Source organism: Streptomyces pyxinicus, from assembly GCF_024753135.1.
GTDB lineage: Bacteria > Actinomycetota > Actinomycetes > Streptomycetales > Streptomycetaceae > Streptomyces > Streptomyces pyxinicus.
Window position 1 is genome coordinate 1 of record NZ_JANUGP010000019.1, and the last position, 57,671, is coordinate 57,671.

At 70.9% G+C, this 57,671-nt stretch carries 44 protein-coding genes and 1 pseudogene (1 of these 45 running past the window's edge); 16 read left to right on the plus strand and 29 right to left on the minus strand.

Translation table 11 applies throughout. The features are described from left to right. Positions 1-289: 289 nt before the first annotated feature. Entirely contained in the window at positions 290-2,596 is a 2,307-nt protein-coding gene (locus tag NX794_RS23030; RefSeq protein WP_258780648.1) for a polysaccharide lyase 8 family protein, read from the minus strand. Positions 2,597-2,843: 247 nt separating this feature from the next. Here NX794_RS23030 and NX794_RS23035 point away from each other — a divergent pair, with 247 nt between their 5' ends. Then, positions 2,844-3,467 (plus strand): YceI family protein, encoded by a 624-nt coding sequence (locus tag NX794_RS23035; protein ID WP_258780649.1) that lies wholly within the window; start codon positions 2,844-2,846, stop codon positions 3,465-3,467. Positions 3,468-3,611: 144 nt separating this feature from the next. Here NX794_RS23035 and NX794_RS23040 read toward each other — a convergent pair whose 3' ends face one another. Both NX794_RS23040 and NX794_RS23045 read right to left on the minus strand, forming a co-directional pair. Continuing rightward, complete coding sequence (locus NX794_RS23040; RefSeq protein WP_258780650.1) at positions 3,612-4,370, minus strand: polysaccharide lyase; 759 nt, start codon at positions 4,368-4,370, stop codon at positions 3,612-3,614. A gap of 183 nt (positions 4,371-4,553) precedes the next feature. Next, on the minus strand, positions 4,554-4,982 hold the full coding sequence (locus NX794_RS23045; protein WP_258780652.1) for an ATP-binding protein: 429 nt from the start codon (positions 4,980-4,982) through the stop codon (positions 4,554-4,556). 112 nt (positions 4,983-5,094) lie between these two features. On the opposite strand from NX794_RS23045, the gene NX794_RS23050 reads away from it, so the two are divergent. Genes NX794_RS23050 through NX794_RS23060 form a run of 3 tightly spaced genes read left to right on the plus strand, consistent with a single transcriptional unit; the run spans position 5,095 to position 6,432 of the window. Then, a complete protein-coding gene (locus NX794_RS23050; protein ID WP_258780653.1) occupies positions 5,095-5,916 on the plus strand; it encodes a helix-turn-helix domain-containing protein in 822 nt (273 codons plus the stop codon). Further along, positions 5,913-6,149, plus strand: coding sequence for a DUF397 domain-containing protein (locus NX794_RS23055; protein WP_258780655.1), 237 nt, complete (start codon positions 5,913-5,915; stop codon positions 6,147-6,149). Before NX794_RS23050 ends, NX794_RS23055 begins: the two co-directional genes overlap by 4 nt. 43 nt (positions 6,150-6,192) lie before the next feature. Continuing rightward, positions 6,193-6,432 carry a DUF397 domain-containing protein gene (locus tag NX794_RS23060; RefSeq protein WP_258780656.1) on the plus strand — a complete coding sequence of 80 codons (240 nt, stop codon included), beginning with the start codon at positions 6,193-6,195 and terminating at the stop codon, positions 6,430-6,432. Positions 6,433-6,458: 26 nt separating this feature from the next. Here the strand turns inward: NX794_RS23060 and NX794_RS23065 are convergent, their stop codons facing one another. Continuing rightward, positions 6,459-7,208, minus strand: coding sequence for an SDR family NAD(P)-dependent oxidoreductase (locus tag NX794_RS23065; RefSeq protein ID WP_258780657.1), 750 nt, complete (start codon positions 7,206-7,208; stop codon positions 6,459-6,461). A 97-nt stretch (positions 7,209-7,305) separates the two neighbouring features. Between NX794_RS23065 and NX794_RS23070 the strand changes: the two genes are divergently transcribed. After that, positions 7,306-7,737 (plus strand): winged helix-turn-helix transcriptional regulator, encoded by a 432-nt coding sequence (locus NX794_RS23070; protein WP_258780658.1) that lies wholly within the window; start codon positions 7,306-7,308, stop codon positions 7,735-7,737. 56 nt (positions 7,738-7,793) lie between these two features. Here NX794_RS23070 and NX794_RS23075 read toward each other — a convergent pair whose 3' ends face one another. Then, the gene (locus NX794_RS23075; protein ID WP_258780659.1) at positions 7,794-9,161 is read right to left on the minus strand and encodes a hypothetical protein; all 1,368 of its coding nucleotides are present in this window, start codon (positions 9,159-9,161) and stop codon (positions 7,794-7,796) included. A gap of 122 nt (positions 9,162-9,283) precedes the next feature. Between NX794_RS23075 and NX794_RS23080 the strand changes: the two genes are divergently transcribed. After that, positions 9,284-10,129 (plus strand): hypothetical protein, encoded by an 846-nt coding sequence (locus NX794_RS23080; RefSeq protein WP_258780660.1) that lies wholly within the window; start codon positions 9,284-9,286, stop codon positions 10,127-10,129. Between the two features lie 1,284 nt (positions 10,130-11,413). Further along, positions 11,414-11,494 (plus strand): annotated as a pseudogene (locus tag NX794_RS36120) (hypothetical protein); the annotation flags it as partial. Between the two features lie 95 nt (positions 11,495-11,589). Here NX794_RS36120 and NX794_RS23085 read toward each other — a convergent pair. Further along, the gene (locus NX794_RS23085) at positions 11,590-14,601 is read right to left on the minus strand and encodes a glycoside hydrolase family 3 protein (protein WP_258780661.1); all 3,012 of its coding nucleotides are present in this window, start codon (positions 14,599-14,601) and stop codon (positions 11,590-11,592) included. Positions 14,602-14,771: 170 nt separating this feature from the next. Between NX794_RS23085 and NX794_RS23090 the strand changes: the two genes are divergently transcribed. Then, the gene (locus tag NX794_RS23090; RefSeq protein ID WP_258780662.1) at positions 14,772-16,652 is read left to right on the plus strand and encodes a lectin; all 1,881 of its coding nucleotides are present in this window, start codon (positions 14,772-14,774) and stop codon (positions 16,650-16,652) included. A 116-nt stretch (positions 16,653-16,768) separates the two neighbouring features. Further along, complete coding sequence (locus tag NX794_RS23095; protein WP_258780663.1) at positions 16,769-17,371, plus strand: GOLPH3/VPS74 family protein; 603 nt, start codon at positions 16,769-16,771, stop codon at positions 17,369-17,371. Between the two features lie 29 nt (positions 17,372-17,400). Here the strand turns inward: NX794_RS23095 and NX794_RS23100 are convergent, their stop codons facing one another. The 7 genes from NX794_RS23100 to ureA form a co-directional block, all read right to left on the minus strand. Next, positions 17,401-17,835 carry a VOC family protein gene (locus NX794_RS23100; RefSeq protein ID WP_258780664.1) on the minus strand — a complete coding sequence of 145 codons (435 nt, stop codon included), beginning with the start codon at positions 17,833-17,835 and terminating at the stop codon, positions 17,401-17,403. Positions 17,836-17,848: 13 nt separating this feature from the next. After that, the gene (cimA, locus tag NX794_RS23105; RefSeq protein ID WP_258780665.1) at positions 17,849-19,459 is read right to left on the minus strand and encodes a citramalate synthase; all 1,611 of its coding nucleotides are present in this window, start codon (positions 19,457-19,459) and stop codon (positions 17,849-17,851) included. 287 nt (positions 19,460-19,746) lie between these two features. After that, complete coding sequence (locus NX794_RS23110; protein ID WP_258780666.1) at positions 19,747-21,048, minus strand: MFS transporter; 1,302 nt, start codon at positions 21,046-21,048, stop codon at positions 19,747-19,749. A 47-nt stretch (positions 21,049-21,095) separates the two neighbouring features. Then, on the minus strand, positions 21,096-21,704 hold the full coding sequence (locus tag NX794_RS23115; protein WP_258780667.1) for a TetR/AcrR family transcriptional regulator: 609 nt from the start codon (positions 21,702-21,704) through the stop codon (positions 21,096-21,098). 41 nt (positions 21,705-21,745) lie between these two features. Continuing rightward, positions 21,746-22,786, minus strand: a complete 1,041-nt coding sequence (locus NX794_RS23120; RefSeq protein WP_258780669.1) for an agmatine deiminase family protein — start codon at positions 22,784-22,786, stop codon at positions 21,746-21,748. A gap of 16 nt (positions 22,787-22,802) precedes the next feature. Then, positions 22,803-24,527 (minus strand): urease subunit alpha, encoded by a 1,725-nt coding sequence (locus tag NX794_RS23125; RefSeq protein ID WP_258780671.1) that lies wholly within the window; start codon positions 24,525-24,527, stop codon positions 22,803-22,805. After that, entirely contained in the window at positions 24,524-25,228 is a 705-nt protein-coding gene (gene ureA / locus NX794_RS23130) for an urease subunit gamma (RefSeq protein WP_258780672.1), read from the minus strand. The genes NX794_RS23125 and ureA overlap by 4 nt, the downstream gene beginning before the upstream one ends. Before the next feature lie 157 nt (positions 25,229-25,385). Here ureA and NX794_RS23135 point away from each other — a divergent pair, with 157 nt between their 5' ends. Next, positions 25,386-26,831: a cytosine permease gene (locus tag NX794_RS23135; protein ID WP_258780673.1), complete on the plus strand. Its 1,446-nt coding sequence runs from the start codon at positions 25,386-25,388 to the stop codon at positions 26,829-26,831. A gap of 9 nt (positions 26,832-26,840) precedes the next feature. Here NX794_RS23135 and NX794_RS23140 read toward each other — a convergent pair whose 3' ends face one another. The 6 genes from NX794_RS23140 to NX794_RS23165 form a co-directional block, all read right to left on the minus strand. Next, complete coding sequence (locus NX794_RS23140) at positions 26,841-27,929, minus strand: branched-chain amino acid aminotransferase (protein ID WP_258780674.1); 1,089 nt, start codon at positions 27,927-27,929, stop codon at positions 26,841-26,843. Positions 27,930-28,170: 241 nt separating this feature from the next. Next, positions 28,171-29,214, minus strand: a complete 1,044-nt coding sequence (locus tag NX794_RS23145) for a 3-isopropylmalate dehydrogenase (RefSeq protein WP_258780676.1) — start codon at positions 29,212-29,214, stop codon at positions 28,171-28,173. Positions 29,215-29,291: 77 nt separating this feature from the next. Beyond that, positions 29,292-29,423: a hypothetical protein gene (locus NX794_RS23150; RefSeq protein ID WP_258780677.1), complete on the minus strand. Its 132-nt coding sequence runs from the start codon at positions 29,421-29,423 to the stop codon at positions 29,292-29,294. A 274-nt stretch (positions 29,424-29,697) separates the two neighbouring features. Beyond that, positions 29,698-30,231: a GNAT family N-acetyltransferase gene (locus tag NX794_RS23155; RefSeq protein WP_258780679.1), complete on the minus strand. Its 534-nt coding sequence runs from the start codon at positions 30,229-30,231 to the stop codon at positions 29,698-29,700. Positions 30,232-30,293: 62 nt separating this feature from the next. After that, a complete protein-coding gene (gene pruA, locus NX794_RS23160; protein WP_258780680.1) occupies positions 30,294-31,925 on the minus strand; it encodes an L-glutamate gamma-semialdehyde dehydrogenase in 1,632 nt (543 codons plus the stop codon). Positions 31,926-31,964: 39 nt separating this feature from the next. Beyond that, positions 31,965-32,891: a proline dehydrogenase family protein gene (locus NX794_RS23165; RefSeq protein ID WP_258780681.1), complete on the minus strand. Its 927-nt coding sequence runs from the start codon at positions 32,889-32,891 to the stop codon at positions 31,965-31,967. Positions 32,892-33,055: 164 nt separating this feature from the next. On the opposite strand from NX794_RS23165, the gene NX794_RS23170 reads away from it, so the two are divergent. The 3 genes from NX794_RS23170 (at position 33,056) to NX794_RS23180 (ending at position 41,455) form a co-directional block, all read left to right on the plus strand. Next, positions 33,056-34,795, plus strand: coding sequence for a helix-turn-helix domain-containing protein (locus NX794_RS23170; RefSeq protein WP_258780683.1), 1,740 nt, complete (start codon positions 33,056-33,058; stop codon positions 34,793-34,795). Between the two features lie 373 nt (positions 34,796-35,168). Next, a complete protein-coding gene (locus tag NX794_RS23175) occupies positions 35,169-41,264 on the plus strand; it encodes a DNRLRE domain-containing protein (RefSeq protein WP_258780685.1) in 6,096 nt (2,031 codons plus the stop codon). Continuing rightward, positions 41,246-41,455: a hypothetical protein gene (locus NX794_RS23180; RefSeq protein WP_258780686.1), complete on the plus strand. Its 210-nt coding sequence runs from the start codon at positions 41,246-41,248 to the stop codon at positions 41,453-41,455. The genes NX794_RS23175 and NX794_RS23180 overlap by 19 nt, the downstream gene beginning before the upstream one ends. A 63-nt stretch (positions 41,456-41,518) precedes the next feature. Here the strand turns inward: NX794_RS23180 and NX794_RS23185 are convergent, their stop codons facing one another. Next, positions 41,519-42,091, minus strand: coding sequence for a TetR/AcrR family transcriptional regulator (locus NX794_RS23185; RefSeq protein WP_258780687.1), 573 nt, complete (start codon positions 42,089-42,091; stop codon positions 41,519-41,521). Positions 42,092-42,188: 97 nt separating this feature from the next. On the opposite strand from NX794_RS23185, the gene NX794_RS23190 reads away from it, so the two are divergent. Continuing rightward, positions 42,189-43,706: an MFS transporter gene (locus NX794_RS23190; protein ID WP_258780688.1), complete on the plus strand. Its 1,518-nt coding sequence runs from the start codon at positions 42,189-42,191 to the stop codon at positions 43,704-43,706. A gap of 92 nt (positions 43,707-43,798) precedes the next feature. Here the strand turns inward: NX794_RS23190 and serA are convergent, their stop codons facing one another. The 6 genes from serA to NX794_RS23220 all read right to left on the minus strand — a co-directional run bounded on the left by serA (position 43,799) and on the right by NX794_RS23220 (position 53,772). Beyond that, positions 43,799-45,388 (minus strand): phosphoglycerate dehydrogenase, encoded by a 1,590-nt coding sequence (gene serA / locus NX794_RS23195; protein ID WP_258780689.1) that lies wholly within the window; start codon positions 45,386-45,388, stop codon positions 43,799-43,801. Positions 45,389-45,614: 226 nt separating this feature from the next. Next, positions 45,615-46,613, minus strand: coding sequence for a ketol-acid reductoisomerase (gene ilvC / locus NX794_RS23200; RefSeq protein WP_258780690.1), 999 nt, complete (start codon positions 46,611-46,613; stop codon positions 45,615-45,617). A gap of 120 nt (positions 46,614-46,733) precedes the next feature. After that, positions 46,734-47,258: an acetolactate synthase small subunit gene (gene ilvN / locus NX794_RS23205; protein WP_258780691.1), complete on the minus strand. Its 525-nt coding sequence runs from the start codon at positions 47,256-47,258 to the stop codon at positions 46,734-46,736. A gap of 20 nt (positions 47,259-47,278) precedes the next feature. Then, the gene (locus NX794_RS23210) at positions 47,279-49,126 is read right to left on the minus strand and encodes an acetolactate synthase large subunit (RefSeq protein ID WP_258780692.1); all 1,848 of its coding nucleotides are present in this window, start codon (positions 49,124-49,126) and stop codon (positions 47,279-47,281) included. Positions 49,127-49,369: 243 nt separating this feature from the next. Beyond that, positions 49,370-52,414: a putative bifunctional diguanylate cyclase/phosphodiesterase gene (locus NX794_RS23215; protein ID WP_258780694.1), complete on the minus strand. Its 3,045-nt coding sequence runs from the start codon at positions 52,412-52,414 to the stop codon at positions 49,370-49,372. Between the two features lie 395 nt (positions 52,415-52,809). Beyond that, positions 52,810-53,772: a 2-hydroxyacid dehydrogenase gene (locus tag NX794_RS23220; protein ID WP_258780696.1), complete on the minus strand. Its 963-nt coding sequence runs from the start codon at positions 53,770-53,772 to the stop codon at positions 52,810-52,812. Between the two features lie 74 nt (positions 53,773-53,846). Here NX794_RS23220 and NX794_RS23225 point away from each other — a divergent pair, with 74 nt between their 5' ends. Together NX794_RS23225 and NX794_RS23230 are read left to right on the plus strand one after the other, a co-directional pair. Beyond that, positions 53,847-54,845 (plus strand): aldo/keto reductase, encoded by a 999-nt coding sequence (locus NX794_RS23225; RefSeq protein WP_258780818.1) that lies wholly within the window; start codon positions 53,847-53,849, stop codon positions 54,843-54,845. A 141-nt stretch (positions 54,846-54,986) separates the two neighbouring features. Further along, positions 54,987-56,150: a PQQ-dependent sugar dehydrogenase gene (locus tag NX794_RS23230; protein ID WP_258780697.1), complete on the plus strand. Its 1,164-nt coding sequence runs from the start codon at positions 54,987-54,989 to the stop codon at positions 56,148-56,150. Positions 56,151-56,228: 78 nt separating this feature from the next. Here the strand turns inward: NX794_RS23230 and NX794_RS23235 are convergent, their stop codons facing one another. The 3 genes in view from NX794_RS23235 to NX794_RS23245 are tightly spaced (at most 35 nt apart) and all read right to left on the minus strand, a layout consistent with a single transcriptional unit that may run on beyond the window. Further along, on the minus strand, positions 56,229-56,822 hold the full coding sequence (locus NX794_RS23235; protein ID WP_258780698.1) for a hypothetical protein: 594 nt from the start codon (positions 56,820-56,822) through the stop codon (positions 56,229-56,231). Between the two features lie 35 nt (positions 56,823-56,857). Beyond that, on the minus strand, positions 56,858-57,418 hold the full coding sequence (locus tag NX794_RS23240; RefSeq protein ID WP_258780699.1) for a GNAT family N-acetyltransferase: 561 nt from the start codon (positions 57,416-57,418) through the stop codon (positions 56,858-56,860). After that, positions 57,396-57,671, minus strand: the 3' portion of a protein-coding gene (locus NX794_RS23245) for an MMPL family transporter (protein WP_258780700.1). Its footprint extends 1,956 nt past the window's final position; the window shows 276 of its 2,232 coding nt (coding positions 1,957-2,232); its start codon lies beyond the right edge, outside the window — the gene reads right to left on this strand; its stop codon occupies positions 57,396-57,398. Before NX794_RS23245 ends, NX794_RS23240 begins: the two co-directional genes overlap by 23 nt.

Genomic DNA, 57,671 nt, shown 5'->3' on the forward strand with positions numbered 1-57,671 from the left:
ATGCTGCGCCTCGGTCGCCTTCTCGCTCGGGCCCGCCACGGCCTGGGCACGAATCCCGTGCAGTTCGGCGACCCGTCCGCGCGCGTCCGTCGGCTCGCCGGTCGGCTCACCCGTCGTCTCTTCCAAAACGGTCATGTAGCGACCTTACGAAGGACACCAAGGAAAGCGAGCCGTCGACTCCGTACAGTCTCCGGCCCGTTTTCCTGGTGCAGGTGAACAGAACCTTGGCGCCGTGCAGCCGTTCCGACTGCTCAGACGGCGTGTCTGTTGTAGAGGCCCCACAAAGTCGTCACCTGAGAGCCACCTCACATTCGTGGGTGGCGCATGCCATCCCCGGAGTGACGCGGACCCTCAGACGGCGGTCGGCGACCAGCACCTCCACGCTCTCGTCGGCGCGGTTCACCGCGCGCACCGGGTGGTCCCAGTCGATCTCCAGGGGTTCGCCCGTACGGGGCGGCTCGCTCACGCACAGGGTGGCCGTCCGGCCCCGGCGTACGACGAGGACGCTCGCTCCGGCCAAGGCGGTCAGCTCCCCCACCGTACCGGCCCGCCAGAAGTTCGCCGCCGTCAGGCCGAGGCCCGGTACGGCGACGGACTGGGCACCGGAGTCGTTGGCGAGGACGCGCAGCCAGTGCCGGTCGGCGGCGCGGGCGGCGGTCTCGGCACGGCCGGCACCGGGCAGCAGGACGTAGACGTAGCGGGCGTCGACGGGGTCGGTGCCGTGGTCGAGCCAGAGGGTCTGCCAGCGCCGGGTGCGCCGTTCACTCGTACTGGTGGTGTTGATGTCGGCCCAGGCGCCGGTGCGGTCCTCGCGCAGGGTGTGCGGCTCGCCCCCGTGCGGCAGCAGCCAGCCGCCGTGTCCTTCGAGGTGGGCCCAGTGCCGACCGTGCACGAAGGCCTGGGTGCCGCCCTCGCCGAGGTTGCGGTTGTCCACGACCGTCTCGACCGGGACGCCGTCGGCGCAGGTGATCCCGGCGCCCAGGCAGATCATGGCGTCGGGGAGGAAGAACCACGACGTGCGGGCCTGGAGGGTGGAGCCGAGGCCCTTGAGGTGCTGGCCGACGGCCGCGTACGTCCCGTCGGTGGCGCCGCCGACCCAGCGGACGTCCGGCCGGGGGGCGCCCCACTCCCCGCCGGCCCGGTCGGGCAGCCGCTTGGTGGACACCGTGGTGCCGGGCAGCCGGTACCAGTCGACGGTGGGCCAGTACCAGTCCGTGTACTGGTCGCCGCGCCCGTGCGGCCACCAGGAGAGCATGCCGGAACCCGTGTGCCAGCCGCGCGGGTTCTCGCCGTTGCCGCACTCGTAGTGGGCGATGCGGTCGCTGGCCATGGCGAGAGCGGCGGTGTAGCGGGATCCGCGGTGGACGGCGCGGTCCATGGCCGGGAAGAGCCGGTGGCCGGGACGTTCGGGGGTCGCCGCGACGGACGAGGCGGCGATGGCGCGGAGACGGGCGAGATCGGCCACGCCGAACTGCGGGGCCGTCAGGTACGGCGTCACGGTGTCCCGCTCGATCCACCCCTTCACCAGTCCGTACCACCGCGCGCGCTCCGCTGCCTCCGCTCCGCCCGCGAGCAGGGCGATGGCGGCGACGAGTTGCTGCCCGTGGACGTGGTCACTGCGCATCACGTGCAGGTCATCGCTTCGCAGGTAACCCCGGCTGATGGCACGCCCGTTGACGCAGTCCATCACCAACCCGTCGTGGATGAGCGGCGCGTAGGCGTGCTCGACGCTGTCGAGGACGGTGCGCCGGGCCGGGTCGGTGACCTCCCACTCCGACCCGGCGAGCAGGGTGAACAGCCGCCCCAGACCGTCGAGGAGGACCTGTCCGTAGGTGCCCGAGTAGGCGACGTGGGTGTGCTGCACGAACGAGCCGTCGGCATACAGCCCGTCCCCCTCGGTGACGTACGGGAAGACCGGCGACAGCGCGTCCCGGGCGAGCCGCAAGCGGCCGGGATCGCGGCCGAGCACCCCGCGCAGCGCGACACTCCGGCACAGGTCGACGCGGTTGGCGCCGGTGGAGGTGCCCGAGTAGTCGGTGAGCAGGGTGTCCGGGATGAAGTGGTCGACGGCGGCACAGGCGGCGGCGATCCGCTCGGCACCGAGCCGCTCGTACAGCGCGGCCGTGATGTCCATGAGCGGGCGCGGGCTGCCGATCTGCCACTCCCACCAGTTGCCGTAGGGCGTGGTGCCCGGGTGGTAGACGGTGGCCGAGAGGTGGTCGAGTCCGCGCAGTACGGCGTCGAAGAGCGCGGGGTCGCCGGTGGCGCCGGTGCCGGGCTGGACGTACGCCTGGGCCATGGTCCACAGCCGGTTGTGGCTGAAGGTGATGTTCGACGGCGGGTCGAAGGGATGCCCCGGCCAGAGTGCATCGGCGGCGGGACTCATGGTGCCCGCGAAGTCCCGCGCCATGGAACCCAGTTGGGTGAGCCGGGAGGCGTACGGCTCGCTCGCCGGGTCGAACCCGGCGCCGAGGGCGATGGTGAGCCAGCGGCGGCGCAGGGTGTCGTAGGGGTCGTCGGCCGCGCGGGCCGCCGGTGCCGCCAGGGCGGGAGCGAGGGCGGCGGCCAGCAGCAGTGCGCGTCGGGTCAAGCCCATGGGGCCGGTCACCGCTCTCTCCGCGCGGCTCGGCAGCCGCCGCAGGCGTAGGAGAGGACGTCCCGTGGCCGCCCTCGTCGGCGTAAGTAGATGGTGCCCGAGGTCTCCACGCGTTCGCCAGAGGGCGAACGGGTCACTCCGGGCGACGACGACAACACACTCCGGATGATGTTGAAAATCGAACGGAATAGGTCTACGGTCGACCCTGTTGAGTTCGTTGAACGTTAAACAGACAAGGAGCACCGCCATGGGCATCTTCGGCCGCAAGGACACCGCCGCTGCCGCCGCCACCACCGCCGCGATCACGGCACCGGCCGCCGTCAGCCCCGACCTCGCCGCGCTGACCGGTGACTACACCATCGACCCGGCGCACAGCACGCTCGGCTTCGTGGCCCGGCACGCCATGGTCACCAACGTCAAGGGCGGTTTCCAGGACTTCACCGGCACCCTGCACCTGGACGGCGCGAACCCCGGCGCCTCCACCGCGTCCCTGGACGTGCGGATGGACAGCATCGACACCGGCAACGCCGACCGCGACGGGCACCTGAAATCGGCCGACTTCTTCAAGGCCGACGAGTTCCCGGCGATGACGTTCCGCTCCACCAAGGTGGAGGCACTGGGCGGCGACGACTACCGGATCACCGGCGATCTCTCCCTGCTCGGCGTGACCCGGCCGCTCACCATCGACCTAGAGTTCAACGGCGCCGCGAAGGACCCCTTCGGCAACGAGCGCGTCGGCTTCGAGGGCAAGGCCGAGATCCTGCGCTCCGAGTGGGGTCTGACCTGGAACGCGGCCCTGGAGACCGGCGGCGTCCTCGTCTCCGACAAGATCAAGCTCAACTTCGACATCTCGGCCATCAGGAACGCCTAGGCACCCCGGCAGTGCCCGTCGATCCTCTCCGTACCGCGTCCTCGTCAACGACCAGCCGGGCCGCGCGGGCACCAGAGCGTGCGCGAGCGGTGCGGCCCCGGCCGTGGGGTGGCCGGGACCGCACCTGGGGGGAGTGCGGCGTGGTCAGGAGACGTCGGCGTACTCGGTGCCGATCTTGAGGTTGTCGACGCGGTTGACGATCTGTGTGCTGGTGTTTCCGCGGTCGTAGGCGCCCCACTTGGGTTCGTTGGCCGAGTCCCAGGTACGGCCGGCGAAGCGGGTGGAGCCGTTGGTGAAGGTCTGCTTGACGCCGTTGTAGTACAACTCCGCCCAGCCCGCGGAGGCCGAGGTCGAGGTGTGGATGCCGACGGCGACACGGTTCCACTCGAAGGCCGCGACCGGCTTGGACCAGATGTACTTCCAGCTCGCGCCGTTGGGGCCGACGTAGACCAGGTTGACCTTGCCCTTCCCCACGGTCATGAGAAGGGGATAGTTCTGGTCGGCGTTGGGGTACGACTTCCACTGCCAGGGGACCCAGTCGCTACCCGCGGGGACGACGGAGAACTTCTGCTCCCACCCGAGCCAGTACGTCTTGCCGCCGACGAACTTGTAGCGTGAGCCGTTGACCTTGATACCTCGGGATTCGCAGCGGTAGACGCCGACGGCCTTGTCGTACTTGAACACCGTGCCGTGCCCGTCGGTCTGCGCGGCGGTGACCACGCTGCCCGGGGAGTCGCAGTCCAGATTCCCGAAGACCTTGGCGCCCTGGGACGCGTCACCGTTCCACAGCACCGCGGCGTTCGCAGGCCAGGCACTGGCCACCAGCAGCCCGGCAACGGCCGAGGCCGCAGCGGTCGTGGCGTAGAGAGAGGCGCGGAGCTTCCTGCGGCCATGCGTCGGCATGGGAGACCTCCTTGTGAGGGGCGGGGGACGGAAGTGAGAGGGGTGGCTTCCGACCCGGCCGCTTTTCTAGCAGGTATCAATCACTCGCTCAATACCTCCAACTAAACGATCACCAACGATCGTTCGATCGCATTGCGATCAAATGAAAGACATTCGTTGCTTCGCGCGCCGCCGCCCGTCCGACTATGCCCTCCAGGGCGCCGTGACACCGCGGAGCGCGAACTCGCACCACACGACCTTGCCCGGCTTCCGCTCCCCGACGCCCCACTTGTCCGACAGCGCGGCGACCAGCAACAGGCCCCGGCCGTGCTCCTCGTCCGCCGACGGCTCCGGCATCCGCAACACGCCGGAGCCGCTGTCGTGCACCTCGACCCGCAGCACCCCGCCCCGGTGCAGGGCGAGCCGGACGAGATAGCCCCGGCCCGGCGGCACCCCGTGCAGCAGCGCGTTGGTCGCCAGCTCGCTCACACACAGCAGCACGTCGTCGCGCCGCCCGGCCAGCGACCAGCCGTCCAGGGTCTCCCCGGCGAACGTGCGCGCCAACTGCACCGACCTGCGCTCCCGTTGGAAGAAGGTCGTGCGCACCCTGAGGGGTGGAAGTTCCGCGTTCATGAGACGAGTGTCACTGTGCGTCACTACGGTGGGCCAACGAGTGAGGTCGTACTCCTTTTCACTACGACCTCGGTACGACCGCTTCGCCCATGCACGGGGGTAGGCAACGCCCATGAACCCAACACCCAGGAGCCGCAAGGTCGGTACGTGGCAGGCGGTGGGCGCCCTGGTCGCCCACTACCGCAAGCAGGCCCGACTGACCCAGGAGCGGTTCGCCGAACTGGCCCACCTTCACGTGGACACGGTGCGCTCCATTGAACAGGGGCGGTTGGCTTTGCAGCCGGATCGGGCCGAGCAGTTCGATGAGCTGCTCAATACGGGCGGGGCTTTGGCTGCCTTCGTCACACGCTTACCTGTGCGGGAGCGGATCGTGCAGTTCGCGCAGGGGTTGGTGGACCATGAGCAGGAGGCAGTGGGCATCCTGGCGTATCAGACGCAGATGGTTCCTGGACTGCTCCAGACCAGGGACTACTGCCTCGCGGCGTTCGACGCCCGCTATCCGGCGCTCGGGAGCGAGACCGCCGAGCAGTGGGTGGACGCCCGCATGGAGCGGCAGTTGATCTGGCAGCGCGATCGGCCACCCGTGGGGCACTTCGTCCTGGAGGAGAGCATCCTGCGGCGACAGGTCGGCGGGGCAGGGGTGATGCGGGACCAGATCCGGCAGATTCTGCATTACACCGAGCCTGTTCACATGAGCTTCCAGATCATGCCCATGGACCGGATGCCGCACGCCGGGCTCGCTGGGCCCATGACTCTGCTGGAAACACCCGACCACGACCGCCTTGTCTACCTGGAAGTCCAGACGGCGAGTTTCCTCGTGGACGACCCCGACGACGTCAGCGACTACCACCACAAGTATGGAATGCTGCGGTCTCAAGCACTCACGCCCGCCGAGAGTGTGCGCCTCTTGCACGGACTGCTAGGAGAGACATGACGACCGCGTGGTTCAAGTCAAGCTACAGCAGCAATGAGGGAGGCGACTGCCTCGAAGTCACCTACGACTGGCGCAAGTCGAGCTACAGCAGCCCCGAGGGTGGCAACTGCGTAGAGGTGGCCGCGCACCCCGCCGCCATCCACGTCCGTGACTCCAAAGCGGCTCCGGTCGGCCCGATCGTCACCGTCTCCCCTGCCACCTGGAACGAGTTCCTTGACCGGTTCGCCGGCTGACTAGGTCCGCGTCACGACGACCGGCGAGAGCCTGGGAGAGTCGATGAAGGCCACATGGTTCAAGTCCAGCTACAGCGGCAGCCAGGGCGGTGACTGCCTCGAAGCCCGCTACAACTGGCGCAAGTCCAGCCATAGCAGCGACGAGGGCGGCAACTGCGTAGAGGTCGCCACCCGCCCCGCCACCATCCACATCCGCGACTCGAAGGCCACCCCAACCAGCCCGATCGTCACCGTCTCCCCCGCCACCTGGCACGAGTTCGTCGGTGGGCTGGGCGAGGTCTAGCGCAGCGAGGGCCCGGCGGTGGTGGGTCAGTGGAGCCCGCCGGAGGCGAAGATGACGTCGCCGGTGATCCATCCGGCGTCCCGGGACGCGAGGAAGGCGACCACGGAGCCGATGTCGTGGGGGTGACCGAGGCGGCCGAGTGGTGTGGCGGCGGCGACCCTGGCGACGTTCTCCTCGTTGATGAGGCCGAGGTCTCGGGCGCCGTCGGTGTCGGTGGCGCCTGGTGCGACGGCGTTGACCCGGATACCGCGTGGTCCGAGTTCGTTGGCCAGGACTCTGGTCAGCGTGGTGAGAGCGCCCTTGGCCGAGGTGTAGAGGGCTGAGCCGGGAGCGTTGTCCGAGATGCCGGAGGTCGAGATGTTCACTATCGACCCGCCGGTGCCGGGCACCTGCTTGACGAAGGCCTGGCAGGTGAGGAACACGCCGAGCACGTTGGTCCGATAGGTCCGGTCGAAGTCGCTCGGCGTGACGTCCTCGAAGGGCTGGAAGGAGAAGACCGCCGCGTTGTTCACCAGCGTGTCGACCGGCCCGAGGACGGCGTTGACCTGCTCGTACATCCGCTCGACGTCGTCAGGACTTCCAACGTCTCCGGCTACCGCCACGGCCCTGCCGCCGTTGCCGACGATGTCGGCGACGGTCCCTTCGGCGGCCGGGCGGTCGGTGGCGTAGCTGACCGCGACCGCGGCTCCGGCGGCGGCGAGGGCGGCTGAGATCCCCCGGCCGATGCCCTTGCCGCCCCCGGTCACCAGGGCCACACGTCCCCTGAGGTCGACCATGGACTCACTCCTCGCTGCGGTGCTGACTGCGGAACGAGTCGAAGGTATCCAGAGGGCTTACCAAGAGGAAGGACATACCTTTGGGTAAGCTCCTTCCATGAGTCAGCCACTGCCGGAGACGGTCAACGGTGGAGAGCTGGGGTCCTCGCAGGACGTGTTCGCCGCCGACTGCCCGGTCCGGCCGATCTTCGGGGACATCACCAGCCGCTGGGCCACCTTGGTGCTTGCCGCGCTGATGACCCGGCCGCACCGCTTCTCGGAGCTGGCGGCCCGTATCGGAGGCGTCAGCGAGAAGATGCTCTCCCAGACTTTGCGGGCCCTCACTCGTGACGGACTCGTCAGCCGCACCGTGACCCCCACCGTGCCGATCCAGGTCACCTACGAACTGACCGCCCTGGGAACGGACCTGATGCCGCGTCTGATGGGCTTGGTCACCTGGGTTGATCACCACACCGGCACGATCCAGGCGGCCCAGGCTGCCTACGACGCCGACACACCCCTGCCGCCGGCCGTGGCGAACAGGCACTGAAGTCACCGACCGACAGACCCCCGAAGGATCGACGCGGTGCCGCACCGGGCGGTCGGTCAGAAGCCGCCGCCGAAGTCGCCGCCCCCTCCCCCGCCGAAGTCCCCGCCGCCTCCGTCGCCGAAGCCGCCGCCGAAGTCGCCGGGGTCGAAGTCGGTGCCGGAGACGTCGCCGCCCTGGTAGGTGCCGCCGAAGTCGCCGCCGTAGCCGCCGCCGTCGAAGCCGCCGTAGCCCGCTCCGTAAGCGGGGCTGGACAGCGCGCTGCCGAGCAGGGTGCCGACGAGGAGGCCGGGGAGCATGCCGCCGCCGAAGTAGCCGCCCGCCCAGGGGCCGTAGGCGGGGCCCGCGTCCCAGTAGGGGCGGCGGCCGTAGTCGGTGTCGACCTCGCGGATCGCGGGGTCGCGGCCGTCGGCCAGCCGGGTGGCGTCGGCCGCGCAGACCGGGACCTGGCGCGGGGCGCCGCCGGGCGGGGTCCAGGTGGCGTCGGTGGTGGAGGGCCCGTGCCGGGGGTCGAAGAAGCAGGGCGGACGGCGCTCGGGAAGCGGGCGTCCCTCGCGGCGGGCGGCGAGCCGGGCGAGGGAGAAGCGGCCGTCTTCGAGGGTCTCGGTGACGGAGCGGACGTCGTCCGGGCGCTGCGCGGCGGCCATTCGCTGTTTCGCGGTGTCGTAGGCGTCGAGGGCGTGTTCGTAGTCGGCGCGCATGGCGTCGTCGGCGCCGGGTTCGGCGGGCTGGAAGTCGAGGCGGTCGAGTTCCTCGCCGAAGGCGGTGATGTCCTCGTCCACGACGACGCGGAGCCGGTCGAGGGCGGCGCGTTCCTCGGCCTCGCGGCGACGGCGGTTGCGGCGCACCAGGGCGTAGGCGCCCGCGCCGCCGGCCACGACGACGGCACCGGCGGTGATCAGGGCGGTGCTGGAGGCGCCGCCGTCCGAGCCGGTTCCGCCCCAGCTCTTGGGGGCGTGGCCGCCCATGTTGGCGAGGGCGCGGTCGGTGAAGTCGTTGAGCTGGGTCTTCGTGTCCTCGCCCTGGACACCGGAGACGAGGTTCTGCCGGGCCGTGGCCGACAGTACGGAGCTGTCGGCACGGGCGTCGAAGCGGTCGCCCAGGCGGATGCCGTAGAGACCGGTGACACCGGTGGCGCCGCGCAGGCCGGAGAAGAGGTTCGCCGTGGGATACCCGGCGGGCAGCACGGCAATGAACACCGGCTTGTCGGCGTCCTTGATCTTCCGCGCGAGGGCGTCGGCATCCGCCTTGGAGAGCTGGGCGGAGGCGGCCGGATCGACGTAGACGGGGCTCGCGCGCAGGGCCCGGGCGATCGTGGACACGCTGGTCTCGGCACTCGCACCCGGCGCGTACGTGGTCACCACCAGCAACGCGAGCACGGCCAACAGCAGCGCGGGGACGCTTCGGGTCCGCAGGACGGCCTTCATCCTTCGAAGCTACCCGAAGCGTCCCGTATGCGGTCAGGTGAACGACCGGCATCCGCGTGATTGCCCGGATTCGCCACTGCGGATCTCACGAACAGTTTGATTGTGCAGGTCAGAGCGCGTGCGTGAGCAGGCTCACATTTACATTGACCGCGTACCGTCATCCCCCGTTTACTTCCCCATGGAAGACAGCGAACAAGAGGTACGCCGAGCAGGGGCAGCGCTACGGAGGCACAGCGCACACCAACAGCAGCGGCAAGACTTCAAGTGGCGGCGGTACCTGGGGCGCCTTCACGGGCTGGCTGTCGGGCGCCAAGGACACGTTCGTCAACTACGGGAGCGCGATCGTCTCCCAGCCTGACATATGGAAAGGCGGCGCCGAAACCGTCGCCAGCATGCTACTGACTGGCCTCGGTGAAGACGTCACCTACCTCGGCGTCGGCATGTGTCTCTCCGGTTTCGGATGTCTCGTCGGAGCCCCAGTCGCCGCAGGTGGCGTCTCCATGATCGGCGCAGGCGCGACCGGTGTGGCAGACGGCATCGGGCGGATCAGCGACGGCTTGGGGAAGGCACTGAATGAGGCGCGCTTGGAGTCAAGTGGGAGCCACAGTGTCAGACCTCACACTGTAGGCGGCCCCAGGGTTCGACCAGGAAAAGACATCGCGGTCGACGACGAAGGTTTCGTAAATCCTCCGACAGCCGAAGAATTGAAATCCCTGGACGTTCAGGGCCTCTCGACTTTCGATACGGAACAGAATGCGGGACGAGTCGGTCTCAAGGGGCAGCTTAGAGCCCCCAAGGGGCCACTGCCCGACGGATTGGGTATCATTTCGGACGGACGGCAAGTGGGCGGCCCGAGAGCGGTTGGGCATCATACGATCTACCCCACGGAGCGCATGACGTTCGACAGCTATCAGGATCTGATCAAAGGGATGCAATGGGAAAACGTAGGGGTCAAAATTGGAAAGTAGCGATCTAGCCTCGAATGCCGATGAATGGACATCTCTGGTTGCTTTGGAGAGGGAGGCCGCCAAGCTCCGAGCCGAAATTAATCGATCGCCCGTCCGCAGGGAAATACTGGCGCAAGGCCTCGCCTCTCGCTCGGCGTGGGAGCGGTCAACAGCCCTCATTTTCCTACGCCTGTTTCCTGACGACGTTCCGCAACTACTAGAATCCGTCGCCGCCCTGTGTCTGTCGGCAGCGTGGGTGGAACCTGCGCGAGAGGTCATAAGGGCTGCATCTACGGACATCGACGCTTACCGCCTTAGCGCAGTCCTCCTAGGTGAGTTGACCGAAGGCGATCCTCAGGACTATCTGATGACAGCGGACATGCTGGTAGAGATCGCATGCTGGCCGGCTCTGGGTGCAGTAATCCAGCAGGCCAGTCAAAGCACTGACACGCAAGTCCGCGAGATTGGAGAAGATTACCTGCGCAGGTACCAACGGTTTATTCCAAGAAATCCCTAGCACACTCGATGTACTCCCACCCTTCATCACGGCCCGTCGGATCCCCCGGCGGGCCGTTGCACCCGCTTACAAGGGCTCACCTGATGGGGTTACGGGGGCCTGCCGGCCGGGATTGCCTTCTGGTCGTATGCCCCCGCTAGTCTCCACCGCCTTTCCCTAGCAGCCGGTCAGCATGAGGTGGTACGAGCGACTTATTCCAAAAAATCTTTGCGCCCTAGCAGCGCCCTATTTGAATGGCAATCTCGGCCAGTGGAATTGATGGCTCAGGTGCTTGATGCCGCTAATTCCGCTGTGGGTAGCATCCTTCGACCATCACATCGGCTGGCAGGTTGGGCCGTTGGCTTACCGCCTCGCGCTTGATTTGCAGGAATCAGCGGCTCAGGAACAACTCGCTGCCGTGCTCGGCGATTGGCCGAAGGAAGAGGTTCTGTAAGGTGACGCGCAGCGTAGTGCAGGCGTACTACAGACGCGAGCACGGTGATCGTCCGATGGTGCTCGAAAGTTCAGGCGACGTCGATGCGCTGATCGATACGCTTCTTACGAATCGGGCATCGGAGAGCATGGCTTCCTTGTACAGCCTGGAGCGGCCGCTCATGCCTGCGGGTGCCCCTGACCACGAGTTGCTGGTGGGGGTCAACGGAGACCTACGTTCGGCATGCTGGCTTTCATGGACGATGGCAACTTCTTTTCGCTTGACTCTTCCACGGAGGGCCGAGGCGAGGTTCACTACTCCATCATGGAAACGCGACAGAGTTTCCTAACCGGCCAGAAATTCCCATCACGCAGTAAGGCAAGCGGTTAACGAATTCTTGACTTCCGGTGGCCTGCGTCCGATCTGCATCGAATGGCAAGAGCCGGAATTCTGGTGACCCAGCCTCGCCTGGCAATACTCCAGGTGGCGGTCTGTCCACGGGACGGGCCGCCACCTGGAGCAAGCTATCGCTGCAGCGTCGCAGGAGCGACCTCAAGCCGCCCGATAAGCCTCCGCCAGTTTTTCCACCGCCTTCCCATAGCGGCCGGTGAGGAGGAGATGGTCGGCGTCCGCGAAGGGCTTCGAGACCGCTGCCGTGATGTGGTCGCCGATTTTCTGCTGGACGAGGAGGCGGGCCTTGGTCACCAGGGCGCGGCCCGTGCGGTCGGCGCCGGTGTGTTCGGCTGCCTGGGCGGCGAGGGTGAGGGCGTGGAGGGTGGTGGTGCCGCCCGGGAGGGGGCGGGTGAGGGTGGTCAGGCCCCAGCCGTAGGGGTACTGGGGGTCGTAGGAGGCGTCGCCTACGTTGATCGGGAGCTGGGATTCGGAGCGGGGCCAGGTGACCGGGAGCTGGCCGGTGAAGGGGCGCTTGCCGTAGAGGACGTCGGCGACGCCCTCGCCCTCGGTGCCGGGGAGCCAGGAGGCCACCAGGGCGTCGATGCCGGACAGCTGGTCGGCGATGAGTTGCGGGCGGCCCGAGACGATCAGGACCGCGCATTTCATGGCCGCGCAGACCTTGTCCACCGTGGCCTTGTCGGTGGCGGAGAGGGAGAGGGAGTGGCCGTTGCCCACGTCGCCGACGCCCTCCGCGTACGGGGTCTCGCCCACGACGACCACGCCGACGTCGTAGCCGGTAGTGGGGGCCGAGGCGTCCTTGGAGTAGGTGACGTCTCCGCCGGCCTCGCGCATGCCCTGGAGGATCGTCGTGCCCTGCGGGCCGGGGCCGGAGGAGCCCTGCCAGGTCAGGGTCCAGCCGCCGGTCTGGTTGCCGAGGTCGTCGGCGTTGGAGCCGGCCACGTAGACCTTCTGGGTCTTGTTCAGGGGGAGTACGCCGCCCGAGTTCTTCAGCAGTACCTGGGACTCGGCCGCCGCCTGCCGGGCCACGGCGCGGTGGGCGGCCGAGCCGATCGAGGAGGCACCGCTGGTGTCGGCGTACGGGTGCTCAAAGAGGCCCAGCTCGAATTTCTTGGTGAGGATGCGGGAGACCGCGTCGTCGATCCGCTTCCCGGTGACCCGGCCGGACTTCACCTCGTCGGCGAGCGTGCCGCTGAACTCCTTGTAGGTGTAGGGGACCATCATCATGTCGACGCCCGCGTCGACGGAGGTGCGGACCTGGGTGGCGTAGTCGCCGGGTAGCTGGTCGATGGCGTTCCAGTCGCTGATGACGAAGCCGTCGAAGCCCAGGTCGTCCTTGAGCACGCCGTTGATCATGTCGCCGCGCGCGTGCATCTTGACCGCGCCCTTGCCGTCGCCCGTGATGTCGAGGGAGGAGTACGACGGCATGACCGTGCCGACGCCCCGCTCGACGGCCGTGCGGTACGGCTCCAGGTGGGTCCTCTCCAGTTCCTCGCGGGTGAGCGTGGTGACGCCCTGGTCGATGGTGTAGGTGCCGGTGGTGGAGGAGCCGTAGGCGGTGCCGCCGTCGCCCAGGAAGTGCTTGGCGGTGGCGAGCACCTTGTCGTCGTCGGCCAGGTCCTTGCCGTTCGCGCGGCCCTGGAGGCCCTGGATGACGGTCTCCATGGAGTCCACCAGGGCGGGGTCCTCGCCGTAGGACTCGTAGGAGCGGCCCCAGCGTTCGTCGCGGGTCACGCACACGCAGGGCGCGAAGTCCCACGGGATGCCGGTGGCGCGGACCTCGGCGGCGGTCACCGCGCCGGTGCGCTCGGCGAGGGCCGGGTCGCGGGTGGCGCCGATGCCGATGTTGTGCGGCATGACCGTGGCGCCGGCCAGGTTGTTGTGGCCGTGGACCGCGTCGACGCCGTAGATCAGCGGGATCTGGAAGCGGGTCGCCTGGGCGCGGAGCTGGAAGCCGTCGATCATCTCGGCCCAGGCTTCCGGGGTGTTGGGCGTGGGGGTGGAGCCGCCGCCGGAGAGGAGGGAGCCGAGGGCGTAGGTGGCGATGTCGCCGCCGGTGCCTACGGCGCCGCGCTCGGCCTGGGTCATCTGGCCGGTCTTCTCCGCGAGCGACATCCGGCCGAGCAGGTCCGCGACCCGCTTCTTGATGGGCAGACGGGTGTCCAGGTACGGCAGTCCGTGGGCGTCGATGACGACCTGCGGGGTCTCGGCGGGGGCCTTGGCGCCGGTGACGGTGAGCTTGACGGGGATGGTCTCGGCGGCCTCGGCCGTGCGGTCCTTGCGGGTGGCCACCTCGATGGTCCGGGTGGTGCCGGAGGCGGTGCCGGCCGGGAAGGTGAGGGTGCCGGAGACGGGGGTGTAGTCGGTGCCGGGGTCGGCGGTGCCGCCGCCGGTCTCGTAGTGGACGGTGACCGGCTCGCCGACGGGGGCGGAGCCGGTGGTGGCGAGGGTGACCTTCAGCGACGCGGTGCCGCCCTCGGTGACCGGGTGGACGGCCGCGTCGGTGCTGACGGTGGCGCGCAGGGACTGGTCGGCGCGGCCGTACAGCTCCACGTCGTCCATGGCGAAGTCGCCCTTCGCGCCGGCCGGGAGGGTGACGGCGTAGCCCCACATGCCGGTGAGGCCGAGGACGTGGTCGATGCCGCCGACGGGCTGGTAGTCGGTGCGGTAGACGAAGTCCGTGAAGGGGATCTCGATCCGCTTCCAGCCGGTGAAGTCGTCGGTGAAGGACGTCGTCCACAGCTCGGAGGCCTCGCCGTTCGCGCCGCCGTCCTTGATCTCGAAGGCGACCTTCCTGCCGTTGTTCCGGCCGTCCCACCAGAAGCGGATGCCCTGGTGCGCGGACCAGTCGTGGGCGGGCTGGTCGGCGGCGAAGTCGTGGGTGAAGCCGCCGTAGCCGCTGATGTCGTAGCTGCCGGCGAGGACCTTGGCGCCCTCGGGGGCGTCCGGGCGGGCAGCGAGGCTCAGGGCGGGCGGGTCGTCGGCGTCGCCTCCCCAGGTGAAGATGCCCTCGGCGGGCTGGGAGGCGAACGGCACCTCGCCCTCGAAACGGTCGACCGGCACAGTCGGGGGGTCGTCCGCGGCACGCGCGGTCGCCCAGGGCAGCAGACCGGCGAGCAGGACGGCGGAGGCGAGCAGGGCGGTTCTTCGCATGGACCTTCCCTCGGCACTCGTGGTTCACTCAGGACTTAGCTCATGTCATGAGTTAACTGGGGGCTCACCAGGCCGTCAAGACGGCGTGTCAGTGCGTCACGCCGACGGTAGTGAGCGCGAACTTCCCCCCACACAAGGCACGTTGGCTCTCCCCAGAAGGGCGACGCACCATGAGGGACATCATCGGAAGGCACTCGCGCACGGCGCGGCTGCTGTTCGCCGGACTGCTCACCACCGCCGGACTCGCCACCCTCGGCACCCCCACCGCGCACGCGGCCGGCGAGCAGGTCACGGCCTACCTCACCACCACGGACGACTCCGGCGGACGGCACGTCGTACGCGGCCTCCAGGCGCAGACGCCGTTCACCTTCCAGGCCGGCAGCGGGGGCGGCGGCGAGAACATCACCGTGGACGAGAACACCCGCTACCAGACCTTCACCGGCGGCGGGGCGTCCTTCACGGACACCGCGGCCTGGCTGCTGAACAGCAGCGGGGCGCTGTCCCAGGCGACCCGGGACGCCACCATGCGCAAGCTGTTCTCGCCGACGGAGGGCATCGGCCTGTCGTTCCTGCGCAACCCGATGGGCGCCTCGGACCTGGCCCGGTACGGCTACACGTACGACGACGTGCCGGCCGGCCAGACCGACCCCTCGCTCGCCAAGTTCTCCATTTCCCACGACCTCGCGGACGTCGTGCCGCTCACCAGGCAGGCGCTCCAACTCAACCCGTCCGTCACGGTGATGGCCTCGCCGTGGACGGCGCCGGCCTGGATGAAGGACAGCGGCTCGCTCAACGGCGGCTGGCTGAAGGCGGAGGACTACGGGGCGTACGCCTCCTACTTCGTGAAGTACCTCCAGGCGTACAAGGACCAGGGCGTCAACGTCTCGTACGTCACCGCGCAGAACGAGCCGACCTGCTGCTCGGGCTATCCGTCGATGAGCTGGAACGCGAGCGGGCTGGCCTACTTCACCAAGAGCGAGCTGCTGCCCAAGCTCCAGGCGGCGGGGCTCTCCACCAAGGTGCTGGCGCACGACTGGAACTGGGACGTCTACGACTCCTACGCCGCCCAGACCGTGGACGACGCGGCGGTGCGGAGCCACCCCAACTTCGGCGGGATCGCCTGGCACGGGTACGGCGGTGACGTCACCCAGCAGACCTCGGTGCACGACCGGTACCCCACGCTGGACGCCTTCGGCACCGAGCACTCCGGCGGCACCTGGATCACCAACCAGCAGCGCGAGGACATGTCGAACATCATCGACTACACGCGCAACTGGGCGAAGTCCGTGACCAAGTGGTCGCTGGCCGTGAACCAGAACATGGGCCCGCACAACGGGGGTTGCGGCACCTGCACCGGGCTGATCACCGTGCACGACGGCGACAGCGTGAGCGGCACGGTGGACTACACGATCGAGTACTACACGATGGGCCACCTGACCAAGTTCGTCCGGCCGGGCGCGCAGCGGATCGCCTCGACGGCGTCCGGCGCGGTGCCGAACGTGGCGTGGCGCAACCCGGACGGCAGCAAGGCGCTGATCGCCTACAACGACTCCTCGGCGGCGAGGACGGTCACCATCAACTGGGGCTCCCAGCACGCCACGTACTCCCTGCCGGGCAAGACCTCGGCCACCTTCACCTGGTCCGGCACCCAGTCCGGCGGCGGCGCCCGCACCGGCGCCTTCGCGGGGCTGGCCGGCAAGTGCCTGGACGTCGCGGGCGCCTCCAGCGCCAACGGCACGGCAGTGCAGCTCTACGACTGCAACGGCAGCACCGCCCAGCAGTGGACCATCGGCACCGACGGCACGGTCCGCGCCCTCGGCAAGTGCCTCGACGTCACCTCCGGCTCCACGGCGAACGGCGCCAAGGTCCAGCTCTACGACTGCAACGGCACCGGCGCCCAACAGTGGTCCTACGACTCCGCCACCGGCGACATCGTGAACACGGCGGCCGGCAAGTGCCTCGACGTCACGGACAACACATCGGCGAACGGGACGCCTACGCAGATCTGGTCGTGCACGGGGGCGGCGAATCAGAAGTGGGTTCTGCGGTAGGTACATCGTGCGCGCCGCTCGGACGGATGCCGTGTCCGAGCGGCGGCGGTGTGGCCGGTGGGAGACGATGAGGGCGGCGGCTCGCGGCCGTGAGCCGGGAGATCTGGGAGACGTGTATGACCACACCGCAGGATCTGTTTCTCGTGAGCCTGGACATTCCGCGTGAGCAGCCCGTCGAGCAGGGGGATCTGTCGCTGGCGTTGGCCGGGGCGGAGCTGGTCGATCTGCTGGCGGCGCGGGCGCTGACCGTGGTGGACGGGCGGATCGTGCCGGGGGCGGTGCCGGCCACGGGTGACCGGCTGCTGGACGAGGCGGGGGCCGCGCTGGTCCGGGCGGAGCCGTACGAGACGGCCGAGGACTGGCTGTGGCGGCGCGGACAGGGGCTGGCGACGGCCTACCGGGACGCCCTGGAGGCCGACGGCCAGCTCACCGGCAAGCGGCGGCACTGGCTTGCGCTGCGCGACAAGGACGACCCGCAGGCCGACACCCCGGCCCGGCGCCACGCCGCCGACCGCTGGTGGTCCCACGAACCCGTCCTGGCCGGCCTCGCCTCCACCCTCGGCATCCCGGACGACCGGCCGCCCGCCCCGGAACCCGACGACGAGTCGGTGGTCGCGGTGCTGGTCGCGGTCGGGAACGCGGTGACGGAGCTGGAGGCGGTGCGGGAGCGGCGGCGGATCGAGAACGTGGCGTTCGACAATATCTGGCGGGCGCCCTGAGGGTGGGCGGGAGGAGGCAGCCGGTGGGCTCAGCGTGCCCGAAGGACCGGTTCTCCCACGCCCAGCAGGTTGCCCTCGCTGTCGCGGAACCAGGCGCCGCGTTCGCCGGTCGCGCCCTTGCTCGGGTAGTTGCCCTCGACCTCGGCGATGCCGTCACGGGTGCGCAGGCCGGGGGCGTCGACCTCCTCGAAGACGACGCCCCGGCGCCGCAGCTCCGCCACCGTCGCCTCGATGTCGGTGACCTCGAAGGCCATCTGGGTGAAGGTGCCGGGCGAGGCACCCGTGGAGCGGAAGAGGACGAACTCCACGCCCCCGCAGCGGTACAGCAGCCCGCCCGGACGTTCGTCCACCGGCTCCAGGCCGAGCTTGTCGGCGTAGAAGCGCCGGGCGCGGTCCAGGTCCTGGGCGGGCAGCCGGGTCGCCACGCGGGCCCGGGACAGATCTGCGGGGGTCTTCGCGTTCATGCCTCCACTGTGGCTACTTCGCCGGCTCCACGCCCGCCCGCAGCAGCCCGTAGGCGTACGCGTCCTCCAGGGCCCCCCAGGACGCGGCGATCACGTTCTCCGCCACGCCGACCGTGGACCACTCGCCGGCGCCGTCCGAGGTGGAGATCAGCACCCGGGTGGTGGAGGAGGTACCGTGCTTGCCCTCCAGGATGCGGACCTTGTAGTCGACCAGCTCCAGCTTGGCGAGCTGCGGGTAGATCTTCTCCAGGGCGACCCGGAGCGCCCGGTCGAGGGCGTTGACCGGGCCGTTGCCCTCGGCCGTGGCGACGATCCGCTCGCTCTTGGCCCACAGCTTGACCGTGGCCTCGTTGGCGTGGGTGCCGTCGGGGCGGTCCTCCACGATGGCCCGCCAGGACTCCACGGCGAAGTACTTCAGCGGGCGCCCCTCGACCTCGGCGCGCAGCAGCAGCTCGAAGGAGGCGTCGGCCGCCTCGTAGGTGTAGCCCTTCAGCTCGCGTTCCTTGACGCGCTCGACCACCCGGCCGATCAGTTCGCGGTCGCCGCCGAGGTCGATGCCGAGTTCCCGGCCCTTGAGTTCGATGGAGGCGCGGCCGGCCATGTCGGAGACCAGCATGCGCATGGTGTTGCCGACCAGCTCGGGGTCGATGTGCTGGTACAGGTCCGGGTCGACCTTGATCGCGGAGGCGTGCAGGCCGGCCTTGTGGGCGAAGGCGGAGACACCGACGTACGGCTGGTGCGTGGAGGGCGTGAGGTTGACGACCTCGGCGATGGCGTGCGAGATGCGGGTCATCTCGCGCAGCTTGCCGTCGGGGAGCACCTTCTTGCCGTACTTCAGCTCCAGGGCCGCGACGACCGGGAAGAGGTTGGCGTTGCCGACGCGTTCGCCGTAACCGTTGGCGGTGCACTGGACGTGGGTGGCGCCCGCGTCGACGGCGGCCAGGGTGTTGGCGACCGCGCAGCCGGTGTCGTCCTGGGCGTGGATGCCGAGCCGGGCGCCGGTGTCGGCGCGGACCGTGGAGACGACCGCCTGGATCTGCGCGGGCAGCATGCCGCCGTTGGTGTCGCAGAGCACGACGACGTCGGCGCCGGCCTCGGCTGCCGCCCGGACGACGGCCTTGGCGTACTCGGGGTTGGCGCGGTAGCCGTCGAAGAAGTGCTCGCAGTCCACGAAGACCCGGCGGCCCTGGTCCTTCAGGTAGGAGACGGTGTCGCGCACCATCTCCAGGTTCTCGTCCAGCGTCGTGCGCAGCGCCAGCTCCACATGCCGGTCGTGCGACTTGGCGACCAGGGTGATCACCGGGGCGCCGGACGCCAGCAGCGCGTTGACCTGCGGGTCGTCGGCGGCCCGTGCGCCGGCGCGGCGGGTGGCGCCGAAGGCGACGAGCCGGGCGTGCCGGAAGTCGATCTCCTGCTGGGCGCGGGCGAAGAACTCGGTGTCCCGGGGGTTGGCGCCGGGCCAGCCGCCCTCGATGAAGCCCACGCCGAAGTCGTCCAGGTGCCGCGCGATGGCGAGCTTGTCCGCGACGGTGAGGTTGATGCCCTCGCGCTGCGCGCCGTCGCGCAGCGTGGTGTCGAAGACGTGGAACGAGTCGTCGGGCTCGCTGGATGCCGTCTCGGTCATGGTCTCAAGGCTCCTGTTGTGAATCTTCGGTCTGTACCGGAATGACCGGCTCCACCGTCCCCTCCCATACTCCCGCGCGCCCGCTTCCCGGCTGAGGGTGGGCCGGAAAACGAAAAAACCCCTCGCGGGTGCGAGAGGTCTGCGCGCGGGTCGAGGACGACGATGGCCACCCGCACCTGGTCGTACGAGGTGGTCACTGCGGACCGGCGCGCCTGTTGCCCGTAATCATGGCGAACGAGAACACGGGGGAAGTCTGGCACAGCCCCGCCCCCGGCTCACGTCCCGTCTCAGGATGCGGTCGTCAGGCTGGACTCCTCGGCCTCGTCGGCGCGGGCCAGGTCCAGGTCCTTCGTCTCGCGCATGGAGAGGTAGACCACGAGCGACACGGCGGCGCAGCCGGCCACGTACCAGGAGAAGCCGGACTCGACGCCGGCGTTCTTGAACCACAGCGCCACGTACTCCGCGGTGCCGCCGAAGAGGGCGTTGGCGAGGGCGTACGGCAGGGCCACGCCGAGGGCGCGGACGCCGGTCGGGAACAGCTCGGCCTTCACGCAGGCGTTGATGGAGGTGTAGCCGGTGACGACGACCAGCGCGAGCAGGGAGAGGCCGAGCGCGGGCCAGTAGCCGTCGGCGTGCCGCAGCAGGGTCATGATCGGCACGGTGAGGAGGGTGGAGCCGACCGCGAAGGTGATCAGCAGCGGACGGCGGCCGACGCGGTCGGAGAGCCGTCCGGCCAGCGGCTGGAGGCAGGCGAAGACGATCAGCGCGGTGAAGGAGACGAGGGTCGCGGTCTGCTTCGGCAGCCCGGCGGAGTTGGAGAGGTACTTCGTCAGGTAGGTGGTGTACGTGTAGTAGGCGACCGTGCCGCCCATGGTGAGGGCGACGACCAGGAACGCCTCGCGCCGGTGCCGCCACAGGGCGCGCAGGGTGCCGCGCTCCTCCGCGTGCGAGGTGTCCTCCGCGTACACCTCCGTCTCCAGCATGGTGCGGCGCAGGTAGAAGACGACGGCGGCGCCGAGCGCGCCGACGACGAAGGGGATGCGCCAGCCGTAGCTGTGCAGGGCCGCGTCGGACAGGGTGCGCTGGAGGACGATCTGGAGGCCGAGGCCGAGGATCTGGCCGGCGGTCATGGAGACGTACTGGAAGCTGGAGGCGAAGCCGCGGCTGCCCGGCTCGGAGGCCTCGGTGAGGTAGGTGGCGCTGGCCGCGTACTCGCCGCCGACCGACAGGCCCTGGAGCAGCCGGGCGACGAGCAGGACGAGCGCGCCGCCGTACCCCGCGACCGTGTAGGTCGGCGCGATCGCGATCAGCACGGCCGAGGCCGACATCAGGGAGACGGTGAGCGTCAGCGCGGCCTTGCGTCCCCTGCGGTCGCCGACCCGGCCCAGCAGCCAGCCGCCGACGGGGCGCATGAAGAAGCCGACGGCGAAGATGCCGGCGGTGTTCATGAGCTGGGCGGTGGGGTTGCCGTGCGGGAAGAACGCGCCCGCGAAGTACGTGGCGAAACTGGCGTACACGAACCAGTCGAACCACTCGACCATGTTCCCGGCCGACCCGACCCAGATCTTCTTCCAGTGATGACGTCCCATGCGGCCTTACCTGCCCGGGGGCGGAGCGAACGATTCCTCCCCGGGCTCTAGGGAGTCGCGGCCAGCCCCTCCGCGAGGAACTCCCGGACGTGCCGGAGCACTTGGCCGCGGTCGGTGCCGCGCAGGCCGATGGCGACGTGGATGGAGAAGCCGTCGAGCAGGGCCCGCAGCCGCGTCGCGAAGCGGTCCGCGTCGACCGGCCGGAACTCCCCGCGCGAGACGCCCTCGGCGATCAGCGCGACCAGGTCCCGGTGCCAGGCGCCCTCGATGGCGGCCTGCCGGGTGCGCGCGTCGTCGTCGGCGTTCTGGGACCGGTTCCAGACCTCAAGCCACAGGGTCCAGTGCGGGTCCCGGTGCCCCTCGGGGACGTACAGGTCGACGTAGGCGGCGAGGCGCTCGGCGGCCGGTCCGGCCCCGCTGAGCAGCCGGGACCGCTCGGCCCCGAGCCGCCCCTCGCTCCACTCCAGGGCCTGGAGCAGCAGTTCGTCCTTGGAGCGGAAGTAGTACAGCAGATGCCCGCTGCTCATCCCGACCTCGCGCCCGAGCCCCGCCATGGTGAGCTTCTCCAGACCGCGCTCGGCGATCATGTCCATGGCGGCGGCGAGGACGTCCTCTCGGGGCGGCGCGTTCCTGCGCGCACGGGCCGCACCGGTCATCTGCTGCTCCTGGGGTCAGGCCTTCGGCTGCTCCTGCGGGGTCAGGCCTTCGGCTGCTGCTGGGTGACGCAGTGGATGCCTCCACCGCCGGAGAAGATCGTACGGGCGTCGACCAGGGTGACCGTCCGCTCGGGGAAGAGGCGGCGGAAGATGCCGGCGGCGATCTCGTCGCGGGGGTCGTCGAAGCCGCACAGGACGACTCCGCCGTTGCAGAGGTAGTGGTTGATGTAGGAGTAGTCGGCCCAGTGGCCGTCGGCCTCCAGGGCGGTGGGGGCGGACACCTCCACGACCTCCAGGGGGCGGCCGTGGGCGTCGGTCGCGGACTTCAGCAGGCCGATGACCTCCCGGGTGACCTCGTGGTCGGGGTGGGCCGGGTCCGGCTGGTGGTGGGCGACCACGACACCGGGGCGGGCGAAGGCGGCGACGATGTCGACGTGGCCGAGGGTGCCGAAGCCGTGGGGCGGGTAGTCGCCGGTCAGGCCGCACGGCAGCCAGATCGCCTTGCTGGTGCCGAGGTGGGCGTGGATCTCCGCCTCGACCTCGGCCTTCGACCAGTGCGGGTTGCGCTCGGGGCCGAGCTGCACGGTCTCGGTGAGCAGCACGGTGCCCTCGCCGTCGACGTGGATCGCGCCGCCCTCGTTGACCAGCGTCGAGGCGTACGTACGGGCGCCCGCGAGGTCGGAGACGAACGCGCCGATCTTGGAGTCGTGCTCCCAGCGCGCCCAGTCCTGGGCGCCCCAGCCGTTGAACGTCCAGTCCACGGCGGCCAGTCGGCCCGTGCCGTCGGTGAGGAAGGTGGGGCCGATGTCCCGCATCCAGGCGTCGTCCAGCTCGCGTTCGACGGTGTCGACGTCCGGGCCGAGCAGCGCCCGCGCCTCGGCGGACTGGCCGGGGCCGCAGACGACGGTCACCGGTTCGAAGCGGCGCACGGCGCGGGCGACGGCGGCCCAGGCGCGCCGGGAGGCGGCCAGGTCCTCGGGATCCTCGAAGGTGGGGTTGGGGCCCGGCCACGCCATCCAGGTGCGCTCGTGCGGGGTCCATTCGGCGGGCATGCGGAAGCCGTCGGCGGCAGGGGTGGTCATGTGAAGTCCCGTGTTCTCAGAGGAAGTAGAGGCGGTTGAGGGAGACGGAGTCGGCCGGTTCGGAGCGCAGCGGGTCGCCGTCCAGGGTGACCAGACCGGTGCGCTGGTCCACGTCGACCGCGCCGACCCGGGCGTTCAGGCGCAGGTCGGCGGGGCCGATGCCCCGGGTGCCGCGCACCGCGACCCGTCGTCGCCGGGTGGGCATGGTGTCGTTGCCCTGGTCGACGGCGGCCTGCGCGACGAAGGCGACCGAGAGGTCGGCGGCCGTCGCGCCGTACGACCCGAACTGCGGCCCCAGCACGAGGGGTTCGCAGGTGTCGGTGGCCGCGTTGGGGTCGCCGACCACGCCGTACGCCGGGAAGCCGGACTTGAGGACGAGCTGGGGCTTGGCGCCGAAGTACTCCGGGCGCCACAGCACGATGTCGGCGAGCTTGCCGGTCTCGATGGAGCCGACCTCGTGGGAGAGGCCGTGCGCGATGGCCGGGTTGATGGTCAGCTTGGCCATGTAGCGCAGCACGCGGGCGTTGTCGTCGCCCTCGCCGTCGCCCGCCATCGGGCCCAGCTCGGCCTTCATCTTGCCGGCCATCGCGAAGGTGCGGCGGACCGTCTCGCCGGCCCGGCCCATGCCCTGGGCGTCGGAGGAGGTGATGCCGATCGCGCCCAGGTCGTGCAGCACGTCCTCGGCGCCCATGGTGCCGGCGCGGATGCGGTCGCGGGCCATGGCGGCGTCGCCGGGCAGGTCGGGCTTGAGGTCGTGGACGGAGACGATCATGCCGTAGTGCTCGGCGACCGCGTCCCGGCCGAAGGGCAGGGTCGGGTTGGTGGAGGAGCCGATGACGTTCGGGACGCCGGCCATCTTCAGCACGTTGGGGACGTGTCCGCCGCCGCAGCCCTCGATGTGGAAGGCGTGGATGGTGCGGCCCTCCAGCACGCGGAGGGTGTCCTCGACCGACAGGCACTCGTTCAACCCGTCGCTGTGCAGGGCCACTTGGACGTCGTGTTCCTCGGCGACACGCAGCGCGGTGTCCAGGGCGCGGGTGTGGGCGCCCATGTCCTCGTGCACCTTGAAACCGCTCGCGCCGCCCTCGGCCAGCGCCTCCACCAGCGGGGCGGCGTGCGAGGACGAACCCCGGCCCAGGAAGCCGATGTTGACCGGCCAGGCGTCGAACGCGTTGAACGCGTGCCGCAGCGCCCAGGGCGAGTTGACGCCGACGCCCCACACCGGTCCGAACTCCTGCCCGATGATGGTGGTCACGCCGGAGGCGAGCGAGGCCTCCATGATGCGCGGCGACAGCAGGTGGACGTGGGTGTCGACGGCGCCCGCCGTGGCGATCAGGCCCTCGCCGGACACGATGGAGGTGCCGGTGCCGACGACGACGTCCACGCCGTCCAGGGTGTCGGGGTTGCCGGCCCGGCCGATCGCGCAGATCCGGCCCTCCCGGATGCCGAGGGAGACCTTGCGGATGCCCTGCGCCGCGTCGATCACGACGACGTTGCTGATCACGACGTCACAGGTGTCGCGGACAGCGGCGGCCTTCAGGTGCAGTCCGTCCCGGGCGGTCTTGCCGAAGCCGGCCAGGAACTCGTCGCCGTAGCGCTGGGAGTCGGACTCCACGCGGACGGTCAGCCCGGAGTCGCCGAGCCGGATCCGGTCGCCGGCGCGGGGGCCGTGGGTGGCGGCGTAGGCCCCCGGGTCGACGTGGATCGCCCGGCTGACCTCGCGTCCCTTGGAACGGCTCATCGCGTCTCGCCCCCTTCGGTGGTGCTCGCTGCCCCCAGGTATCCGCAGGCGGCGGCCCGGCGCAGGGCCTCCTCGCGGGCGCCCGGCGCGTCCAGCGGGCCGTCGACCAGGCCGGCGAAGCCGATCGCGATCCGTTCGCCGCCGATCGGGACCAGCCCGACCTCCTCGCTCTCGCCCGGCCCGAAGCGGACCGAGGACCCGGCGGGGACGGCGAGCCGCATGCCGTAGGCGGCGGCGCGGTCGAAGTCGAGGCGGGGGTTGGCCTCGAAGAAGTGGAAGTGGGAGGTGACGGAGACCGGCACGGTCGCGGTGTTGGTGATCCGCAGCCGCACGACCGGCTCGGGGTCGGCGTGCGCGGGGCCCGGCAGCAGCGCGCCGGGGGCATCCGAGCCGAGGCCGCCGCCGAGGGGGTCGGAGACGACCGCGAGCCGGGAGCCGTCGTCGAAGACGGCCTCGACCATCACCTCGGTGACGACGTCGGCGACGCCCGGCAGCACGTCCTCGGGACCGAGCACCGAGCGGGCCGCCTCGACGGCCTCCGCGAGCCGCCTGCCGTCCCGGGCGGCCTCGCAGACGGTGTCCGCGATCAGGGCGGTGGCCTCCGGGACGTTCAGCCTGAGGCCGCGCGCCCGGCGGGCCCGGGCCAGCTCGGCGGCTCCGAAGAGCAGCAGCCGGTCACGTTCCGTGGGGGTCAGTCTCACGACGCGGCACCTCCTTGCCATCCATAAGTTAGAGCACCACTCTAAACACAGAATTCATGAAACAGAAGCATTGACCCGGGCGGGGACTTCACGTCACATTGAGCGTCGCTCAAACCCGACGCATCATCCCGTAGGCGGCCGTCGAAGGAGACCAGCCATGCCGATCGAACAGCACGGAGTCGACACCATCCCGGACCCGGAACGCACCAGCGGGCCGCGCGACCTGGTCTCGATCCTGCTCGGCTCCAACCTCTGCCTCGGCGTGATCATCTTCGGCTGGCTGCCGCCGTCCTTCGGGCTCGGCTGGTGGACGTCGGTGAGCGCGATCGCCGCCGGCACGGTGGCCGGCACGCTGTTCACGGCGCCGCTCGCGCTGGTCTCGCTGCGCACCGCGACCAACCTGTCCACCTCCTCCGGCGCCCAGTTCGGCGTGCGGGGCCGACTGGTCGGCTCGGTGGTGGGCCTGCTGCTCGCCCTCGGCTACACGGCGCTGACCGTGTGGATCGGCGGGGACGTGATGCTCGGCGTGCTGGGCCGGCTGTTCGGGCTGCCCGCGGACGGGGTGTCGTACGCCGTGGTCTACGGGCTGCTCGCGGCGGCGACCGTGGCGGGCGCGGTCTACGGCTACCGGGTGCTGCTCGCGATGTCCCGGGTGCTGGCGGTCGGCATGACCGCGCTGCTGCTGCTCGGGATCCTCGCCTACGCCCCGCACTTCACGACCTCGGCGCTGCCGGACGCGGGCGGCTACCTGCTGGGCTCGTTCTGGCCGACCTGGTTCCTCGCGGTGGTGGCGGCGGGCCTGTCGGGGCCGATCGCCTTCATCACCCTGCTCGGCGACTACACCCGCTACATCTCCCCCGCCCGCCACTCCAGCCGCAAGGTCCTGCACGCCACCTGGCTCGGTCTGGTCCTCGGCCTGCTGGTCCCGCAGCTCTTCGGCACCTTCACGGCGTACGCGGCGCACGCCGCCGGCGACTACGCGGGCCCGCTGGTCGCCGCCGCCCCCGCCTGGTACCTGGTGCCGCTGCTGCTGTCGGCCTCCGCGGGCTCGGTCGGCAACGCCGGTCTGATGCTGTACTCCATGGGCCTGGACCTGGACGCGATCCTGCCGCGCGCCTCCCGGGCCCGCGCCACCTACACGGTCGCCGTCGTCGCCACCGCCTGCGTCTTCGTCGGCCACTACGCGTGGGACGCGCAGTCCGCGATGACCTCCTTCGTGCTGCTGCTCACCGCGATCGGCACCCCCTGGGCGGTCGTCACCCTCATCGGTTTCGTCCGCTGTCGCGGGGTGTACGACGCGGACGCCCTCCAGGTCTTCAACCGCCGCTCCCGGGGCGGCGTCTACTGGTACCGGGCCGGCTGGAACGTCCAGGCCACCCTCGCCTGGGCGGCCGGCGCGACCGTCGGCCTGCTCGCGGTCTCCCTGCCGGAGTACGAGGGCCCGCTGCTGCGGCTGACCGGCGGCGTGGACTGCAGCTTCCTGCTGTCGGGGCTGGTCGGCGGGGCGGTGTACCTGCTGTCGGCGCCGCGCCGGGAAGGCGTCAGGGCCACCGCGGCTCTCGAAGAGTCCGCGGCGGCCCTGACCACAACTGTCGAGCGTTAGCCGATCCTGCTAACCGATCCGGTGCATCCAGCCGTGGGTGTCCTCGGTGACGCCGCGCTGGAGGCCGAGCAGGGCCTCGCGCAGCCGGAGGGTGACCGGGCCGGGGTTGCCGTCGCCGTGGGTCCAGGCGTCCGCCTTGGTCTTGACGTGGCCGATCGGCGTGACGACGGCGGCGGTGCCGCAGGCGAACACCTCGGTGAGCGCACCGGACGCCGCGTCCTTACGCCACTGCTCCAGCGTGATCACACCCTCCTCGGCGGTGTAGCCGAGGTCGCGGGCCACCTGGAGGAGGGAGTCACGGGTGATGCCCTCCAGGATCGAGCCGGTCAGCGACGGGGTGACGATCCGGTCGCCGTACACGAAGGCGACGTTCATGCTGCCGCTCTCCTCGACCTTGGTGCGGGTGACCGCGTCGAGGTAGACGACCTGGTCGCAGCCGTGCGCGGCGGCCTCGGCCTGCGGCAGCAGGGAGGCGGCGTAGTTGCCGCCGGTCTTGGCGTCGCCGGTGCCGCCCGGGACGGCGCGGACGTGGTCCTCGGCGACCCAGATGGTGACCGGCTTGACCCCGCCGGCGAAGTAGGCGCCGGACGGCGAGGCGATCAGCATGAACAGGTATTCGTTGGCCGGGTGCACGCCGAGCGCGGCCTCGGTGGCGAACATGAACGGCCGCAGGTACAGCGACTGCTCGCCGCCGTGCGGCGGCACCCAGTCGGCGTCCTGGCCGAGCAGCGCGTCCAGCGCGGCGATGAACAGCTCCTCGGGCAGCTCGGCCATGGCCATGCGGCGGGCGGAGGTGCGGAAGCGGCGGGCGTTGGCCTCGGGGCGGAACACCGCGACCGAGCCGTCCGGCTGCCGGTACGCCTTCAGGCCCTCGAAGATCTCCTGGCCGTAGTGGAGCACCGCGGTGGAGGGGTCGAGGGAGATCGGGCCGTACGGGACGAGCTGCGCGTCGTGCCAGCCGCGGCCCTCGGTCCACCGGATCGTCACCATGTGGTCGGTGAAGTGGCGGCCGAATCCGGGGTTGGCCAGGATCGCCTCGCGCTCCGCCGCGGCCAGGGGGGAGGCGGACGGCTTGAGCTCGATCGTGGGCGTCGTCATGAGTGGTTGTCCTTCACCGGTTGTAGTGACGGGCCGCGCTCACGCCCATACTGCCAGTCGTCAGTGCTAGGACGTCCGAGCTTTCCCTCATACCGCGGCTCCGCGTTCGATTATCGCGCGGGCGGGACGGCGGACGGAATCGGGGTGAAGGCGGCCCAGGGGTCGATGGTGGCACCCGGCGGGGACACAGGGAAGCCGCCGGGCGTGGTGACCCGGCGGCTCGTGGGGGTGGAGCGCCGGGTCAGCCGGCTACTCGGGCGGCGAGCGCGTCGCCGATCCGCGCGGTGTTCCGGGTGCCGAGTCCGGCCCGCTCGGTGAGGTCGGCCGAGACGGCCGCGTCGATGCGGTCGGCCTCGGCGTCGTAGCCGAGGTGGCGCAGCAGCAGGGCGACGGACAGCACGGTGGCGGTCGGGTCGGCCTTGCCCTGTCCGGCGATGTCCGGGGCCGAGCCGTGCACCGGCTCGAACATGGAGGGGAACGCGCGGCCGGGGTTGATGTTGCCGGAGGCGGCGACGCCGATGCCGCCGGAGACGGCCGCGGCGAGGTCGGTGATGATGTCGCCGAAGAGGTTGTCGGTGACGATGACGTCGAACCGGCCGGGGTCGGTGACCAGGTAGATCGTCGCCGCGTCGACGTGGATGTACTCCGTGGTGACCTCGGGGTACTCCTCGGCGACCCGGTGGAAGACGTTCGTCCACAGGTGGCCGGCGAAGGTCAGCACGTTGTTCTTGTGCACCAGGGTGAGCTTCTTGCGCGGGCGGCCCTGGGCGCGGGCGAAGGCGTCGCGGACGACACGCTCGACACCGTAGGCCGTGTTGACGGAGACCTCGGTGGCGACCTCGTGCGGGGTGCCCTGGCGGATGGTGCCGCCGTTGCCCGTGTAGGGGCCCTCGGTGCCCTCGCGGACGACGACGAAGTCGATCTCCGGCTGGCCGGCGAGCGGGGTGGCGACACCCGGGAGCAGCTTCGACGGACGCAGGTTGACGTGGTGGTCGAAGGCGAAGCGGAGCCTGAGCAGGAAGCCGCGCTCCAGCACGCCGGAGGGCACCGACGGGTCGCCGATCGCGCCGAGCAGGATGGCGTCGTGCCGGCGCAGCTCGTCCAGGTCGGCGTCGGTGAGGGTCTCACCGGTGGCGTGGTAGCGCTTGGCGCCGAAGTCGTACTCCCTGGTCTCCAGCTTCACATCCTGCGGCAGGACGGCGGAGAGGACCTTCAGACCCTCGGCCACGACCTCCTGGCCGATGCCGTCACCGGGGATCACTGCGAGATTGATGCTGCGAGACATGTCGGCACCCTACTCCTCGTCCCAGGTGATGACACGCCTTGTCCGCGATGCGGACAAGGCGTGCCGGGTGGGGGGTCTCAGTGACCGGTCTCGCCGCCGTTGTCCCGGCGGTCCAGGGCGCGCTGGAGGGCGGCGGCGGCGTTCTTGCGGTCGGACTCGGTGGCACGGGTCGCGTGGCGGACCCGGCGGCGGACGGTCGTCTCGGCCATGGGAATCGACTCCTTCGGCAACCGCGGCGGACGCGGAGCACGGCATGAGGGGTTACGAGACGCCGGAGGGGCGGGGAGCACCGGCCACAGGGGTTGCCTGCACGGGGCCCGGCTCACGACCGCCATTCGCTGGATCGAGCGAGACGTTCGGCTCCTCCCAAACTAAGCGAGCGAGTCGACTCTGTCTGCATCATTACTCGGACTTCCTACTATCTGAGACGGCCGAGCCGGTCACACCGCCCTGAGCTGGGTGTTCACACACTCGGGCCGGCCGTCAGGTCACGTCGCCATCCCGCCAGTCCAGGACCAGCGCGGGTCCCGGGTCGTGCGGTACGCCCCGTACGAAGAGGTCGTCCTCCTCGTCGGGCAGCCGTACGACGCCCCGCTCGGGCGACAGGACGTGCACCTCGCCGTCCCACCGCCGCCAGCCCCGGGCGGTGTAGAGGAGGGCGCCCTCGTCGCTGGCGGACAGGGCGCCCAGTTCGTAGCCGCGGTCGATGATCCGCTCCAGCTCGGCCATGACCCGCCCGCCGAGCCCAGTGCGGCGGACATCGGCGCGTACGGCGACGGCCTCGACGTACCCGGTGCGCAGCCAGCGGCCCGCGCAGCGCACCCGGCGCATGACGACGGAGCCGTGCGCGGCGAGGCCGCGGGCGTCGGAGACGAGGGCGTGCGTTCCGCCGAGTCCGTGGTTCCAGTCCTCGTCGGAGAAGTCGCCGTCGAAGGCGTCGTCCAGCAGGGCGCGGGCGGCGCGGAGTTCGGCGGGGCCGAGGTCGGCGGTGTGGGCCAGTCGGAGGGAAGGGGTCATGAAGCGAGTATCCCCGCACCGGTCGCGGCCGGTGCGGGGATACGGGGCACGGGGGCCGGAGGTCAGCCCATGTGCGGGTAGCCGTAGTCGGTCGGCGCGACCAGGGTCTCCTTGATGGCGCGGGTCAGCGTCCAGCGCAGGAGGTTCTGCGGGGCGCCGGCCTTGTCGTTGGTGCCGGAGGACCGGCCGCCGCCGAAGGGCTGCTGGCCGACGACGGCGCCGGTCGACTTGTCGTTGATGTAGAAGTTGCCGGCCGCGAAGCGCAGCTTCTCCATCGTGTACGCGGCGGCGGCACGGTCGCTGGAGATCACCGAGCCGGTGAGGGCGTAGTCGGAGACCGACTCCATCTGCTCCAGCATCGCGTCGTACTGGTCGTCCTCGTAGACGTACACGCCGAGGACCGGACCGAAGTACTCGGTGCGGAAGATCTCGTTCTCCGGGTCGGTGGAGACGATGACGGTCGGGCGGACGAAGTAGCCGACCGAGTCGTCGTAGGAGCCGCCCGCGACGATCGTGCAGGTCGGGTCCTCCTTGGCGCGGTCGATGGCGGCCTTGTTCTTGGCGAAGGACCGCTCGTCGATCACGGCGCCGATGAAGTTCGACAGGTCGGTGACGTCACCCATGGTCAGGTAGTCGACCTCGGCCGCGAACTCCTCCTTGAACCCGGAGTTCCAGATGGAGGCCGGGATGTAGGCGCGGGAGGTGGCCGAGCACTTCTGGCCCTGGTACTCGAAGGCACCGCGGGTCAGGGCGGTCTTCAGCACCGCGCGGTCGGCGCTCGGGTGGGCGACCAGGAAGTCCTTGCCGCCGGTCTCGCCGACCAGCCGCGGGTAGGCGCGGTAGTTCTCGATGTTGTTGCCGACCGTCTTCCACAGGTACTGGAAGGTCTTGGTCGAGCCGGTGAAGTGGATGCCGGCCAGGTCGCGGTGGGCCAGGGCGACCTCGGAGACCTCGATGCCGTCGCCGGTGACGAGGTTGATGACGCCCTTGGGCAGCCCGGCCTCCTCCAGCAGCCGCATGAGCAGCACGGCGGCGTGGGTCTGGGTCGGGGACGGCTTCCAGATCACCACGTTGCCCATGAGGGCCGGCGCGGTGGGCAGGTTGGCGGCGATCGCCGAGAAGTTGAACGGCGTGATCGCGTAGACGAAGCCCTCCAGCGGGCGGTGGTCCAGCCGGTTCCACACGCCCGGGGAGTTCGCCGGGGGCTGCTCGGCGAGGATCTGGCGGGCGTAGTGCACGTTGAAGCGCCAGAAGTCGACCAGCTCGCACGGGCTGTCGATCTCCGCCTGCTGGGCGGTCTTCGACTGGCCGAGCATGGTGGAGGCGGCGATGGTCTCGCGCCAGGGGCCTGCCAGCAGCTCGGCGGCGCGCAGGATGATCGCGGCACGGTCGTCGAAGGCCATCGCGCGCCAGGCCGGCGCGGCGGCGAGGGCCGCGTCGATGGCGTCCTGGGCGTCCTGGCGGGTGGCGTTGCGCAGGGTGCCGAGGACGGACTTGTGGTGGTGCGGCTGCACGACCTGGAACGGCTCGCCGCCGCCCATGCGCTGCTCGCCGCCGATGGTCATCGGCAGGTCGATCGGGTTGTCGGCCAGCTCCTTGAGCTTGGCCTCCAGGCGGGCGCGCTCGGGCGAGCCGGGGGCGTAGCCGTGCACCGGCTCGTTGACCGGGGTGGGGACCTGGGTCACAGCGTCCATGAGATCCGTAACTCCTTGTACGTGAGCGGGTGTGCGGGCTCAGCCCTTGCTGATCATGCTGCGCAGGAAGAAGCGCAGGTTCGCCGGCTTCTCCGCCAGACGGCGCATGAAGTAGCCGTACCAGTCGGTGCCGTAGGCGGTGTAGACGCGCATGCGGTGGCCCTCGGCGGCCAGCCGCAGGTGCTCGTCGCCGCGGATGCCGTACAGCATCTGGAACTCGTACTCGTCGAGCTTACGGCCGGCCTGGTGGGCCAGCTCCTGCGCGATGGCGATCAGGCGCGGGTCGTGGGACCCGATCATCGGGTAGCCCTCGCCCTCCATCAGGATGCGCAGGATCCGGACGTATGCCTTGTCGATCTCGTGCTTCTGCTGGTAGGCGACCTCGGCGGGCTCCTTGTAGGCGCCCTTGACCAGGCGGACGCGGCTGCCGGCCGCGGCGAGACGGCGGGCGTCGGCCTCGGTGCGGAAGAGGTAGGCCTGGATGACGCAGCCTGTCTGCGGGAAGTCCTTCCGCAGCTCCTCGTGGATGGCGAACATCGAGTCGAGGGTGGTGTGGTCCTCGGCGTCCAGCGTCACGGTCGTACCGATCGCGGCGGCGGCCTCCACGACCGGGCGGACGTTGGCGAGGGCCAGCTCGTGGCCGCCCTCCAGCGCCTGGCCGAACATGGAGAGCTTGACCGACATCTCCACCTTCTCGCCCAGCTCAAGGCCCTTGAGGCGGCCGATCAGCTCCAGGTAGGCGTCCCGGGCGGCGGTGGCCTGCTCCGGGGTGGTGATGTCCTCGCCGACGACGTCCATCGTCAGCTCCAGGCCCTTCGCCGTCATCTCCTCGACGATCGGCACGATGTCGGCCACGGCCTCACCGGGGATGAAGCGGTCGACGACCTGCTTGGTGACCGGGGCCGCCGAGATCAGGCGTCGCATCCGGTCGCTGCGCGACGCGGCGAGAATCACGGGACCCAGCACGGGGCACCTCCAGGGACAAGCACCGATACGTCCGCTACCCGACGATTCGGGTACGGCACGGAGAACCACCGTGAAACCTAGGGATCATGTCGATCCTGAGCCATCGACAGCTGTCACGCATCCGTGTACCGGATCTCAGACAGATGTATGAAGGTGGCCGGAAAATGGGGGAGAATGCCCGGGTGGCGGCGGAATTCAAGGCTTTCAAGGCCGATTACCAGGAGCTGGTGGACGAGATCTCGGAGCTGCTGGGCGTCCCGGCGACGCTGGAGAACCGCGACTTCGAGCTGATCGCCTTCGGCGCGTACGACAGTGACGACGAGCTAGACCCGTCGGCGCTGGACCCGGTGCGCACCCGGTCGATCCTGACCCGGCGCTCCACCACGGCCGTGCGGTCCTGGTTCGAGGGCTTCGGCATCACCCGGGCGACCGGCCCGGTGCGGATTCCCGCGAGCCCGGAGGCGGGCGTCTACCGGGGCCGGATCTGCCTCCCGGTACGCCACCGGGGTGTCGTCCTCGGCTACGTCTGGCTGCTGGAGGCCGATCCGGGACCGACGGACGCGCAGCTGACCGCCGCGCTGGCGGTGGCCGGCCGGATCGGCGCGCTGCTCGCCGACGAGGCGGAGGCCGGGGCCGGGCTGAGCCGGGAGCTGCGGGCGGTGCTGACCGCCGAGCGCGGCTGGCAGCGGGACATGGCGGTGGCCGAGCTGCGCACCGCCCTCGGCCCCCGGGCGGACGGCCCGTACACCGTCGTCTGCGTCGCCCCCTGGCCCTCGGCGGACCCCGACGACGCTCCGTCCGCCCGCACGGTCCCCCACGCCACGGCCCTCTGCACCATCCCCTGGGGCACCACGTCCCGGAGCCTCGCCCTCCTGGTCCGCCTCCGCTCGACGGACACTCCGGCCCCGGCCCTGACGGCGGCGACCCGGCTGCTCAGGGAGGCGGAGGGGGGCCGAGGCGCCGGGGCACTCGCCCCGGGCACGGGAGCGCGGGAGGCCGACACCGGGCTCCGAGGTCCGGGCCGGCCCGGAGCCGGGGCTCAGGGTACGGGGGCGCGCGGGACTGGAGCCGACGCACAGGCCACGACAGCGGGCAGGACCGGGACCGGACCCCGAGGCGCGAACACGCGCACCGGGAGCGAGGGGCAGGGGCCGTCGGCGGCACGTGGAGTTGACGGAGCGCAAGGAGCGACGGCGGACCGAGCCGATGCCGGAGCCCAAGGGGCAGGCTGGCCCGGCACCGGGGCTCAGGGCACGGGCAGGCGCGGGGCCGACGCCGGAGGGCAAGGCTCGTCAGCGGCGCGTGGAGTTGACGAAGCGCAAGGAGCGACGGCGGACCGAGCCGATGGCGGAGCCCGGCGGGCAGGGGGACGCGGGGCCGGTACCGGAGGGCAAGGCCCGTCCGCACGCGGGGCCGGCGGGGCGCAAGGAGGAGCCGGCGTCGGGGCGCGGGGGGTGGCTGCGCGGGGGGCCGGCGCCTTCGGTGGCGGCGGCAGGCCGGCCGCCGGGGTCGGGGAGCCGCGGGCCGGGCTCGCCGAGCTGGTCGACGCCTGGCAGGAGGCGCAGGCCGCCGCCCGGGCCGCGCTGGCCGAGCCGCGGCTGGGCCCGGTCGCCCAGTGGCGCGGCATCGGCCCGTACCGGCTGCTGACCGCGCTCCCCCCGGAGTCCGCGCAGGACCCGGTGGCCGGTGCCCTGCTCTCCCCCGCCCACCGCGAGCTGGCCCGCACCGCCGAGGTCTATCTGGACTGCGCCGGCCAGGCCGGCCGCACCGCGGCGGAGCTGGGCGTCCACCGCCAGACCCTGTACTACCGCCTGTCCCGGGTGGAGCAGCTCACCGGCCTGGACCTGGACGACGGGGAGGACCGGCTGCTGCTGCACATGGCGCTGAAGCGGGCGCGGCTGTGAGCGACTCGCGCCCCCCGGATTCCGCCCCCTGGGGCAGTGCGAACTCACCGGCCGGTCGCATGGCTTTGCATCAACGAGCTGGATACGGCGGGGAATTGGGAGTGCGATTGCGTTATCGAAAATTCTTTGCAAAGCCACTTACTTAGAAATCCTTTACCTTTCTACGGCTTCTTACCAACCGTGAACCGGAAGGCAAACCTCCTCATTTCACCGGAAGCCGGCTCGGTCGACCGGCCGACCGGAGCCTCGCCCAGCCTGCTGGTCGGCATTCGGTAAGACGCACGTGTGTACCTTTCCTTCGGCCTCCGTGTGGAGGTTTTCTGAAGGAGCGATGATGTTTTTGCGGTTGGGGGGGCCTCCGGGTCCGTTTCGTATGTCTGCGGCGCCGGCGGCGCGCAGACGGCTGCGCCGGATAGCGGGCGTGGTGTCACTGGTGCTGGCGGTCGAGATGGCTGCCGTGATCGAGTCCACCGGCCAGGCGATGGCGGTCTCCGCCGACTCGTCGCCGGTGAACGACACGCCCGCGGTGAAGGCGTCGGGGCCGGCGCAGGCGAAGGACGAGGCGTCGGCACGGCTGATGGCCCGCCTGCAGGACCGGAAGATCGAGGTGCTGTCCGACCGGGACGCCGATTCCTCGACGTGGGTGCTGCCTGACGGGTCGTTGCAAACCACGACGTACCAGGGCCCGATCCGAGTGAAGCAGGCCGACGGAGCCTGGGAGGACGTCGACACCTCGCTGACGGACACCGGGCCGAGTCTGACCCCGCAGGTGGCGGCCGCGGACGTGGCGGTGTCCGACGGCGGGGACCAGAACCTCGCGTCGGTGACCCGGGGCAAGACGTCGTTCGGGCTGAGCTGGCCCTCGACGCTGCCCACGCCGGAGGTGAAGGACAACACCGCCTCCTACTCGCTGGGCGGGGGGCAGACCCTGAAGGTGTCCGCGCTGACTCAGGGCTTCGCCGAGGACATCACCCTGGACAAGGCGCCCGATGACACGGTCGCGTACCGGATACCCCTGGACCTGAACGGCCTGAAGCTGTCCCAGGCCGACTCGGGCCACCTGCTGCTGAAGGACACCACCGGCAAGCTGGTCGCCGAGGCACCCGCGCCCATGATGTGGGACGCCGCCAAGGACCCGGCGTCGGGTGAGTCCGCACACCAGGACCGGGTCAGCACCAAGATCGAGACGGACGACAGCGGCAAGCAGTCCCTGGTTCTCACGCCGGACAAGGACTTCCTGGCGAAGGCCACCTACCCGGTGACGGTCGACCCGACCTCCACGTTGGCGGTGACCACCGACACCTGGGTGCAGAACCCGGACTACACCGACTCCCAGGTCTCCTCCGCGGAGCTGAAGTCGGGTACGTACGACAGCGGCAGCGACGTCGCCCGCTCGTACCTGATGTTCGATGCCTCGAAGTTCAAGGGCAAGCACATCACCGACACCAATCTGGCCCTTTACTCGTACTACTCTTCGACGTGCTCCACGTCCGGCGCGGGTACGCAGGTCCGCAGGATCACTTCGTCGTGGTCGTCCTCGTCGGTGACCTGGGCCTCCCAGCCGACGACCACCACGACCGGCGCGGTGACCAACAAAGCCGCCCTCGGCTACAACTCCTCCTGCCCGGCCGGCACGATGAACTTCGACATCGACTCGCTGGTGCAGGCATGGGCGGACGGGAGTGCCAACTACGGCCTTCAGGTACGCGCCGCGGACGAGAAGGACCCGTTGACCTGGCGGCGGTTCCGCTCGGCGAACTACGTCAGCGGCGACAACACCGTCGAGCCGCATCTGACGGTGACCTACAACTCCTATCCCTCGGTGCCGAGTTCGCTGTCGATCTCGCCGTCGCAGGTGAACGCCTACAACGGCAGGCGTGACGTCACCTCGCTGACCCCGACGCTGTCGGCGGCGGTCACCGACCCCGACGGCTCCAGCACCAAGGCACAGTTCGAGATCACGCCCGACCCGTCCTACGCCGACACGATGTACACCTACACCGGCACTTCCTCCGCGGTGGCGTCCGGCTCGACGGCGAAGATCACCATCCCCTCCGCGAGCGCCTTCCCGGCCGGCGCACACCTGCGCTACCGGGTGCGGGCGAACGACGGTACCGACTACGGCGCCTGGTCCGGCTACACCGCCTTCGCGCTGAACACCGGCCTGCCCGGTGCCCCGACCGTCACCTGCGACAAGTACGAGCAGAACGGCTGGACCGCGAAGGCCGACGCGGCCGTCTCCTGCACCCTCGACACCTCCGCCACCGACGGCGCGGGCTACTACTGGGGCCTGGACAACTCCGCCCTGCCGAACAAGAAGCTCGACACCACTGACGGCACCGGCGGTGACCCGGCGACGATCAGCGTCTCCCCGGCGAACGGCTGGCACACCCTCTACGCGCGCACGGTCGACTCCGGCGGCAATCTCTCCGCGTCCACCACGGCCTACAGCTTCGGCGTGGGCACCGACGGCGCGGCGATCCTCTCCCCCAAGGACGGCGACACCACTGCCCGCCGTCTGACCCTTGCCGCCAAGGGCCTGACCAGCTATACCGGAGTCACCTGGCAGTACCGGCGCGGCGAGACCGACGACTGGCACACCGTCCCGGCCGGTGACGTCACCGCCTCCGGCAAGGCCGTCTCCGCCTGGCCGGTCCCCGTCACCGACGGCACCGCCACCGGCCTGGTGTGGAACACCGTCGCCTCGCTGGACGAAGACGGTGTGATCCAGCTCCGGGCAGCGTTCGCGGACGGCTCGACCGTCGGCCACTCCCAGACCGTCGAGGTCACCCTCGACCGCGACGCCGGCACCGCCCCGACCACCGCGGTCGGACCCGGCGAGCTGAACGAACTCACCGGCAACTACACCTTGTCGGCTCCCGACGCCTCCGCCTTCGAGGCGAGCGTGACACGTTCCTACTCCTCGCGCGCGAACGACACCGCCACCGAGGGCCAGGCGCAGATCTTCGGACCCGGCTGGGTCTCGTCGGTCACCGGACAGGCGGGCGACTACACGCAGCTGCGCAAGACGTCCGGCACCTCCGTGGAACTGCTCAGGGCGGCCGGCGGCTCGGTCGCCTTCACCGCGACGAGCGGTGGCGGCTGGGCGCCTCAGATCGGCTCCGGGAACCTGGTCCTGAAGGGTTCGATGTCCGGTTCGACGTTCACGCTCACCGACACGGACGCCAACACCACGGTGTTCGCCAAGGCGGCGGACACGGCATCGACTTGGACGCTGCTGTCGTCCTCCACCGCAGCGGACGACACCAAGGTGACCACGGTCTCGGAGACCGTGTCCCAGGGCGGTACGACGCTGGCCCGTCCCAAGTACGTGATCTCGCCGAGCGACGCGGTCACGGCGGCCACCTGCCAAACACACCCTGCAACCAAGGGCTGCCGGGCACTGGAGTTCGTCTACGCGGACAGCACCACCGCCACCGACTCCACGCCCGGGGACCACGCCGGCCAGGTCCGGGCGATCAAGCTGTGGGCCACCGACCCCGGTGCCGATGCCGCCACCGCCGAAACGGTCGCCTCCTACGCCTACGACGCCTCCGGGCACCTGCGCCAGGTGTGGGACCCACGGATCAGCCCCGCGCTGAAGACCACCTACACCTACGGCGCGGACGGCCGGGTGGCCACCCTCACCAAGCCGGGTGAGCTGCCGTGGACCTTCACCTACGGCAAGGCGGGCTCCGCGCTGACCGCGGGCTCGGGCATGCTGCTCAGCGCCTCCCGGCCGCGGGCGGCGGACGGCACGACCGACACCACGTCCGGGACGGCGGCCACCACGGTGGTCTACGACGTGCCGCTCTCCGGCGGTAGCGCCCCGTACCGAATGGACGCGGACACGGTCGCCCGCTGGGCCCAGGACGAGGTGCCGACCGACGCCACCGCCGTGTTCCCGGCGGACGCCGTGCCGTCGTCCAGCACCGGCGGCGACCTGGCGTCGGATGCCTACACCCGCGCCACCCTCACCTACATCGACGCGGACGGGCAGGAGACCAACACCGCCAAGCCCGGCGGCGCGATCACCACGACCGGTCACGACACGTACGGCAACACGGTCTTCGAACTGAGTGCGGCCAACCGCGAACTCGCGCTCGACACCTCCGGCGACGCGTCCGGCGAGCGTGCCGGACTCGGTCTGGACGACCTGTCCACCGCGGAGCGTGCCCGGCAGTTGGCCACCGTCTCGAAGTACTCGGCGGACGGACAGCACCTCACCGACGAGTACGGCCCGCTCCACGAGGTCACCCTCATGCAGCCGGCCGGTTCCTCCGGCGACACCCGCCTCGCCGCGGGCACGGTCGTCCCCGCCCGCGCCCACACGGCGTACACCTACGATGAGAACCGCCCCGGTGACGCCGTGGTCTCCGGTCTGGCCACCTCCACGACGACCGGTGCGTCCATCGAGGGCTACGCCGCCGACGCGGATAGCCGGACCGTCACCACGACCTACGACTGGTCCACGGGCGAGGAGAAGGCGACCACCGGTGACGACAGCACCCATGTGGTAACGGCTTATGACAGCGCAGGCCGGGTGGCCTCGACCCGCACCCCCGGCTCCTCCGGTTCCGACGCCGGCACGTTGGAGCATACCTACTACAGCCCGGACGCCACCGGTGCCTGCGCCTCGGTGATCTGGGCGGGGCTGCTGTGCCGGACCGCTCCTGCGGCCTCAATCACCGGGGGCGGGGACAACCCCGCCCAGGCGGTCACCACCGTCTACACCTACGACCGCTGGGGCCGGGTCGCCACCAAGGCGGAGACCGCGAACAACGTGACCCGGACGACCACCACCACAGTCGACTCCGCGGGTCGCGTGACGAAGACCGAGGTCACCGGGGGGACGGGTACCGCCATCCCCGCGACCACCCTCACTTACGACAAGGGCAACGGGCAGGTGGCGACCCGCGGCTCGGGGGGCCAGACCATCGCTTACCGCTACGACACCCTGGGCCGGGTGTCCGCCTACGGGGACGGAGCAGGCAACACCACCACCACGTCCTACGACATCCTGGACCGGCCGGTGAAGACCACTGACTCGGCCCCGTCCACCGTCACCTACGCCTATGACACGGCGGGCGACGTCAAGACCCTGACCGACTCGGTCGCGGGTACGTTCACCGGCACCTACGACGCCGACGGGACCCTCACCACCGAGGCCCTGCCCGGAGGCTACGGCCTGAACGTCACCACCGACCCGGCCGGCCAGGAGACCGGCCGCGAGTACACCGCGTCGAACGGCGCCGTCGTTGTTTCCGACACCGCCGGGTACGCCGTGACCGGGCGGGTAGCCGGGCACACCCAGACCGACGGCTCGACGACGCGGTCCGACTACACCTACGACAACGCCGGCCGCCTCAGCCAGGCCGCCGACACCACTGCCGCCGGCTGCACCACCCGCGCCTACGCCTTCGACGTGAACAGCAACCGCACCTCTCTGAAGGCCGGCAGGGACGACTGCGACAGCGGCACCGACGACACCACCACGACCGTCACGTCGTACACCTACGACAGCGCGGACCGGCTGGTGAGCCCGGGTTACACGTACGACGCGTTCGGACGCACCACCGCCGGCGGCGGCATGAACCTGTCCTACTACACCAACGACCTGGTCCACACCGAGACGGCCGGCTCCGACCGTACGGTCCGGGAACTCGACGCGGCGGGCCGGCTCGCCGTCGAGAAGTCCCAGACCCAGGCCGCGGACAGCAGCTGGAGCACGAAGAGCACGACCGTCGCGCACTACGGCGACCCGTCCGACAGCCCCACATGGAGCGCGACGGGCGCCAGTGTCAGCCGCGACGTCAAGGATCTCACCGGCTCCCTGGGCGTCATCACCTCCGCCACCGGTGACATCGTCCTCCAGCTCACGAACCTGCACGGCGACATCACCGTGCGGCAGCCGCTCGACGCCGGTGCCGCGAGCAGCGTGGTGCACTACGACGAGTACGGCAACGTTCTGGACGGCACCACCGCCGCGACGTACAGCTGGCTCGGCGGAAGCCGGCGGGCCGAGTCCGCGCTGTCCGGTTACACGGTCATGGGAGCGCGGCTCTACGACCCCGCCACTGGCCGGTTCCTCCAGACCGACCCGATCGCGGAGGGCTCGCCGAATCACTACGGCTACCCCTCGGACCCGGTCAACCTGGTGGACATCGACGGCCAGATGTGGAGCTGGCTCAAGGATGTACTCAAGGCGGGCCTGAGCGGTGCCCTGAAGGTCTTCGTGTACTGGGCGATCGGCGAGTGGGCCCCGTACCTGCTGCCCTACCGTACCGAGATCTCGGACTGCGTCGCCGGGGCGTGCGTCGCCTTCCTCTTCAAGTCGGGCAATCTCAAGACGAAGATCCGGAGCGCGGTCGTAGGCTGTCTCACCGGATTCGGACTAACCAAGGCGAAGCAGGAGAAGTTCTACGCGAGAATCTGGAACATCTTCAAGAAGTGGAAGGCGAAGACGTGAATGCCAGCTGGAAGAAATACGCGGCTGACGCCCTGATCTTCGCCCTCGCCGTCCTCGCCTCGGATGTCTTGACGCATGCCGTCATGCAGGACGGTGCCGCGCGGGACGTGTGCTTCCTGGTGTTCATACCGATCATCGGTTTCGCCCTGCACAAGGCGAGAGAAACGGTGGTGAGGCGCCGGGCGAACTGAACGGACCGAGACCCTCGACGGCCCCGTCGAAGCCAGGTGACGCACACTCCGGCCTCGGCGGGGTCAGCCCTGTGCGACCCCTTCGATCACCTGCCGCATTCCCTCCGTCAGGGCCTCGCCGTCCGGTGCGGTCTTCGGGTCGAAGGTCCACTGCGAGATGAGGCCGGTCATCAGGGTCACGTAGAACCGGCCCAGGGTGTCGGCGGTCTCGTCCGACACCCCCTCCTCCGGGACGCCCATCAGCAGGGAGACCATTCCCCGGCCGGCCTCGCGCTGCGCGCGGGACAACCGGTCGCGTACTTCGGGCAGTTGGTCGCCCATCGCGATGATCTCCACGCTGAGCCGCCAGAGGGAACCCGGCTCGCGCATGCTGTCGACGACGTTCGACCACACCTCCCGGAAGCGCTCCAGCGAACCGGGAGCTCCGGTGATTCCCGGGCCGTCCTCGAAGGACATCCCCTCCACCAGCGCGATGTAGGCCTGCGCCAGCAGCGCGTCCTTCGAGCCGTAGTGGTAGCCGATCGAGGCCAGGTTGGTCCCGGACGCCTTCACCAGGTCCCGCGCGGTCGTGCGCGCGAAGCCCTTCTCCAGCAGGCAGCGCTTGGCGCCCTCCAGCAGATCCTCACGGTGTCCCATGGCCGCAGCCTACCGCCGGATTCATACGGACGTCCTAGACGGCTGATTTATACGGTCGTTCTAGACAAGCGTTTAATACGTGCCTACATTCCTCGGCATGACGAACCGGACGAGCACCACCCCGACCGCACCACCCCCCTCCGCCACCCGCGCCGGGCGTCGCGCGTGGACGGCGCTCGCCGTGCTGATGCTGCCGCTGCTGCTGGTGTCGATGGACGTGTCCGTGCTGTACTTCGCCACCCCCGCGATCAGCGCCGACCTGCACCCGAGCGGCACCCAGCAGCTGTGGATCTACGACATCTACGGCTTCGTCCTGGCCGGCCTGCTGATGACGATGGGCGCCCTCGGGGACCGCGTCGGCCGGCGCAGACTCCTGCTGTTCGGCGCCGCGGCCTTCGGCGGCGCCTCCGTGCTCGCGGCGTACGCCGACAGCGCCGCCACCCTGATCGCGGCCCGCGCCGTCCTCGGCATCGACGGCGCGACCCTGATGCCCTCGACCATGGCCCTGGTGCGCACGATGTTCACCGACCCCGGCCAGCGGGCGAAGGCGATCGGGCTGTGGTCCGGGGTGATGACCGCCGGCATCGCGCTCGGCTCGGTGATGAGCGGCCTGCTGGTCGAGCACTTCTGGTGGGGCTCGGTCTTCCTGGTCAACCTGCCCGCGATGGTCCTGCTGCTGGCCCTCGGCCCGTTCCTGCTGCCCGAGTCGAGGAACCCGGAGCCGGGCCGCTTCGACTGGCTGAGCGTGCCGCTGTCGATGGCCGCCGTCCTGCCCGTGATCTACGGCCTGAAGGAGATCCCCTCCGAGGGCTGGCACCCGCTGTACGTCGTCTCGGTGACGGTCGGCCTGCTCTTCGCCGTGCTCTTCGCGCACCGCCAGCGCACCGGCGCCTCCCCGCTGATCCCGCCGGCCCTGCTCCGGGGCCACGGCTTCGCCCCCGCGCTGGCCCTGAACACGGTCGCCGCGCTCGCCATGCTGGGCTCGGCCGTCTTCACCACGCAGTACCTCCAGTCGGTGCTCGGCAAGAGCCCGCTGGCGGCCGCCCTGTGGAGCCTGGTCCCCTCGGTGTTCATCGGCTTCGCCGGGCCCCTCGCCACGCTGCTCGTACAGCGTGGCGCCAAGCGGGGCCACGTCGTCTCCGGCGGGTTCGCCGCCATGGCGGGCGGCTTCTCGATGCTCGCCCTGATCGGCACCGACTCGCTGTGGCTGGTGCTGGCCGGCGCCGGGGTCCTGGCCTGCGGGATGGTCACGATCACCTCCCAGCTCACCGACCTGGCCCTCGGCAGCGCCCCGGAGGACCGGGCCGGCACGGCCTCCTCGCTGCTGGAGACCGGCACCGAGTTCGGCGGGGCGCTCGGCATGGCCCTCCTCGGCTCCATCGGTACGGCGATCTACCGCCACGAGATGCCGGACAGCGCGCCCGCCCAGGCCCGCGAGACCCTCGGCGGCGCCCTCGCCACGGCCGCCCGGCTGCCCGGCCGGGCCGGCGACACACTCCTCGCCACCGCCCGCGAGGCCTTCACCAGCGGGATGCGGGGCGCGGCGATCGCGGGGGCCGCGCTGCTGGCGCTGGCCGCGGTGGGGGCGGCCCTGTCCCTGCGGAAGACCGACTAGCGCCGGATGAAGAGAAAGAGAAGGACGCCGGGGTGGGCTGAGAATCCCTCAGGCCACCCCGGCGTCCTCGCGGAAGTGCCGAAGCCGGAGCGTCAGACCAGGTTGACCGACCGGGCCGAGGTGGCGCCGATCTCCGCGGCCACCTCGCCCAGCACGCCGGCCGCCACCGTGTCGTCCACGGTCAGCACGGCGAGCGCCTCGCCGCCGACGGTCGCCCGGGCGACCTGCATGCCGGCGATGTTGATGCCCGCCTCGCCGAGGATGCGGCCGACGGTGCCGACGACACCGGGACGGTCCTCGTAGCGCAGGACGACCATGTGGTCGGCGAGGGCCAGGTCGACGTCGTACTCGCCGACGGCCACGATCTTCTGCACGTGCTTCGGGCCGGCCAGCGTGCCGGAGACCGACACCTCCTCGCCGGTGCCGAGCGTGCCGCGCACGGTCACGACGTTGCGGTGGTCGGCCGACTCGGAGCTGGTGGTCAGCCGCACCTCGACGCCGCGCTCCTGCGCGAACAGCGGGGCGTTGACGTACGACACCGTCTCGTCGACGACGTCCTCGAAGACGCCCTTGAGCGCGGAGAGTTCGAGCACCTTCACGTCGTGCTGGGTGATCTCGCCGTACACCTCGACGTCCAGCCGGACGGCCACCTCGCCGGCCAGCGCGGTGAAGATGCGGCCGAGGCGCTCGGCGAGCGGCAGGCCCGGCTTGACGTCCTCGGCGATGACCCCGCCCTGCACGTTGACCGCGTCCGGCACCAGCTCGCCGGCGAGGGCGAGGCGGACCGAGCGGGCGACCGCGATGCCGGCCTTCTCCTGGGCCTCGTCGGTGGAGGCGCCCAGGTGCGGGGTGCACACGACCTGGTCCAGCTCGAACAGCGGCGAGTCGGTGCACGGCTCCTTCGCGTACACGTCCAGGCCGGCGCCGGCGACCCGGCCCTCCTTCAGCGCCGCGTACAGCGCCGCCTCGTCCACGATGCCGCCGCGCGCGGCGTTGACGACGCGCACCGACGGCTTGACCCGGCGCAGCGCCTCGTCGCCGATCAGGCCCAGCGTCTCGGGGGTCTTGGGCAGGTGGACGGTGATGAAGTCGGAGACCTCCAGCAGCTCGTCCAGGGAGAGCACCTTGACGCCCATCTGCGCGGCCCGGGCGGGCTGCACGTAGGGGTCGTAGGCGACGACCTTCATGCCGAAGGCGGACATGCGCTGCGCGACCAGGGCGCCGATCCGGCCGAGGCCGACGACGCCGAGGGTCTTCTCGGCCAGCTCGACACCGGTGTACTTGCTGCGCTTCCACTCGCCGTTCTTGAGCGCGGCGTTGGCCTGCGGGATGTTGCGCGCGGTGGCGAGGATCAGGCCGCAGGCCAGCTCGGCGGCGGTCACGATGTTGGAGGTCGGGGCGTTGACGACCATCACGCCGGCCTTGGTGGCGGCGGAGACGTCGACGTTGTCGAGGCCGACGCCGGCGCGGGCGACGACCTTCAGGCGCTTGGCGGCGGCGATGGCCTCCGCGTCCACCTTGGTGGCGGAGCGGATCAGGATCGCGTCGACGTCGGCGATGGCGGGGAGCAGTTCGGCTCGGTCTGCTCCGTTGGCATGCCGGATCTCGAAGTCCGGGCCGAGCGCGTCGACGGTCGCGGGCGAAAGCTCTTCGGCGATGAGTACGACGGGTTTCGAGCTCACGTGAGTCCTCACAAGTCCAATGCGGACGGCCGTCCCGACGGCCGCAGGCGGTGGAGGGGCTAGCCGCGGAAGACGCACGACGCTGTGGGCCTGACGCGTGTTTACGCAGCAGTCTAGTGGCGTGGCGGGTTTCGTTCTGCGCCGCTGCGGAAGGATCACCCGTCCGTGGCTGGACGGGATGGACAACGGGGGCCGGGGCTGTCGGCCCCGGCCCCCCGCGTGAGGCTTACGCCTCCTCGTTCACCCAGCTCATCAGCTTGCGGAGCTGCTTGCCGGTGGTCTCCAGCAGGTGCTCGGAGTCCTGCTGCTTGTACTCGTTGTACTTCTTCAGGCCGCCGTGGTACTCGTCCATCCAGTTGCGGGCGAAGGAGCCGTCCTGGATCTCGGCGAGGACCTTCTTCATCTCGGCCTTGGTGGCGTCGGTGATGATCCGCGGGCCGGTGACGTAGTCGCCCCACTCGGCGGTCTCGGAGATGGACCAGCGCATCTTCTCCAGGCCGCCCTCGTACATGAGGTCCACGATCAGCTTCAGCTCGTGCAGGCACTCGAAGTACGCGATCTCCGGCTGGTAGCCGGCCTCGGTCAGCGTCTCGAAGCCCGCCTTCACCAGCGCGGCGGTGCCGCCGCAGAGCACGGCCTGCTCGCCGAAGAGGTCGGTCTCGGTCTCCTCGGTGAAGGTCGTCTTGATGACGCCGGCGCGAGTGCCGCCGATGCCCTTGGCGTACGACAGGGCCAGCGCGAAGCCGTTGCCGGAGGCGTCCTGCTCGACGGCCACGATGCAGGGGACGCCGCGGCCCTCCTCGTACTGGCGGCGCACCAGGTGGCCCGGGCCCTTGGGGGCGACCATGCAGACATCCACGCCGGCCGGGGGCTTGATGAAGCCGAAGCGGATGTTGAAGCCATGGCCGAAGAACAGCGCGTCGCCGTCCTTCAGGTTCGGGGCGATGGACTCCTCGTAGACCTGGGCCTGGATCGGGTCCGGGACCAGGATCATGATGACGTCGGCCTCGGCGGCGGCCTCGGAGGGGGTCACCACGCGCAGGCCCTGCTCCTCGGCCTTGGCCTTGGACGTGGAGCCCTCGTGCAGACCGACGCGGACGTCGACGCCGGAGTCGCGCAGGGACAGCGCGTGGGCGTGGCCCTGGCTGCCGTATCCGATGACCGCGACCTTGCGGCCCTGGATGATGGACAGGTCGGCGTCGGCGTCGTAGAACAGCTCGGCCACTTTGGGTTCTCTCCTTGGTGTGCAGGTTGTGCTTCCCACCGTATGCCGGTGAGGGGAAGGGAGGCTTCGGGATCTCGGCATCCGGGCGGCCGGTGTCGCGGCGGCCGCCCGTGTCCCGCCTTACGCGGACCGGTCGAGCGCGCGCAGCGAGCGGTCGGTGATGGAACGGGCCCCGCGGCCGATCGCGATCGTGCCGGACTGCACCAGCTCCTTGATGCCGAACGGCTCCAGCATCTTGAGCATGGCGGACAGCTTCTCGCCCGAGCCGGTGGCCTCGATGGTGACGGCGTCCGGGGAGACGTCGACGGTCTTGGCGCGGAACAGCTGGACGATCTCCACGATCTGGGAACGCGTCTCGTTGTCGGCGCGGACCTTCACCAGGACGAGTTCGCGCTGCACCGCCTGGCCGGGTTCCAGCTCGACGATCTTCAGCACGTTGACGAGCTTGTTGAGCTGCTTGGTGACCTGTTCGAGGGGCAGTTCCTCGACGCCCACCACGATGGTGATCCGGGAGATGTCGGGGTGCTCGGTGACCCCGACCGCGAGCGAGTCGATGTTGAAGCCGCGCCGGGAGAACAGGGCGGCGATCCGGGCGAGGATGCCGGGCGTGTTCTCCACCAGGACGGAGAGCGTGTGCTTGGACATGGTGTCGGGTCTTCCCTCGCTCAGTCGTCTGCGTTGTCGCCGAAGTCGGGGCGGACGTCCCGGGCGGCCATGATCTCGTCGTTGGAGGTGCCGGCGGCGACCATCGGCCACACCATCGCGTCCTCGTGGACGATGAAGTCCACGACCACGGGGCGGTCGTTGATGGAGTTCGCCTCCGCGATGACCTTGTCCAGGTCCTCGGGGCGCTCGCAGCGCAGGCCCACGCAGCCCATCGCCTCGGACAGCTTCACGAAGTCCGGCACCCGGGTGCCGCGGGCGTCGGGGTTGACGTCCTCGGGGCCGCTGTGCAGCACGGTGTTGGAGTAGCGCTGGTTGTAGAACAGGGTCTGCCACTGGCGGACCATGCCGAGGGCGCCGTTGTTGATGATGGCGACCTTGATCGGGATGTTGTTCAGGGCGCAGGTGGTCAGTTCCTGGTTGGTCATCTGGAAGCAGCCGTCGCCGTCGATCGCCCAGACCGTGTGGTCCGGCTGCCCGGCCTTGGCGCCCATCGCCGCCGGGACCGCGTAGCCCATGGTTCCGGCGCCGCCGGAGTTGAGCCAGGAGGCGGGGTTGTCGTACTGGATGAAGTGGGCGGCCCACATCTGGTGCTGGCCGACGCCCGCCGCGAAGATCGTGCCCTCGGGGGCGAGTTGGCCGATGCGCTCGATGACGGCCTGCGGGGACAGCGAGCCGTCCCCGGGCTGCTCGTAGCCGAGCGGGTAGGTGTCGCGCCAGCGGCTGAGGTCGCTCCACCAGGCGGTGTAGTCGCCCCGGTGGCCCTCGCTGTGCTCCTTCTGCACGGCCTGGACCAGGTCGGCGATGACCTCGCGGGCGTCCCCGACGATCGGCACGTCCGCCGCGCGGTTCTTGCCGATCTCGGCCGGGTCGATGTCGGCGTGGACGATCTTGGCGTACGGCGCGAAGCTGTCCAGCTTGCCGGTGACGCGGTCGTCGAAGCGGGCGCCGAGGGCGACGATCAGGTCGGCCTTCTGCAGCGCGGTGACGGCGGTGACCGCACCGTGCATGCCCGGCATTCCCACGTGCAGCGGGTGGCTGTCGGGGAACGCGCCGAGCGCCATCAGGGTGGTGGTGACGGGCGCTCCGGTGAGTTCGGCGAGGACCTTCAGCTCGGCGGTGGCGCGGGCCTTCAGGACGCCGCCGCCGACGTAGAGGACGGGCCGCCTGGCGGCGGTGATCAGCTTGGCGGCCTCGCGGATCTGCTTGGCGTGCGGCTTGGTCACCGGGCGGTAGCCGGGCAGGTCCATGGTGGGCGGCCAGGAGAAGGTGGTGCGCGCCTGGAGGGCGTCCTTGGCGATGTCGACCAGGACCGGGCCGGGGCGGCCGGTGGCGGCGATGTGGAAGGCCTGCGCGATCACCCGCGGGATGTCCTCGGCCTTGGTGACCAGGAAGTTGTGCTTGGTGACCGGCATGGTGATGCCGACGATGTCCGCCTCCTGGAAGGCGTCCGTGCCGATCGCCTTGGAGGCGACCTGGCCGGTGATCGCGACCAGCGGGACCGAGTCCATGTGGGCGTCGGCGATCGGCGTGACCAGGTTGGTCGCGCCGGGGCCGCTCGTCGCCATGCAGACGCCGACCCTGCCGGTGGCCTGCGCGTACCCGGTGGCCGCGTGGCCGGCGCCCTGCTCGTGCCGGACCAGGACGTGCCGCACCCGGGTCGAGTCCATCAGCGGGTCGTAGGCCGGGAGGATCGCGCCGCCGGGAATGCCGAACACCGTGTCCGCGCCGACCTCCTCAAGGGAGCGGATCAGGGACTGCGCGCCCGTGACGTGCTCGACGGGGGCGGACTGCTGTCCTCCGGATCGGGGCCGCGGCTGCGGATGGGCCCCGGTGGCCTGCTCGGTCATCGGCATTCTCTTCTCGATGCTGAGGGTTTTTGCGAGGTTTGTACGGGGTTCAGGTGGTGCGCGAGAGGCACTCGTGCAACAAAAAACCCCTCGTGCCGCAAGGCAAGCGAGGGGAGCGCGTCGGTGAGGTCACTGGGGATGCCGGATCGTCCTCCGGTGGGTCCCAGTTCAGCCGACGCGCTGTCCAAGTACGAGAATTCGGGTGCGCATGGGACCGACCCTCCCCCCGACGCGCACCACGTGTCAAGTGGGTGGGACGGACGTCTCAACATGTGAACGAAGGCCACCGCCACCACCGATGACGGCGGACACGCCTCCTGTGTACACCCCCGCGCCCTTGCCCGCGAAGACCGGTTCGGCGGGCACGTGCGGCACCGCGTAGTGACCGGAGCCGAGCGCCCGGCGCAGCCGGTACTCGTCCAGCGGCCCGGCGAACGCCATGCCCTGCCCGTGCGTGCAGCCCAGCGCGCGCAGCGCCACCACCTGCTCGGGCAGGTCCACGCCCTCGGCGACGGACTGGAGCCCGAGATCACCGGCGATCCGCAGCAGCCCACCGGTGATCTTGTGCAGCCGCGCGGACTCGACGACGCCCTCGACCAGACCCCGGTCGAGCTTGAGGATGTCCACGGGCAGCCGCCGCAGGGCCGAGATGGCCGCACGGCCGCCGCCGAAGCCGTCCAGCGCGATCCGCACCCCGAGCCGGCTGAGCGCGGTCAGCCGCCGCTCCAGCTCGTCCAGGCAGAGCCCCGGGTCGGTGTCGGACAGCTCGATCACCAGGGCGCCCGGCGGCAGGCCGTGCCGGGTCAGCAGCGCCTCCACGGAGCCGAGCGGCGTCGAGCGGTCCAGCAGCCGCCGGGCGCTCATCCGGACCGCCACGGGCGCCACCAGGCCGGTGGCGGCCCGCTCGGCGGCCTGCTCCACCGCCTCCTGGAAGATCCAGCGGTCCAGTTCGGCCGTCTTGTCGCCGTCCTCGGCCACCCGCAGGAACTCGGCCGGCGTGAACAGCACCCCCTGGGAGGAACGCCAGCGCGCCTGTGCGGAGACCGCCGTGATCCGGCCGTTCTCCAGGCAGACCACCGGCTGGTGCAGCAGCGCGAACTCGCCGTCGTGCAGCGCGGCGCGCAGCCGGGTGGCCAGCTCCGCCTTGCGGACGACGTCCTGCTGCATCTGCGGGCGGTACAGCTCGACCCGGCCCTTTCCGGCCGACTTCGCGCGGTACATCGCCAGGTCGGCGTTGCGCAGCAGCTCACCGGCGCCGAGGCCCGGTTCGGCGAAGGCGACGCCGATCGAGGCGTTGACCCGGACATCGTTGCCGTCGATGGCGTACGGCTGGGAGAGGGTGCTTCTCAGGCGGTCCGCCAGCTCCAGGATGTTGCGCTCCCGGGCGGCCCGGTCCCGGCTGCCGTCCCCGACGATCAGGGCCGCGAACTCGTCGCCGCCGAGCCGGGAGGCGGTGTCGCCGTGCCGGACGGCGTCCTGGAGTCTGCGGGCGGCCTGCACGAGCAGTTCGTCCCCGGCCTGGTGCCCGATGGTGTCGTTGACGGCCTTGAAGCCGTCCAGGTCGATGAAGAGCACCGCCGTGCCCCGCAGCGCGGCGCCCCGGTCGGTGGCGCGCCGCCCGGACAGGGCCTGCTGGACGCGCCGGGTGAACAGCGCGCGGTTGGGCAGGTCGGTCAGCGGGTCGTGCTCGGCGTTGTGCTGCAACTGGGCCTGGAGCCGGACTCGCTCGGTCACGTCCCGGCTGTTGAAGATCAGGCCGCCGTGGTGCCGGTTGACGGTGGACTCGACGTTGAGCCAGCCTCCCCCGCCGCCGGAGCGGAACCGGCACTCGATACGGGTGGTCGGCTCCTCCAGCGGGCTGGCGGCGAGGAAGCGGCGCACCTCGTGCACCACACAGCCCAGGTCCTCCGGGTGGATGAGCGCGGCCAGCTCGCTGCCCACCAGGTCCTCGGCGGGCCGGCCGTAGACCCCGGCGGCGGCCGGGGAGACGTACCGGAGGATGCCGTTGGGGGCGGCGATCATGATGACGTCGCTGGAGCCCTGCACCAGGGAGCGGAAGTGGTTCTCCTTCTGCGCCAGTTCCTGGGTGAGGGTGATGTTGTCCAGCAGCATGATCCCCTGCCGGATGACGAGCGCGAGCACGACGGCGCCCGCGGTGATCAGGACGACGTGGTCGGGCCGGCGGCCGTTGAGGACGTTGTACAGGATGCCCAGGGTGCACACAGCCGCCGCGAGGTACGGCGTGAGCGCGGCCAGGGAGCCGGTGATCGGCCGACCGGCCGGGTACCGGCCGTGGTCGCCGGGCACCCCGCCCGCGCCCGTGGGCGTGGGCGTGGGCGCGGTCGCGGGCACCGGGAGGACCGGGGGGTGGTGCTGCGGGGAACGCTGTCCGGGCAGGTGCTCGTGGACCACGCGCGTGTGCCCCTCGGAGCGGCGCGCCGCGCTGCGCCGGCCGGCGGCCCAGGGGGCGTAGGCGAGCAGCAGGGAGCCGGCGAACCAGCCCGCGTCGAGCAGTTGTCCGGAGCGGTAACTGCTGTGCAGCAGCGGCGAGGTGAACAACGCGTCGCACATCACGGTCAGCGCGAGGGCGCCGATCGCCGTGTTCACCGGCGTGCGGTTGCCCGGGGCGCGCCGGAAGTGCAGCGCGAGGACCATGCTGACGAGGGCGATGTCGAGCAGCGGGTAGGCCAGCGACAGCGCGGTGTGGGCCACGCTCGGGCCGTCGAAGCGGGCCGCCTGGGCGAGCGCGAGGCTCCACGACAGGGTCAGCAGCGAACCGCCGATCAGCCAGGCGTCCAGCGCCAGGCAGATCCAGCCCGCCCGGGTCACCGGCCGTTTGGCGAGGACCAGCAGGCCCACGATGGCGGGCGGGGCGAAGCACAGGAAGAACAGGTCGGCGTAGCTGGGGCTCGGGACCGTGCTGCCGAGGACGACCTCGTACCAGCCCCAGACGCCGTTGCCCAGGGCGGCCATCGCGGAGGAGAGGGCGAACAGCAGCCAGGCGGGCCGGAACCGCACGCACGTGCTGCGGGCGTACAGGAAGCAGGAGACGGCGGCGGCGCCGGCGGCGGCGCTCAGCCCGAAGTCGCCCATCACATAGGCGACCTGCTTGGTTCCCCAGTCGAACGCGGCTCCGACGGCGTAGGCCGCGCAGACCAGGGCGAGGACGAGTTGCTCCGTGAGCCGGACACTCTCGCGGGCGGCCGGCCGGCGGGGCGGCGGCATGTCCTGCGGGTGCGCGCGCACCGCGCCCTCGGGCGCGGTCGTCACCGGGGACGGCGCGCTCACCGGGGCCTCCCGGGCCGGGCCGCACCCGCGTCGCTGCGGTTCCGGTGCGCCGGACGGTCCTGCCTTCTGCGGCAGCCGGGCCGGCGCAGGTGGTGGTTGTGGTTGTGGTGACTGGTGTGGTGACCGCGCCTGCGCGTGGCCGCGCGCCAGGGTCGCCGTCGGCGGCTCCGCCGCGTCGGAAGGTTCGTCCATAGGCCGTGCATCGCCCGTCGCCCCCCTCACAAATCTGAAATGTCCATCCCCGGCGCCGAACGGTCCGCGGCGCAGCCCCTGTCGGGGACGATACACCAGGATCGTCACTCAGGGACATAGCTTCTCTACGCTCCGTGACGACCAGCGGCGATGCGGGTACGGGCCGCGTCCGGAGGGTTGCGGAGGGTGCCGGAACGGTGGGTTCAGGGCCCGTGCGCTCCCGTCGTCAGGACCACGTTCCGCAGCGGCTCCCGGTTCACGAAACGGGTCAACTGGTCCACCAGGAGCCGCTTGGCGCGCGGCAGGAAGGCCGAGGAGGGGCCTCCCACGTGCGGGCTGACGAGCACGCCGGGCGCCTGCCACAGGGGGTGGCCCGGAGGCAGCGGCTCGGGGTCGGTGACGTCCAGGGCGGCGGCGATCCGCCCCTTCGCCAGCTCGGTGAGCAACGCCTCGGTGTCCACGACCGGGCCACGCGCGACGTTGACGAGCAGCGCCCCGTCCTTCATCCGGGCCAGGAAACCGGCGTCGACCAGACCCCGGGTGTCCTCGGTGAGCGGGGTGCACAGGATCACGACGTCCGCGTCCGGAAGCAGAGAGCGCACTTCGGCGATCGGATGCACGGGGCCGCGCTCCGTGGTGCGCCGGGAGCGCGCGACGCGTGCCACCCGCGCGACCTCGAAGGGCACGAGCCGGTCCTCGACGGCGGCGCCGATCGAGCCGTAGCCGACGATGAGGACGTTCCGGTCGGCGAGGGAGGGGTGGTAGCCGCTCTCCCAGCGCTCCCGCTGCTGGGCGCGGACGAAGCCGGGGATGCCGCGGAGCGCGGCGAGGGTGAGGGTGAGCGCCAGCTCGGCGGTGCTGGTCTCGTGCACCCCGCGCGCGTTGCACAACCGGGCGCCGGGCGCGATCGAGGACAGCCGCGCGGTGATGTCGTCGACGCCGGCGGTGAGCGTCTGCACGAGCCGTACCCGGGTCAGCGCCTCCAGCGGACGGACCCGTACCGGCCACGGCTTCATGTACGGCACCACGTACACGGCGCAGTCCGCCGGGTCGCCAGGGAAGGGCTGGTCGCCGTCCTCGCCGCCGTCCCAGAACAGGTACCGGGGGCCTTCGGGCAGGCCTTCGGTCTCCTCCGGCGCAATCGGGAGCCATACGTCTGTACTCATGACAGGAGGCTATGTCAGCGGCCTGGGAGGCAGACGTTAGGTTGGTGGCCGGACTGAGGGAGGTTCACGAGCAGGTGGAGCGCAGGACGATCGGCGCGGGGGCGCTCGCGGTGGGGGCCGTCGGACTCGGGTGCATGCCGATGAGCTGGGCGTACAGCGGGTCGCGGCAGCGGGGCGACGAGTCGCTGAGATGCGTGCACCGGGCGCTGGACCTGGGCGCGGACCTGCTGGACACCGCGGACATGTACGGCCCGTTCACCAACGAGCTGCTGCTGGGCCGGGTGTTGCGCGAGCGGCGCGCGGACGCGTTCGTGTCCACCAAGGTGGGGCTGCTGGTGGGCGAGCAGCACGTCGTCGCCAACGGCCGCCCGGGGTATGTACGGCGGGCCTGTGACGCCTCGCTGCGCCGCCTCCAGACGGACGTGATCGACCTCTACCAGCTGCACCGGGCGGATCCGGAGGTGCCGGTGGAGGAGACCTGGGGTGCGATGGCCGACCTGGTGCGAGCCGGGAAGGTGCGGGCGCTGGGGCTGTGCGCGGTGGGGGCGCGCGGCGGGCGCCGCTCGCGCGGGGCCCTGCACGACACGACCCTGCGGCAACTGCGGCGGGTGCAGCAGGTGTTCCCGGTGAGCGCCGTGGAGGCCGAGCTGTCGGTGTGGTCGCGGGAGGCGCTGGAGACGCTGCTGCCCTGGTGCGAGACGCGGGGTGTGGGGCTGCTCGCGGCGATGCCGCTCGGCAACGGCTTCCTGACCGGGACGCTCCGGCCGGGCGAAGGCTTCGAACCGGACGACCTGCGGGCCCGCCACCCCCGCTTCACCGCCGAGATGATGGCGGCCAACCAGCCGATCGTGGCGGGTCTGCGCCGGATCGCGCGACGGCACGGCGAGGACGTCACGCCCGCGCAGGTGGCACTGGCCTGGGTGCTGGCGCAGGGCCGGAACGTGGTCGCCGTGCCGGGCGCCAAGCAGGAGCGCTGGGCGGTGCAGAACGCGGCGGCGGCCGGGCTGCGGCTGACCGGGGAGGACCTCGCCGAGGTGGCCGCGCTGCCACCGGCCCTGGGGTCGTGGGACTGAGGGTCGTCCGGAGGTTTTCCGGGTCTCCAGGGGGCCTTCGGGGTCTTCCGGGGATCGGACGGCGGGGAACGGGGAACCCGGACGGGCACGCGGGATGTGGGAAAGGGTGTGCCGGGAACGGATCGCCGCCTCGAAGGGACCATGATCGTGCAACGTCGAGCTGTGTCGGCCGTGTTGGCCGCGACCGCCCTCCTGCTGTCGGCCGGCTGCTCCTCCGGCGACGCGACCGCCCCGGACGTCACACCGCCGAAGGGCACGGCGAGCGGCGCCGCCTCTTCGGGCGGGGCGAGTGAGCCGGCGCCGCCCGCCAAGGGCTCGGTGAAGGTGCTGCGCACGGTCGCCGACGGTCTGAAGTCACCGTGGGGCCTGGCGTCGCTGCCCGGCGGCGCTGGTCTGCTGGTCTCCTCCCGGGACGACGGCACGATCACCCGGATCGACACGAAGACGGGGAAGAAGACCGACCTGGGCAAGGTCTCCGGGGTCTCCCCGGCCGGCGAGGGCGGCCTGCTGGGCATCGCCCTGTCCCCGGACTACGCCTCGGACCACCTGGTCTACGCCTACTTCACCTCGGCCTCGGACAACCGCGTCGTCCGCGTGATCTACGACGAGCACAAGCCGGCCGGCGAGCAACTGGGCGCGCCCGACACGGTGTTCAAGGGCATCCCCAAGGGCTTCATCCACAACGGCGGCCGGATCGCGTTCGGCCCGGACGGCATGCTCTACGCCGGCACCGGCGAGAGCGGGCGAGGGGGGCTGGCGCAGGACAAGGAGTCGCTGGGCGGCAAGATCCTCCGGCTGACCCCGGAGGGCGAACCGGCTCCGGGCAACCCCTTCCCGCACTCCCCCGTGTACTCCTACGGGCACCGCAACGTGCAGGGGCTGGCCTGGGACGACCGGCAGCGGCTGTTCGCCTCGGAGTTCGGCCAGGACACCTGGGACGAGTTGAACGCGATCAAGCCGGGCGGCGACTACGGCTGGCCGGACGCCGAGGGCAGGTCCGCCAAGGCCGGCTTCCGTGACCCGCTGGCCCAGTGGCACACCGACGACGCCTCCCCCAGCGGCATCGCCTACGTCGACGGCGTGGTGTGGATGGCGGGCCTGCGGGGCGAGCGCCTGTGGCGCGTCCCGCTGAAGGGCACGGCGGCCTCGGCCGCCCCGCAGGCCTTCCTCACCCGGCGCTACGGCCGGCTGCGCACGGTGGCCCCGGCGGGCGCCCACCGGCTCTGGCTGCTCACGAGCAACACCGACGGCCGCGGCGACCCGAAGAAGGGCGACGACCGGCTGCTGGAGGTCCAGGTCGGCTGAGCCGGGCGGCACAGGGTGCGGGGCCTCGGGGAACCGTGCGCTGGTCACAGCTCCCCGAGGCCCCGGGGCCGCCGGTGCTCAGCTCGCCGAGGGGAGGCCGAGCAGGGCGTCGGAGTACTTCAGGACGGCCAGCAGCAGGCCGATGACGCCGAGCGAGACGCCCGCCCAGGCGACCGACTTGATCCAGGGTGCCTGCGGGCGGCCGGGCGCGCCGAACGCGGGCCGTACGAGCACCACCACGCCGCTGAGCAGCGCGGCCAGCGCGAACAGGCCGGCCCACAGGGCGGTGGTGTGCCAGGAGTCGCCGTACACCTCCTTGATCTGGGTGGCGACGCCCGCCGTGGAGGAAGTGTGCAACTGGCCGATGAGCTGCTCCCGGGCGCCGGCGATGGTGCCGATCCAGCCGCCGCTGAGCGAGACCAGGCCGAGCCCGGCGGAGACGACCGCGCCGGCGCCCAGTCCGACCCCGGACGACTCCTTGCGCTCGGGCTCGGGGACGTCGAGGCCCTCCTCGCCGTCGGCCACCGTGTCCGTGTCCGCCTCCGCGGCCACGCCCTCGGGCCGTGCTTCAGCGTGCGCCGGGGTCGCGTTCTCCTCCGTCGTCCCGTCCGTCGTCTCGTCGTTGCGCGCCGCCGTGCCGGCCTCGGCGCCTTCCTCAGTCTTCGTTGCCATGTCCGGCACCGTACGGACGCTCTATGAGAGGTCTCTTAATGACCGGCCGCCGGCCGCCGCCACTCGGGCGCGAGCACCGCCCAGATCTCGGTGCTGGTGCGCACACCGCGGTGCGGGAAGTTCTCGCGGAGCACGCCCTCGCGGGTCATGCCGAGCCGCCGCGCCACATTGATGCTGGGCTCGTTCGCGGTGGACACGTGCCATTCGACCCGGTGCATGCCGCGCTCGGTGAAGGCCCAGTCCAGCAGCGTCCGCAGGCCCCGGGTGACCAGTCCGCGCCCGGCCGCCGCCGGCTCCAGCCAGCAGCCGGCCTCGCACACCCCGCTCGGCGTGTCCCAGACCCGGAACAGCAGGCCGCCGACCAGCTTCCCGTCCAGCCGGATGCCGTGCAGGCTGCCGGTGTCGGCGGCGCGCTTCTCGCCGTACAGCCGGAGCCAGGCGCGGGCGCCGTCCAGGTCGGACACCACGTCCGGGAGTCCGACGTGCCGGCCTATGAACTCGCGCCCGCGGTCGATGTGGGCGAGGAGTTCCCCGGCGTGCCAGACCTCCAGGGGCCCCAGTTCGGCGCCGTCGTCACCCAGTGATGTCGCGTACATCGTGCCGCTCCTCCTCGCGCAATTCGTCCACCGGGACCCGGCCGAGCCTCTCATGGGCGGCGCGGCACTCGGGAGGCTCGATGCTCAGGCGCGGCAGGCGGCGTGCCAGCCAGCCGGGCAGCCACCAGTTGGCGGCGCCGAGCAGGTGCATCAGGGCGGGCACGAGCAGGGTGCGCGGGACGAAGGCGTCGAGGGCGACGGCGGAGGCGAGCGCGATGCCGAACATGGCGATCACGCGGTCGCCGCTGAGCAC

Excerpts from the sequence above, each read along its gene's own strand:
- NX794_RS23030 (WP_258780648.1), bottom strand. The coding sequence starts at position 2,596 with ATGGGCTTGACCCGACGCGCACTGCTGCTGGCCGCCGCCCTCGCTCCC.
- NX794_RS23035 (WP_258780649.1), top strand. The coding sequence starts at position 2,844 with ATGGGCATCTTCGGCCGCAAGGACACCGCCGCTGCCGCCGCCACCACC.
- NX794_RS23040 (WP_258780650.1), bottom strand. The coding sequence starts at position 4,370 with ATGCCGACGCATGGCCGCAGGAAGCTCCGCGCCTCTCTCTACGCCACG.
- NX794_RS23045 (WP_258780652.1), bottom strand. The coding sequence starts at position 4,982 with ATGAACGCGGAACTTCCACCCCTCAGGGTGCGCACGACCTTCTTCCAA.
- NX794_RS23050 (WP_258780653.1), top strand. The coding sequence starts at position 5,095 with ATGAACCCAACACCCAGGAGCCGCAAGGTCGGTACGTGGCAGGCGGTG.
- NX794_RS23055 (WP_258780655.1), top strand. The coding sequence starts at position 5,913 with ATGACGACCGCGTGGTTCAAGTCAAGCTACAGCAGCAATGAGGGAGGC.
- NX794_RS23060 (WP_258780656.1), top strand. The coding sequence starts at position 6,193 with ATGAAGGCCACATGGTTCAAGTCCAGCTACAGCGGCAGCCAGGGCGGT.
- NX794_RS23065 (WP_258780657.1), bottom strand. The coding sequence starts at position 7,208 with ATGGTCGACCTCAGGGGACGTGTGGCCCTGGTGACCGGGGGCGGCAAG.
- NX794_RS23070 (WP_258780658.1), top strand. The coding sequence starts at position 7,306 with ATGAGTCAGCCACTGCCGGAGACGGTCAACGGTGGAGAGCTGGGGTCC.
- NX794_RS23075 (WP_258780659.1), bottom strand. The coding sequence starts at position 9,161 with ATGAAGGCCGTCCTGCGGACCCGAAGCGTCCCCGCGCTGCTGTTGGCC.
- NX794_RS23085 (WP_258780661.1), bottom strand. The coding sequence starts at position 14,601 with ATGCGAAGAACCGCCCTGCTCGCCTCCGCCGTCCTGCTCGCCGGTCTG.
- NX794_RS23090 (WP_258780662.1), top strand. The coding sequence starts at position 14,772 with ATGAGGGACATCATCGGAAGGCACTCGCGCACGGCGCGGCTGCTGTTC.
- NX794_RS23095 (WP_258780663.1), top strand. The coding sequence starts at position 16,769 with ATGACCACACCGCAGGATCTGTTTCTCGTGAGCCTGGACATTCCGCGT.
- NX794_RS23100 (WP_258780664.1), bottom strand. The coding sequence starts at position 17,835 with ATGAACGCGAAGACCCCCGCAGATCTGTCCCGGGCCCGCGTGGCGACC.
- cimA (WP_258780665.1), bottom strand. The coding sequence starts at position 19,459 with ATGACCGAGACGGCATCCAGCGAGCCCGACGACTCGTTCCACGTCTTC.
- NX794_RS23110 (WP_258780666.1), bottom strand. The coding sequence starts at position 21,048 with ATGGGACGTCATCACTGGAAGAAGATCTGGGTCGGGTCGGCCGGGAAC.
- NX794_RS23115 (WP_258780667.1), bottom strand. The coding sequence starts at position 21,704 with ATGACCGGTGCGGCCCGTGCGCGCAGGAACGCGCCGCCCCGAGAGGAC.
- NX794_RS23120 (WP_258780669.1), bottom strand. The coding sequence starts at position 22,786 with ATGACCACCCCTGCCGCCGACGGCTTCCGCATGCCCGCCGAATGGACC.
- NX794_RS23125 (WP_258780671.1), bottom strand. The coding sequence starts at position 24,527 with ATGAGCCGTTCCAAGGGACGCGAGGTCAGCCGGGCGATCCACGTCGAC.
- NX794_RS23135 (WP_258780673.1), top strand. The coding sequence starts at position 25,386 with ATGCCGATCGAACAGCACGGAGTCGACACCATCCCGGACCCGGAACGC.
- NX794_RS23140 (WP_258780674.1), bottom strand. The coding sequence starts at position 27,929 with ATGACGACGCCCACGATCGAGCTCAAGCCGTCCGCCTCCCCCCTGGCC.
- NX794_RS23145 (WP_258780676.1), bottom strand. The coding sequence starts at position 29,214 with ATGTCTCGCAGCATCAATCTCGCAGTGATCCCCGGTGACGGCATCGGC.
- NX794_RS23150 (WP_258780677.1), bottom strand. The coding sequence starts at position 29,423 with ATGGCCGAGACGACCGTCCGCCGCCGGGTCCGCCACGCGACCCGTGCC.
- NX794_RS23155 (WP_258780679.1), bottom strand. The coding sequence starts at position 30,231 with ATGACCCCTTCCCTCCGACTGGCCCACACCGCCGACCTCGGCCCCGCC.
- pruA (WP_258780680.1), bottom strand. The coding sequence starts at position 31,925 with ATGGACGCTGTGACCCAGGTCCCCACCCCGGTCAACGAGCCGGTGCAC.
- NX794_RS23170 (WP_258780683.1), top strand. The coding sequence starts at position 33,056 with ATGGGGGAGAATGCCCGGGTGGCGGCGGAATTCAAGGCTTTCAAGGCC.
- NX794_RS23175 (WP_258780685.1), top strand. The coding sequence starts at position 35,169 with ATGTCTGCGGCGCCGGCGGCGCGCAGACGGCTGCGCCGGATAGCGGGC.
- NX794_RS23185 (WP_258780687.1), bottom strand. The coding sequence starts at position 42,091 with ATGGGACACCGTGAGGATCTGCTGGAGGGCGCCAAGCGCTGCCTGCTG.
- NX794_RS23190 (WP_258780688.1), top strand. The coding sequence starts at position 42,189 with ATGACGAACCGGACGAGCACCACCCCGACCGCACCACCCCCCTCCGCC.
- ilvN (WP_258780691.1), bottom strand. The coding sequence starts at position 47,258 with ATGTCCAAGCACACGCTCTCCGTCCTGGTGGAGAACACGCCCGGCATC.
- NX794_RS23210 (WP_258780692.1), bottom strand. The coding sequence starts at position 49,126 with ATGACCGAGCAGGCCACCGGGGCCCATCCGCAGCCGCGGCCCCGATCC.
- NX794_RS23220 (WP_258780696.1), bottom strand. The coding sequence starts at position 53,772 with ATGAGTACAGACGTATGGCTCCCGATTGCGCCGGAGGAGACCGAAGGC.
- NX794_RS23230 (WP_258780697.1), top strand. The coding sequence starts at position 54,987 with ATGATCGTGCAACGTCGAGCTGTGTCGGCCGTGTTGGCCGCGACCGCC.
- NX794_RS23235 (WP_258780698.1), bottom strand. The coding sequence starts at position 56,822 with ATGGCAACGAAGACTGAGGAAGGCGCCGAGGCCGGCACGGCGGCGCGC.
- NX794_RS23240 (WP_258780699.1), bottom strand. The coding sequence starts at position 57,418 with ATGTACGCGACATCACTGGGTGACGACGGCGCCGAACTGGGGCCCCTG.